Source organism: Zymobacter palmae (assembly GCF_003610015.1).
In the GTDB taxonomy this organism is placed as follows: Bacteria; Pseudomonadota; Gammaproteobacteria; order Pseudomonadales; family Halomonadaceae; genus Zymobacter; species Zymobacter palmae.
This window is the reverse complement of the sequence record NZ_AP018933.1, coordinates 1787321-1844705: the sequence shown is the minus strand read 5'-3', so window position 1 is coordinate 1844705 and position 57385 is coordinate 1787321. Positions and strand designations below refer to the sequence as shown.

General features: G+C 54.6%; 57 protein-coding genes and 1 tRNA gene (1 of these 58 only partly in view). 44 read left to right on the top strand and 14 right to left on the bottom strand.

The features are described 5' to 3' along the window. The 10 genes from ssb to ZBT109_RS08175 all read left to right on the top strand — a co-directional run. Nucleotides 1–302, top strand: partial view of a single-stranded DNA-binding protein gene (ssb, locus tag ZBT109_RS08225; RefSeq protein WP_027705962.1) — the 3' portion only. 244 nt of this gene lie to the left of the window's left edge; the window shows 302 of its 546 coding nt (coding positions 245–546); the start codon falls outside the window, past its left edge; it ends in the stop codon at nt 300–302. 9 nt (nt 303–311) lie between these two features. Then, nucleotides 312–1265, top strand: coding sequence for a recombination-associated protein RdgC (locus ZBT109_RS08220; protein WP_027705961.1), 954 nt, complete (start codon nt 312–314; stop codon nt 1263–1265). Then, nucleotides 1265–1621, top strand: a complete 357-nt coding sequence (locus ZBT109_RS08215) for a hypothetical protein (RefSeq protein ID WP_027705960.1) — start codon at nt 1265–1267, stop codon at nt 1619–1621. Before ZBT109_RS08220 ends, ZBT109_RS08215 begins: the two co-directional genes overlap by 1 nt. 82 nt (nt 1622–1703) lie before the next feature. Next, on the top strand, nt 1704–1967 hold the full coding sequence (locus ZBT109_RS08210; RefSeq protein ID WP_027705959.1) for a hypothetical protein: 264 nt from the start codon (nt 1704–1706) through the stop codon (nt 1965–1967). A gap of 4 nt (nt 1968–1971) precedes the next feature. After that, on the top strand, nt 1972–2337 hold the full coding sequence (locus tag ZBT109_RS08205) for a hypothetical protein (protein ID WP_145984505.1): 366 nt from the start codon (nt 1972–1974) through the stop codon (nt 2335–2337). 42 nt (nt 2338–2379) lie between these two features. Further along, nucleotides 2380–2751, top strand: coding sequence for a hypothetical protein (locus tag ZBT109_RS08200; protein ID WP_027705957.1), 372 nt, complete (start codon nt 2380–2382; stop codon nt 2749–2751). Nucleotides 2752–3100: 349 nt separating this feature from the next. Then, nucleotides 3101–3541 (top strand): MazG-like family protein, encoded by a 441-nt coding sequence (locus ZBT109_RS14035; RefSeq protein WP_051524144.1) that lies wholly within the window; start codon nt 3101–3103, stop codon nt 3539–3541. Nucleotides 3542–3545: 4 nt separating this feature from the next. Beyond that, nucleotides 3546–4394 (top strand): DNA adenine methylase, encoded by an 849-nt coding sequence (locus ZBT109_RS08185; protein WP_027705954.1) that lies wholly within the window; start codon nt 3546–3548, stop codon nt 4392–4394. A gap of 43 nt (nt 4395–4437) precedes the next feature. Next, a complete protein-coding gene (locus ZBT109_RS08180) occupies nt 4438–4776 on the top strand; it encodes a hypothetical protein (protein ID WP_027705953.1) in 339 nt (112 codons plus the stop codon). Between the two features lie 220 nt (nt 4777–4996). After that, nucleotides 4997–5329 (top strand): DUF6378 domain-containing protein, encoded by a 333-nt coding sequence (locus ZBT109_RS08175; protein ID WP_051524172.1) that lies wholly within the window; start codon nt 4997–4999, stop codon nt 5327–5329. A gap of 449 nt (nt 5330–5778) precedes the next feature. On the opposite strand, the gene ZBT109_RS08170 is transcribed toward ZBT109_RS08175, so the two are convergent. The 3 genes from ZBT109_RS08170 to ZBT109_RS08160 all read right to left on the bottom strand — a co-directional run bounded on the left by ZBT109_RS08170 (nt 5779) and on the right by ZBT109_RS08160 (nt 7981). Then, the gene (locus ZBT109_RS08170) at nt 5779–7047 is read right to left on the bottom strand and encodes a tyrosine-type recombinase/integrase (RefSeq protein WP_038279277.1); all 1269 of its coding nucleotides are present in this window, start codon (nt 7045–7047) and stop codon (nt 5779–5781) included. A gap of 161 nt (nt 7048–7208) precedes the next feature. Beyond that, nucleotides 7209–7292, bottom strand: a tRNA-Leu gene (locus ZBT109_RS08165). An 89-nt stretch (nt 7293–7381) separates the two neighbouring features. Then, nucleotides 7382–7981: a hypothetical protein gene (locus ZBT109_RS08160; RefSeq protein ID WP_027705952.1), complete on the bottom strand. Its 600-nt coding sequence runs from the start codon at nt 7979–7981 to the stop codon at nt 7382–7384. A 422-nt stretch (nt 7982–8403) separates the two neighbouring features. Between ZBT109_RS08160 and ZBT109_RS08155 the strand changes: the two genes are divergently transcribed. Continuing rightward, complete coding sequence (locus tag ZBT109_RS08155) at nt 8404–9159, top strand: SDR family NAD(P)-dependent oxidoreductase (RefSeq protein ID WP_027705951.1); 756 nt, start codon at nt 8404–8406, stop codon at nt 9157–9159. 75 nt (nt 9160–9234) lie between these two features. On the opposite strand, the gene ZBT109_RS08150 is transcribed toward ZBT109_RS08155, so the two are convergent. The 6 genes from ZBT109_RS08150 to ZBT109_RS08125 all read right to left on the bottom strand — a co-directional run bounded on the left by ZBT109_RS08150 (nt 9235) and on the right by ZBT109_RS08125 (nt 18119). Further along, the gene (locus ZBT109_RS08150; RefSeq protein WP_051524143.1) at nt 9235–10926 is read right to left on the bottom strand and encodes a methyl-accepting chemotaxis protein; all 1692 of its coding nucleotides are present in this window, start codon (nt 10924–10926) and stop codon (nt 9235–9237) included. Nucleotides 10927–11508: 582 nt separating this feature from the next. Continuing rightward, nucleotides 11509–12495 (bottom strand): fimbrial protein, encoded by a 987-nt coding sequence (locus ZBT109_RS08145; RefSeq protein WP_051524142.1) that lies wholly within the window; start codon nt 12493–12495, stop codon nt 11509–11511. Between the two features lie 109 nt (nt 12496–12604). After that, nucleotides 12605–15211, bottom strand: coding sequence for a fimbria/pilus outer membrane usher protein (locus tag ZBT109_RS08140; protein WP_120185354.1), 2607 nt, complete (start codon nt 15209–15211; stop codon nt 12605–12607). 87 nt (nt 15212–15298) lie between these two features. Then, the gene (locus ZBT109_RS08135; protein ID WP_027705950.1) at nt 15299–16048 is read right to left on the bottom strand and encodes a fimbria/pilus periplasmic chaperone; all 750 of its coding nucleotides are present in this window, start codon (nt 16046–16048) and stop codon (nt 15299–15301) included. Nucleotides 16049–16123: 75 nt separating this feature from the next. Then, a complete protein-coding gene (locus tag ZBT109_RS08130) occupies nt 16124–16651 on the bottom strand; it encodes a fimbrial protein (protein ID WP_027705949.1) in 528 nt (175 codons plus the stop codon). A gap of 496 nt (nt 16652–17147) precedes the next feature. Further along, nucleotides 17148–18119, bottom strand: coding sequence for a LysR family transcriptional regulator (locus ZBT109_RS08125; protein WP_027705948.1), 972 nt, complete (start codon nt 18117–18119; stop codon nt 17148–17150). Between the two features lie 480 nt (nt 18120–18599). Between ZBT109_RS08125 and ZBT109_RS08120 the strand changes: the two genes are divergently transcribed. From ZBT109_RS08120 to ZBT109_RS08110, 3 genes are all read left to right on the top strand, one after another. Continuing rightward, on the top strand, nt 18600–20075 hold the full coding sequence (locus ZBT109_RS08120) for a catalase (RefSeq protein ID WP_027705947.1): 1476 nt from the start codon (nt 18600–18602) through the stop codon (nt 20073–20075). Nucleotides 20076–20321: 246 nt separating this feature from the next. After that, nucleotides 20322–22466 (top strand): catalase HPII, encoded by a 2145-nt coding sequence (gene katE, locus ZBT109_RS08115; RefSeq protein ID WP_027705946.1) that lies wholly within the window; start codon nt 20322–20324, stop codon nt 22464–22466. A gap of 308 nt (nt 22467–22774) precedes the next feature. Further along, nucleotides 22775–24043, top strand: a complete 1269-nt coding sequence (locus ZBT109_RS08110) for an acyltransferase family protein (RefSeq protein ID WP_051524140.1) — start codon at nt 22775–22777, stop codon at nt 24041–24043. A 310-nt stretch (nt 24044–24353) separates the two neighbouring features. Here ZBT109_RS08110 and ZBT109_RS13610 read toward each other — a convergent pair whose 3' ends face one another. Beyond that, complete coding sequence (locus ZBT109_RS13610) at nt 24354–24602, bottom strand: hypothetical protein (RefSeq protein WP_145984504.1); 249 nt, start codon at nt 24600–24602, stop codon at nt 24354–24356. Between the two features lie 9 nt (nt 24603–24611). Here ZBT109_RS13610 and ZBT109_RS08100 point away from each other — a divergent pair, with 9 nt between their 5' ends. The 7 genes from ZBT109_RS08100 (at nt 24612) to ZBT109_RS08070 (ending at nt 30663) form a co-directional block, all read left to right on the top strand. Continuing rightward, the gene (locus tag ZBT109_RS08100; protein ID WP_232012829.1) at nt 24612–25154 is read left to right on the top strand and encodes a C40 family peptidase; all 543 of its coding nucleotides are present in this window, start codon (nt 24612–24614) and stop codon (nt 25152–25154) included. Between the two features lie 190 nt (nt 25155–25344). Continuing rightward, nucleotides 25345–26130, top strand: coding sequence for a TSUP family transporter (locus tag ZBT109_RS08095; protein WP_027705943.1), 786 nt, complete (start codon nt 25345–25347; stop codon nt 26128–26130). A 403-nt stretch (nt 26131–26533) separates the two neighbouring features. Beyond that, nucleotides 26534–27958, top strand: a complete 1425-nt coding sequence (gene fliD, locus ZBT109_RS08090) for a flagellar filament capping protein FliD (protein ID WP_169734021.1) — start codon at nt 26534–26536, stop codon at nt 27956–27958. A 179-nt stretch (nt 27959–28137) separates the two neighbouring features. After that, complete coding sequence (fliS, locus tag ZBT109_RS08085) at nt 28138–28539, top strand: flagellar export chaperone FliS (protein WP_027705941.1); 402 nt, start codon at nt 28138–28140, stop codon at nt 28537–28539. Next, nucleotides 28536–28916: a flagellar protein FliT gene (gene fliT, locus ZBT109_RS08080; RefSeq protein ID WP_027705940.1), complete on the top strand. Its 381-nt coding sequence runs from the start codon at nt 28536–28538 to the stop codon at nt 28914–28916. The genes fliS and fliT overlap by 4 nt, the downstream gene beginning before the upstream one ends. Before the next feature lie 6 nt (nt 28917–28922). Then, nucleotides 28923–30359 (top strand): flagellar hook-length control protein FliK, encoded by a 1437-nt coding sequence (fliK, locus tag ZBT109_RS08075; protein WP_027705939.1) that lies wholly within the window; start codon nt 28923–28925, stop codon nt 30357–30359. Then, entirely contained in the window at nt 30352–30663 is a 312-nt protein-coding gene (locus ZBT109_RS08070) for an EscU/YscU/HrcU family type III secretion system export apparatus switch protein (protein WP_051524138.1), read from the top strand. The genes fliK and ZBT109_RS08070 overlap by 8 nt, the downstream gene beginning before the upstream one ends. Before the next feature lie 273 nt (nt 30664–30936). Here the strand turns inward: ZBT109_RS08070 and ZBT109_RS08065 are convergent, their stop codons facing one another. From ZBT109_RS08065 to flhD, 4 genes are all read right to left on the bottom strand, one after another. Further along, nucleotides 30937–31695, bottom strand: coding sequence for a cyclase family protein (locus ZBT109_RS08065; RefSeq protein ID WP_038279270.1), 759 nt, complete (start codon nt 31693–31695; stop codon nt 30937–30939). Nucleotides 31696–32001: 306 nt separating this feature from the next. Next, nucleotides 32002–32382, bottom strand: a complete 381-nt coding sequence (locus ZBT109_RS13850; protein ID WP_170144701.1) for a hypothetical protein — start codon at nt 32380–32382, stop codon at nt 32002–32004. A 29-nt stretch (nt 32383–32411) separates the two neighbouring features. After that, on the bottom strand, nt 32412–33014 hold the full coding sequence (gene flhC, locus ZBT109_RS08055) for a flagellar transcriptional regulator FlhC (RefSeq protein WP_038278504.1): 603 nt from the start codon (nt 33012–33014) through the stop codon (nt 32412–32414). Further along, on the bottom strand, nt 33007–33372 hold the full coding sequence (gene flhD / locus ZBT109_RS08050) for a flagellar transcriptional regulator FlhD (RefSeq protein WP_051523906.1): 366 nt from the start codon (nt 33370–33372) through the stop codon (nt 33007–33009). The genes flhC and flhD overlap by 8 nt, the downstream gene beginning before the upstream one ends. Before the next feature lie 855 nt (nt 33373–34227). Here flhD and motA point away from each other — a divergent pair. From motA to phnP, 23 genes are all read left to right on the top strand, one after another. Beyond that, nucleotides 34228–35145 carry a flagellar motor stator protein MotA gene (gene motA / locus ZBT109_RS08045; protein WP_324603182.1) on the top strand — a complete coding sequence of 306 codons (918 nt, stop codon included), beginning with the start codon at nt 34228–34230 and terminating at the stop codon, nt 35143–35145. Further along, nucleotides 35142–36089 carry a flagellar motor protein MotB gene (gene motB, locus ZBT109_RS08040; protein WP_038278506.1) on the top strand — a complete coding sequence of 316 codons (948 nt, stop codon included), beginning with the start codon at nt 35142–35144 and terminating at the stop codon, nt 36087–36089. The genes motA and motB overlap by 4 nt, the downstream gene beginning before the upstream one ends. 100 nt (nt 36090–36189) lie before the next feature. After that, nucleotides 36190–38211, top strand: coding sequence for a chemotaxis protein CheA (gene cheA / locus ZBT109_RS08035; RefSeq protein WP_027705445.1), 2022 nt, complete (start codon nt 36190–36192; stop codon nt 38209–38211). Between the two features lie 90 nt (nt 38212–38301). Then, nucleotides 38302–38823: a chemotaxis protein CheW gene (locus tag ZBT109_RS08030; RefSeq protein WP_038278516.1), complete on the top strand. Its 522-nt coding sequence runs from the start codon at nt 38302–38304 to the stop codon at nt 38821–38823. Nucleotides 38824–38891: 68 nt separating this feature from the next. Further along, nucleotides 38892–39755, top strand: coding sequence for a CheR family methyltransferase (locus ZBT109_RS08025; protein ID WP_027705447.1), 864 nt, complete (start codon nt 38892–38894; stop codon nt 39753–39755). A 1-nt stretch (nt 39756) separates the two neighbouring features. Then, complete coding sequence (locus tag ZBT109_RS08020) at nt 39757–40293, top strand: chemotaxis protein CheD (RefSeq protein WP_051523910.1); 537 nt, start codon at nt 39757–39759, stop codon at nt 40291–40293. A 39-nt stretch (nt 40294–40332) separates the two neighbouring features. Next, nucleotides 40333–41433: a protein-glutamate methylesterase/protein-glutamine glutaminase gene (locus ZBT109_RS08015; protein ID WP_051523912.1), complete on the top strand. Its 1101-nt coding sequence runs from the start codon at nt 40333–40335 to the stop codon at nt 41431–41433. Nucleotides 41434–41523: 90 nt separating this feature from the next. Next, nucleotides 41524–41913, top strand: a complete 390-nt coding sequence (gene cheY, locus ZBT109_RS08010; protein WP_027705448.1) for a chemotaxis response regulator CheY — start codon at nt 41524–41526, stop codon at nt 41911–41913. 105 nt (nt 41914–42018) lie between these two features. Continuing rightward, nucleotides 42019–42702 carry a protein phosphatase CheZ gene (locus tag ZBT109_RS08005; RefSeq protein ID WP_027705449.1) on the top strand — a complete coding sequence of 228 codons (684 nt, stop codon included), beginning with the start codon at nt 42019–42021 and terminating at the stop codon, nt 42700–42702. A 262-nt stretch (nt 42703–42964) separates the two neighbouring features. Then, a complete protein-coding gene (gene flhB, locus ZBT109_RS08000; protein ID WP_027705450.1) occupies nt 42965–44110 on the top strand; it encodes a flagellar biosynthesis protein FlhB in 1146 nt (381 codons plus the stop codon). A gap of 34 nt (nt 44111–44144) precedes the next feature. After that, nucleotides 44145–46229, top strand: coding sequence for a flagellar biosynthesis protein FlhA (flhA, locus tag ZBT109_RS07995; protein ID WP_027705451.1), 2085 nt, complete (start codon nt 44145–44147; stop codon nt 46227–46229). Nucleotides 46230–47167: 938 nt separating this feature from the next. Further along, on the top strand, nt 47168–48082 hold the full coding sequence (gene aepX, locus ZBT109_RS07985) for a phosphoenolpyruvate mutase (RefSeq protein WP_197714329.1): 915 nt from the start codon (nt 47168–47170) through the stop codon (nt 48080–48082). Between the two features lie 59 nt (nt 48083–48141). Beyond that, nucleotides 48142–49287, top strand: a complete 1146-nt coding sequence (gene aepY, locus ZBT109_RS07980; RefSeq protein WP_027705454.1) for a phosphonopyruvate decarboxylase — start codon at nt 48142–48144, stop codon at nt 49285–49287. A gap of 72 nt (nt 49288–49359) precedes the next feature. After that, nucleotides 49360–50265: an NAD(P)-dependent oxidoreductase gene (locus tag ZBT109_RS07975; RefSeq protein ID WP_027705455.1), complete on the top strand. Its 906-nt coding sequence runs from the start codon at nt 49360–49362 to the stop codon at nt 50263–50265. Further along, nucleotides 50262–50708 carry a phosphonate C-P lyase system protein PhnG gene (gene phnG / locus ZBT109_RS07970; protein ID WP_027705456.1) on the top strand — a complete coding sequence of 149 codons (447 nt, stop codon included), beginning with the start codon at nt 50262–50264 and terminating at the stop codon, nt 50706–50708. Before ZBT109_RS07975 ends, phnG begins: the two co-directional genes overlap by 4 nt. Before the next feature lie 2 nt (nt 50709–50710). After that, the gene (gene phnH, locus ZBT109_RS07965; RefSeq protein ID WP_027705457.1) at nt 50711–51292 is read left to right on the top strand and encodes a phosphonate C-P lyase system protein PhnH; all 582 of its coding nucleotides are present in this window, start codon (nt 50711–50713) and stop codon (nt 51290–51292) included. A 1-nt stretch (nt 51293) separates the two neighbouring features. Beyond that, a complete protein-coding gene (locus ZBT109_RS07960) occupies nt 51294–52412 on the top strand; it encodes a carbon-phosphorus lyase complex subunit PhnI (RefSeq protein WP_027705458.1) in 1119 nt (372 codons plus the stop codon). Continuing rightward, nucleotides 52402–53307 carry an alpha-D-ribose 1-methylphosphonate 5-phosphate C-P-lyase PhnJ gene (locus ZBT109_RS07955; protein WP_051523914.1) on the top strand — a complete coding sequence of 302 codons (906 nt, stop codon included), beginning with the start codon at nt 52402–52404 and terminating at the stop codon, nt 53305–53307. The genes ZBT109_RS07960 and ZBT109_RS07955 overlap by 11 nt, the downstream gene beginning before the upstream one ends. Further along, complete coding sequence (phnK, locus tag ZBT109_RS07950) at nt 53297–54085, top strand: phosphonate C-P lyase system protein PhnK (protein ID WP_027705460.1); 789 nt, start codon at nt 53297–53299, stop codon at nt 54083–54085. The genes ZBT109_RS07955 and phnK overlap by 11 nt, the downstream gene beginning before the upstream one ends. A 19-nt stretch (nt 54086–54104) precedes the next feature. Continuing rightward, nucleotides 54105–54815, top strand: coding sequence for a phosphonate C-P lyase system protein PhnL (phnL, locus tag ZBT109_RS07945; protein WP_027705461.1), 711 nt, complete (start codon nt 54105–54107; stop codon nt 54813–54815). After that, nucleotides 54812–55948: an alpha-D-ribose 1-methylphosphonate 5-triphosphate diphosphatase gene (phnM, locus tag ZBT109_RS07940; protein WP_027705462.1), complete on the top strand. Its 1137-nt coding sequence runs from the start codon at nt 54812–54814 to the stop codon at nt 55946–55948. Before phnL ends, phnM begins: the two co-directional genes overlap by 4 nt. 1 nt (nt 55949) lies before the next feature. Beyond that, entirely contained in the window at nt 55950–56501 is a 552-nt protein-coding gene (phnN, locus tag ZBT109_RS07935) for a ribose 1,5-bisphosphokinase (protein WP_027705463.1), read from the top strand. A 44-nt stretch (nt 56502–56545) separates the two neighbouring features. Continuing rightward, a complete protein-coding gene (gene phnP / locus ZBT109_RS07930) occupies nt 56546–57310 on the top strand; it encodes a phosphonate metabolism protein PhnP (protein WP_027705464.1) in 765 nt (254 codons plus the stop codon). The last annotated feature ends 75 nt before the right edge of the window (nt 57311–57385 follow it).

The following is a 57385-nucleotide window of genomic DNA, read 5'->3' as shown; positions in this document are numbered from 1 at the left end:
AGCTACAGACGCGCAAGTGGCAGGCTCAGGACGGCACGGATCGTTATTCGACCGAGGTGGTCATCAACGATCTGCAGATGCTGGATAGCCGGAACGGTGGTCAGCAGCAGGGCCAGCAAGGCGGCTACCAACCTCAACAACCCGTGCAGCAGAATCAGCAGCGGCCCCAGCAAGCCCAACAACCGCAGCAATATCAGCCCCAGCAGCCTAATCAGTATGCACAGCAGAGTGGCGGCACCGCAGCGCCCCAACACGGCGCGCCGCAGGGTTTCGACGATTTTAACGATGAGATTCCATTCTAGGAGGTTTGCATGTCTTGGTTCCGCAATATCTATTTGTACCGCGTACATGACGCCCAGCCCATTCCGCTGGGCGTTTTGTTATCTGCACTAGCTGAACACCGCTTTCAGACGGTCGGTCCTCACGAAGCACGGCGCTATGGCTGGACAGCGCCAGCGGGTCGTAACAGCGACGTACTGGCTCACGAAGTCGGTGGGCAGCGCCTCATCCGCTTAGCAGAGCAACAGCGCATGCTGCCCTCCAGCGTCATCAAGGAAGAACTGGAAGAGCGCTGTGCAGAGCAGGAAGCAAAACAGGGTTTTCCACCCCGCCGCCGCGAACGTCAGGCACTCAAGGAATCGCTCATTGAGGAGCTGTTGCCGCAGGCCTTTGCGCGCACGACGGTGACAGATCTGTGGTGGGACACCAAAAACCAATTGATAGGCATCAACTGCGCATCGGCAAAACGCGCTGAGACGGTACTGGATGCCCTGCGCCAGTCGCTAGGGGCGTTGAAAGTGACGCCGCTGGCCGTACGTGAGCCCATTAGCCGCGTCATGACTGCATGGGTGCGTGATGCCGGTGCTCGGCCTAATGGTCTAGTAGTCGGCGACATGGCAGAGCTGCGCGGTAACGATGATGGCGTGATCCGCGCCAGAAAGATGGACGTGGATGGCGAAGAGATACAAGCAGCGATTAGTGCAGGACGAACTGTCAGCAAGCTGTCCATACAGATTGAGGGCGTACTGGGAATGACGCTGCACGAAGACATGACGCTTAAGTCGCTCGCATTCGATGACGCCCTACTAGATGAAGCCAACGACGTAGAAGACGAAGGCGACCCCATCATGCGTACGGAAACCGATCTGGTGCTGATGGCCGGTGCGCTCACCTCGGCTGTGCAACAGCTTGTCGGTTGGCTGGGTGGCGAGCAGGACGCAGCAGCGGCCAGTGCGTTTAGCCTCACGATGCAAGAGGACGGTTGATGACCAGACAAGAGCTACTGACAAGACTAGCAGCTGAGTGTGAGACATGGCCAGAGGCGCTTAACCTCTCAATGGTGTTCAAGGATATGTTCGCGTACGGCAGCTTCTTGCAGCAGGACTGGCTAGCAGAGCGTAAACGCCTGCTAAACAAGCCTTCATGGAAAGACGCGCCAGAAAGTGCCACTCACCTTGCGTTGGATGATATCAGTCATAGGAAATGGTGGTTTTTCTATACCGAAAAGCCTGTTAAGTGGCCTGACATGTGGATGGGTGATCTTTTAATAGGCGGCGAGAGAGAGGCCATTGCCATCCCCGCAGGCTATGACTGGCGTAACTCTCTTGAAGAGCGGCCGTGATGATTGGCAACCCTCCCAACAAGGTGCCGCTGGTGCCGCACCTTCCTGACTACGAACCCACCTACCTACCGGGACAGAGGCCATGACCCGCTCAACCGAAATCAATCCCCAGCCAGATCAGCTTTTAACTGAGGCTGCGCTCAAGTCGGCTGCGTTCTGTGCAAAGTTCGGATTTCCTTTGGCAGGAGCTGACAAGAAAATCATCGCAGCAGTAGGTCATCTTTTCCCTTTGTTTGGATGTCGCAATAACCAGCAATATTTAGACAATTTAAAGAGCGCCGCTGCTCTTATTGCCGCCGAGATCGAGCGCATTGACCGTGAGCTGGAGAGCAATGATGAGGACTGAACAAATGCCTGAGCGGATCGCGATCCTCACGCCTACAGATCTAGATACCGTCGATCCTTCCCAATTCTACATAACTGCGCCGTGCCCGGGCGGTGAGCATGTAGTCAAAGACACCGGGCGCGACTACGCCGAGTATGTTCGCGCTGATGCCGCGCTGAGCGATCCGAATGAGCCGCTAAAAAGCGGGCAGTATCGCTGGATAAAAATTGGTGATGAGTGGGTTGTAGCCAAAGTCAAAAAGTACTGCACACAAAACGACGAGGCAGTGTTTGCGATAACTGGACATGACTGCGACATGTTTTTAGGAAAATGGGATGAGAGCATTGAGTGGGGCCCCGTGATACGCCCGCCCGCTGATACTGCCAACTAACACCACCGCCGATCGGCGGTATCTTTTTGCCCGGAGAAAACCATGACGGATGAGCAGAAAATAGAACTTCTTCGCCAGCGTTTTGGCAAAGTCATTCCCGAATTTAGTTCTAACGCCCTCTCCCAAATAATTGAATGGGCCGTTAGTGAGCTAGCGGCGGACCAGCTTGCACGCCATGTGCCAGAGGTGATGCCAGATGGCATAGACAAAATGAAACTCACTGCATCTATAAGCGTCGAGATCGGAGAGCTTGAGTTTACTAAGGGCATCCCGCCTGTGCGTTGTTTCTTATCATTTGATTGCGGAGATAACTGGGCAGGCACTTCGAAAGAATCACTGATCAGCGATAGCAATAAACGATATCTCGCATTTAAAAAGCGCGGCAATGCACAGGAGGAACGGCACAATGGCTGACACGACCCTATGGTGTGTCGAGGCATGCGAGGGCCTGTACCCCATGCCATCAAAAAGTGAAGCCTATCGGTTTGCGAAGCGTACGCGCCAGTTTATGAAGCGGCTTCAGCGCAATGACCCTAGCCCCGACTGGCCCAAGGTTTTCGTAGATGTGTATCGCTACCCGTGGTCAAGCGCCGATCATCAGAAAGGGGTCGCAGAGTACATTGAGGACAAAAAGCGCTTGATAACCAGCCCCAAGAAGCGCCGAGCTATTAAAGCAAAGTGACCCAATAAAACACGCCGGGCCTGATCAATACCGAATCATACCAACCGCCACTCGGCGGTTTTTTCATATCTGGAGCAAGCAATGAAGCAAACAGCAGAGCACGAAATCACCGTACGCATTCGCACTCAATACCCGCAGGAAGACTGGGCCGCGCTGGTCAGCGATGCCCTGAATAGCCGATCAGTAGATGGCAAGGGCCGCATTGTCGACGTCAGCAGTAGTAAGCCGACGGAAAGCATGGAACAGAACGTCATCCACTGGGCGCAGGAGCGCGGCATCTTCGATAAGGCGACCCTCGAAACCCAGTTCGAAAAGCTGGAAGAAGAAGTGGGCGAGATCCAGCTGGCGCTAACAGATGATAATCACGAAGGGCTGGTAGATGGTATCGGTGACGCATCTGTAGTGCTGACGATCCTCGCACACATGTGCGGCGTCACGTTTGACCAGTGTCGCCAGCACGCATGGCAAGAGATCAAGGACCGCAAGGGGAAGATGGTCGACGGCGTGTTCGTGAAGGAGTGATGGCATGGCCGTAACCTCACCCGTCATGCGCTACCACGGCGGAAAGTTCAGACTGGCGCCGTGGATAATCTCGCACTTTCCTCCCGTATCGAGTTACGAGGTATATACCGAGGCCTTTGGTGGCAGTGCGGGGGTACTCATGCGCGCCCCTCGGGTGAAGCATGAGGTATACAACGACTTAGACGGCAGCATCGTCAACGTTTTCCGAGTGCTACGTAACTCATGGCAGGCGCAGCGCCTTGCGCGCCTGTGCCGCCTTACCCCTTATGCTCGTGACGAGTTCGAACTAGCGGGCGAGCCCTGCAGCGACCCTATAGAGCAAGCCCGTCGTACTCTCTTTCGTGCGGCATCGGGATTCGGGTCGGCGGCAGCAACGGCCAAGACGTGTGGCTTTCGAACCTTTACCGGCGAGAACTGCCCCCGAGGCCGTATTGCAGGCACGTGGGTTGGCTACCAGAGCGCCATTTCTGAGTTCACGGATCGCCTGCAAGGTGTGCTCATCGAGAGCCGTCCAGCACTCGAGATCCTGCAGCGTCACGATCGCGAAAAGGCGTTGCACTACGTTGATCCGCCCTACGTGCATGAGACAAGGAATACCGTTGGCTCAACATACCGGCATGAGATGGCTGATCATGATCATGAGGATCTGCTAGAGGCACTGACTCGGCTAGACGGTTATGTGGTGCTAAGCGGGTATGACAGCGAGCTTTATAGGGACATCCTAAAAGGGTGGAGTCTTGCAACGCTGGATGTGCAGGCCTCATCAAACGCAGGGACGGTATCTAGAACAGAGTGCTTATGGCTATCGCCAAGAACAGCTAGACACCAACGGCAGCAAGACATGTTCGCATAGCGTCATCCAATCGGGTGGCGCTTTTTATTGGCAGGAGGTGAGCGTGATCATATTCGAGAGCGATTACTGGCGGCCGCAGATCGACAGCCTAATGAGGCATCGGCAGCCTAGCGGCATGAAGCGAGCAGAGCGCACATATCGGCGGGTATTTGGTCGTCACCAAGCGGCGCGGCTTGAAATACGCGAGTGCTCTATGGAGCCTTCAGCGATAGGGCTCGTAGGCGGCGTCGAGTCATGGCCGCTGGGCTGTATGCCGGACGATGTGCAGCGGGAGTTCTACAGCGTCTATGCACGGCGGCACAACGGCGAGGCTGTGGCGCTATTTGATAGCAAGAGCTTAGAAGAATGCAGGGCGGCGGCATGGAGGCTGGAGAGGCTATGAGTGCAGCAAGAATGCTGAGAAGAGGGGCGCAAGCATGATTGAAGCCCTGAAGGTGGTCGGGTACGCCGCGCTTTCCTTGGCCGCCTCCTTCGCATTTGCGGCTGCCGTTGAAGGGAAGCCGAAAGCAGCGGCTGACCTAGAAAAAGAAGTGCTTAGGCGAAAGAGGCGGGAGCGTCATTCATTTAAGCCCCCGCCACCAAAACCAACAAAGGATAGTGCAATGATCGAGCAGCAACGGCCAGATGTAGGGAGTTTATCGAAATCCGATAAACCTGCCATAACCGCGCCAAGCATCGTCAGCGCCGCACTGGGGCACATGCAGGACCGAGCCGCGACATACGATGCTCCCAGCGGTGAGCGCAGCATGGGCAAAGTCGTGGGCGCGTTCCGCGAGCTGACAGGCATCGAAATGACCGAAGAGCAGGGCCACCTGTTCATGTGTTGCCTCAAGATCGCGCGAGCAACGCAGGGCGACTTCCGGCTTGATAACTACGAAGACCTAGCAGCCTGCGCAGGGCTTGCTGGCGAAGCGGCAGCAAAGGAGCGGACATGATGAAGAAGGCATGCAAAATATGCGGTTCGATTCCTGTATATCGATATCTTTCTCGCCCAATAGATAAGGCGCGATTAGCATGCTTGGTATGTAGTTGCGGGCGGCGAGGAGGATGTAAAGGAAGCGACGCTGAAGCGCTAAAAAGTTGGAATGAACACCAGACGCCTTGAGCGTCTTTTTTTATGCCTATGGCCCGCCCTGCGCGGGCTTTTTGTATTGGAGTAACAGATGAAAGCTAATCAGTGGATTGATCCACGATACGTACAGGTGAGTAAGAAAGAGGCCGCGTCTATTTGCGGCCTGAGCATCTCGGAGTTCGACAGGCGCAGGAGCAGTGACCCTGATTGCCCAAAGGGCTTCAAGGAAAGTCCCGGACGTACGGCTCCTGTGCGTTTTCGCTTGGCTGATATCTATGCGTATAGCGAAGCGATTATGGAACGAGCTCTTTCTCACAGTGGATAGGGCACTACGTTCACCGCATCGTCAAACCTTCTTTTTCTTGCCTCTGACAACCCTTCCTCTAAAGCGTCTAAATAGTCTGCATACCACTGCATCATTGCCGTGCGCTGATCTACGTATGCAGCCTTGTTGTAGACGCCAGCAGTGCCGGGCTCAACGTGAGCTAGCTGCATCTCCACATAGTCACGATTCCAACCATGCTCTCGCAGCAGTGTCGATGCGGTATGTCTGGAGCCGTGTCCCACCATCCTTCCCTTGTAGCCGATCGTCGCGATGGCCTTGTTGATCGTGTTTTCGCTCATCATTGAGTTGACGTGGCCAATGCCTGGAAAGACATAGCGCGATCGATTGCTTAATTCGTAGACCTCCCGCAGCGTTTCAACTATCTGACGTGGCAGGGGGCATACGAAGTCCCTCCTCATTTTCATTTTCTGCTTATCTATCGTCCATAGGCCTCGAGAAAGGTCTATCTCCTTCCATTCCGCATGCCGGACCATTCCGGGGCGACTAGCCGTCATCAGCACCATGCGTAACGCAGCAGTAGTCAGAAATCTCATCCTTGCAGTGCCATTCCGGAGTTCTTTCAAAAAGTCTGGCAGTTCGTGCTCCAGCAGGTGAGGGTAGTTCTGTGTGCGTGGCCCTGATTCTGCAATATGGCGTAGTTCTGATGCGGGGTTCAGCTCGCATCGGCCACGTGCGATTGCCTCAGAGAATATTTGAGAGACCCATCGTCGAACCTTTCCTGCAATCACGTGAGCATTGCGTGATTCGATGGCTGCTTGTACACCCGCGCAGTCACCACGAGTAATGGCTGTGATGTCTTTGTTTCCTAGCGCTGGCAAGATGTCGCGATCAAGATACAAGCGCATCTGCCGGAGGGTGCCTTTAGATAGACCGCGTTGTTGTTTACGCTCGAACCATGTTTCTGCTGACTGGGCGAACGTGTACACCTGTTTGGCCGATGCGTTCTGTTCCTGTCGATAACTTGACAGGTCGATGCCATCGCTTGCCATCTGTTGAAGCTCTTGTGCTTTCTGCCGAGCGGCTTTACCTGATACGGCAGGAAATCCCCCGAGACCTAGCCAAGACCATTTCCCATCAGCTTTTTTATATCGAAGGTTCCAGCTCTTTGCGCCATTCTTTTTGACCCGGAAATACAGACCGTTCCCGTCCAGCTCTCGGTAGTCCCTCTCTTCGGGTTCGAGAGAGGCAAGAACTGTGTCGGCCAAAGGGCGTCGTTTGATTTGAGATCGTTTCATGTACACCTACCCCTGTATGTCTGTACAAGTGTACACGTGGGTATACATAAACGGGAAGGGTAATGGGGGCAGTGAGGGGCAATGTGGAGGAATGAAAAAAGCCCGAAGTCTGCATGGTTAGCGACTTCGGGCTTAATCAGGGCTATCCAGAGGATAGGAAATGGTGCCGAGCGTGGGACTCGAACCCACACACCATAGGCACAGGTACCTAAAACCTGCGTGTCTACCAATTCCACCAGCTCGGCGGCAGCTCAGGCAGGCCGATATGGCTAACGACCTGTGAAGCGACCCGCATTATGGCGATTTGACGGCGCTTTGGCAACCCCTTTGGGTATCACAGACCACAGCGGCCGTAGGAACGAATCAAATTGGTATCAATGGGGTACTCGCCCTCGGCGATGCTGGATGATCCATTGACGCCCAGACCGATAACGCGGATGCGCAATACATCACCGATACGGATCTGGTTGATGATGCGACGAGAGCTTTCTTCCGAAGCCGTGGTTATAGGGCTTTGCAGTACACGGGCGTAGCGAAGTAGCTCTTGCGTATCGGCATTCTGTCGTGCAGCGGCCAGCGGCATCTGATAGGACACGCCTTCCTGCACTTCCGTTTCTGACTGACTGATACGGATAGGTGGGTTGCTGTCAATTTTTACCAGAACGTCACCGACGGGCTCGTTTTTGTTGTTTTCGATGCCGAACAGCATTTTTCCGTCCGCAGTGCGAATGATGAAGGGATAGTACCGAGTTCCCATGCTCAGCTCGGGGTTACGGTAAGGATCCAAGTAACGGATATTGCATGCCGTGTTGCCATAAAACGAGTCGACGCTCTTTTCCGTGGTCCAGCCTTTCAATGGAGCGGAGGAGCAGCCAGACAGGGCCATCAGCAGGGATAGGCCCGCTAGTGCAGTTGCTTTGGTCGAGAATGACATGGGGTAAGTGACCTCAGGACAAGAATGAGAAGGGATGCACCGGGGGCCAGCTCTGGGGCGAAGGCGTGCCAAAGGTGCACAAGCACAGTTGGCTATATCGGCTTCGTTAAAACTCACTTGAACAGTAAGAAAGACAAATATTGCAGCTAAAAGCGGCTAAATAAGGTGATAGTTAGGTCATTTTGTCAAAAAACAACAGCATACCCCTTAAAGGATTATTAAATTTATGCGAAAATTTTTTATGATTTACTGTTATATATGGTTATTTTTAATTTCCGATTAGTATATTAGATAGTTCCTTGACGGTAATACTTGTGCTTTTAGCGTAGTAGGATAGTATTGTAATTGAACTCTACAGGGATTCTCGGTTCTTAACGAAAGAGAATAGACATACTTAATTACTAGACTAAAGGCCTACAACAATGGATCTTAAAGATAAAGTCGTTATCGTTACTGGTGGTGGCAACGGTGTGGGTGCAGCCACAGCGCGTCGTTACGTTGAATGCGGTGCTCGCGTCATTCTGGCTGACTGGGATGATAAATCTGCTGATAAAGTGGCAGAGTCTCTGGGCCGTGACCGTGCCGAAGCCGTTCATATCGACGTATCCAATCCCGACGCTGTTAAAGCGATGATGGACGACATTGCAAAACGCTATGGTCGCATTGACGTGCTGGTCAATAACGCAGGCGTACACGTTCCGGGTACCGTGCTGGACTGCACTGTCGAAGATTGGCGCAAGATTGCCGGTGTCGATATCGACGGCGTTGTGTTCTGCTCCAAATTCGCGATGCCGTACCTGCTGAAAAGCAAAGGCAACATCGTCAATACGGCTTCCGTTTCTGGTTTGGGCGGTGACTGGGGTGCTGCATTCTACTGCGCAGCCAAAGGTGCCGTTGTCAACCTGACGCGTGCTATGGCGCTTGACCACGGTGGCGAAGGCGTACGCATCAATGCAGTATGCCCGAGTCTGATCAAAACCAACATGACCAATGGTTGGCCGCAGGACGTTCGTGACAAGTTCAACGAACGTATTGCACTGGGCCGTGCTGCTGAACCGGAAGAGATCGCAAACGTTATCGTCTTCTTGTCCAGCCCGCTCGCCAGCTTCATCAACGGGGCTAACATCGCTACTGATGGTGGTGCCACTGCATCCAACGGTCAGCCGAAAATCGTCTGACTGTTCTGTGTGACACATCAAAAAAAGCCGCCCTTCGGGGCGGCTTTTTTAGTGCCTGTCATTTACGGATATGGATCAGAATGTTTCCCAATCATCGCTCTGTGAAGCATCGGGGCGTGATGACGTTGATACGGTGCGTTCCTTTCGAGTGTTGGTCGGCTGCGCGCGAGTACTTGAGGTGCCTGCCGTAGGAACGCTGCTGTGGTGACGGGAAGACTGGCTGCCTACGTTGAAGCGTTCCACCAGCGCCACCAAATTGTTGGACTGACCTTCGAGAGAGGTGGCCGATGCGGCAGATTCTTCGACCAGTGCTGCGTTCTGCTGGGTCACCGCATCCATTTCTGTGATGGCCGTATTGATCTGCTCAATGCCCTGGCGCTGCTCAATGGACGCAGTGGCGATTTCATCGACGAACTGGTCGGCTTCACGAATGCGCACTACGGCATCTTGGATAGTCTTGCCTGCATGGGTGGCAACATCGCTACCCTGATGAATGCGTTTGCTGACGCTTTCGATCAATCCTTTGATCTCACCGGATGCATTAGCCGAGCGGTTAGCCAGACTGCGTACTTCGCCAGCGACCACGGCAAAGCCTCGTCCGTGTTCGCCTGCACGTGCGGCTTCTACGGAAGCGTTCAGTGCGAGGATATTGGTCTGGAAGGCAATGCCGTCGATCAGCTCGATGATGGAGAAAATCTCGTTTGCGGTCGCTGAAATCTCTTTCATGCTGCTGACCACATCTTGCATTTCCTTACCGCCTCGTTCTGTGATGCATGAGGCTTCTCGCGTGATTTCTCGCGCTCTATCTGCATTGGACGCGTTCTGGCGCACCGTCGAGGTGAACTCTTCGATGCTGGACGCCGTTTCTTCAAGCGCGGCGGCTTGCTGTTCGGTGCGGCTGGAAAGGTCGGTGTTGCCTCGTGCGATTTCACGAGCACCATCAAGAATGACCAAACCGCCGTCACGAACGCGAGCAACAATGACCTTCAGCTCTTCCTGCATATTCTTAAGCGTATGGAAGAGGGCTCCGATCTCGTTCTTGCCCATATCCTCAATAGGTGCGGCAAGATTACCTTCAGCAATACGCTCAAAGTGCTGACGTGCACGCAGCAGTGGGGACAGCACGGAGCGGCGGAAAATGAAGTAAATCAGGCCAACGATGATCGCGGCCAGCACCAGTGCGGAGATCGTGATGAATAGCGCATGGTTGATCTGCGAATTCACATGATCATTGCGCTCCTGAACCATCCTGTTGCGGTAGTCCATGACCTTAATGAAGGCGACTTCTGCTCGCTTGTTGATGGCATTTTCGCTTTCAGACACCTTTGTCATCAGATTTTCGTCGCCGCTGCGCGCTGCTAGCAGCCCTTGATTGATGACGTTTTCGACATACTCGTTGAAGGTCTGCATCATGGCTTCATCAAGCGTGGCAGCTTCTGCGCTACGCTGAGCTCGGCCAAGATAGACCTCAATCTTCTGCTCGTAGGTATGAAGCGCGTCGTTGGCGAACTGATAGTCACGTTCGAAAGCGACCTTATCCCCTCGACGAAGGGAGGCATCCGCTCTTGAGATCATGCCGCGAGAGTAGCGCAGTTGCGATACGCCTTCGGTGAGCTGCTGAAGCATATCCGACTCGTACTCGCTTGCCTTACGAGACTCGTTGAGATTGCTGAAGTTGGAAATGGAGAGCGTAACCATACCGATAAACAGGAGCAGGATAACGGAGAGGGCTACACCGATTAAGTGGCTGAGTCTGATGTTTTTCATAACATTGCACGCCGTTGATAATGTAGGGGATGAGCAGGTTGTAACGGCGATAGGCTGGCTAACTTTATATTAATGTTACATTGCGTAACGTCGTATGGCGTGTCAATAAGTGGCTTCAAAACAATGGGTTGCCATGTGGCCGCAGAGCATATCGAAGATGTGAGGTATGTAAAGGGTTACTGCTAGTCACCATTTGGAAAGTGTGGAAATTTAGAAATATAGATATATATACAGGTGTATTCTTGGGTATTTTGTAGGGAATTAACAGCAATAGGGCAATAATGTCGCACCTGTATTAAGGTGTAATTGCGCCGCCTGTATGCGTGCCATTCCTACCGTGTGGGTTATTTGAATGTGGAGAGAAACGTGACATAACCGTCGTGATAATAATCGCGGGTGGCCTTACTATTAGGTTTCTGAAAAGGAATATCATCTGAAAGGGAATATAAAAAGAGAGGCATGTGTGTGATGATTCATTACAGTAGCGAGAATCATCAGTAGCAGGATAGTGAAAGGTTAAAAGAGGCCTTGGAAGCCCATAGTGCCTTTATTAAGGTCATATAGGCTTCCAAGGATAAGTGCTTATTGATATACAACGGTAAACGTGGCCAGTGCCGATATGCTGCCGCCGCTTACCTTACTATCTGTCTGATAGTAGCGGGCCTTCATGGGGACATCGATCGTGGCATTAGCGAAAGCGGAGAGGCGACCGGCATACACATAGTCACCGTTCTTGACCGGCATGTTTTCCTTGTCGGTCAGTAGCTGAATGCCCACTCCCTGTGCAGCACTCTGGCCCTGCTCGGGTTGTATAACGCCTTGATTACCCCACGTCGAATTGGGCGAGTAGCTGAAAGCGAGGCTCACATCGCCGCGTTTCTGAGACCACTGTGATTCATTGCCGCCAACGCAGTTGAGGCGAATATTGAAGTTTCTTTCATTGAGGGTGCTGCCTACCCCCGTGAATTCTTTGCGTGATACGGTGCCCATATCGACGGTGATATCGCGTGAACCCGCGTCTATCGAGCACGTGGAGTTGACGATGGTAATGCCGTCACCGTAGACGTGCGAGGTCAGCACTGGCTTGGATGGGCCGGTGTTATTGGCATAGTAGACGGAGTACAGGCCCGGGTTCAGCGTACCCGCACCGGTTGGTCCTGGCAGGCGAATGACTTCAACACTGAAGAACCCTGGGTCCAGATACAGAGTCGTGCGCCCTGAATAAGGAATGCTGTGGGGGTAGTAGGTTTTTATCAGCCCGCTTCTGCTTTCACGATACAGGCGCAGGCCGATGCCCGGGATATTGGTCTTGTAGATGTTGTTGCCCAGCTCGCTTGCCGAATAGTTGCTGGACAGCACACCAATCATTGAGCCTCGTCCCGCACATTCAGCCACCCATTCATAGGCAATGGGAAACTGCTTCGAGCTGATGACCGTACCCGGTGCCATATCGGGGCGCAGTACGATGCGCCCGAGGTTCATCTTGATGTCTTGAGGTTGATCCAGCGTGGCGTTACAGCCGTAGCCATAACTCTGGCCCGGGCGTGCCTGTGCCGGAGAAGGGGACATCAAGGTGCATAAGGCTGCTGCAGCCCCGATGCATGAAACATATTTCAACACGTGGCCCGGGGCACGAAATACGGCATTAACGTGAGACGGCGCTGCCGCTATGTGTCGATTACTCTTCACACTGTGCCTCCAGTATCTTATACCCGCCTGCCGATGATGTGGCGTTATCGGTCGAGAATTCGAAGGTGCATGTTTCGCTGTTGCTGTCGCCCCAGCGTGCGTTCAATCTGTCGTGCGTCTTGCTGCTGCGCAGGAATACGCGGCTGCCCTGACCGACGATGCCGACGTTCTGGTTTTGCTCATCAACGACCGTTGTGCCAAAGGGCAATTTCTCGCCACTAGCACGATGCACTTTGATCAGCATGGGCGTACCCGTTTGGGTCGGATAGTTGACCTTAACGATAGCCCCTGCGTAAGGCGCGACCTGACGCGTCGTGGTTTGGAGTTCGACGTCGTTTGACATATCGCGTGGGTCAAGCGTAACCGTATTCAAGCGATATGGCGTGACGTAGGGCACTACCGCATAGCCGCTATCGTTGATGCGGATACCGCTAGTGTTGCCTACGATTGCGCCGGTCGCGCCGGGCGCTTCGATCAGGGCGACGGTATCGCCGCGCTGCGGGGTCAGCGTCAGCCCGTGCGAGTGGGCAACGATAGTGCCTGATGCGCCTACACTGGCCTGATGATAGTTGCGTCCCTGACTATAAGACGCATTCAAGTTGGAATAGCGCGAGTTGTACTGGCCGTTCAGGGCGCCCGTTTGACCGCCGGTGCGGTAATCAGATGCCGTAATGGCATAGCTGTACTCACCGTCACGACCTGCCGTACCGTTCAGACCCACCTGACTGCTCTCGTACTGATCTTCGTTGTACGACAGCGTGGTGTTGATGGAGGTGCTGCTGCCTCCGTTGCCGATAGGCATTGAGGCGGTGACGTAGTAATGGGTGTTCGTTTCGGACAGCGAGTCCCGGGTGCGTAAAGCCGAAAGGCTATAGCTGATGTTGCCGATACTGTTGTTGTAACCGACTTGGTATTCCTTGGTGCGATTGCTCTGATTCCAGTAATCGCTGACCGATGACGACAGATAAAGCGATCCCCAGCCCTCTGCCAGGCCTTGGCTGAGACTGATCTGGAGCTCGTTGCGCTGGCGCGCAATTTCATCGGTACTCTGGCGGCGACGATCGTAGTCGTGAGCCAGAAAGCTGTTGTTCAGGCTCATGTAACCGCTGGTCGAATAGCGATAGGCGGCAAACGTGAAGCTCGTGTTGGTGCTTGGGACATATTTGTTGTAGCCCAACTTGTAGCTTTGGCCCGTCATGTTGTCATTGTGAAGAAAGCGGGCATTGGACTGGATGATGTCGAGTGAAAACGCCCCAATGGGTGTCGCAACGCCAGCACCGCCCAGAATGGCGGAATATTCTTCACTGACGACAGCTCCGGTGTAGCCCGTCAGCGTGTTCGTCAAGCCGCGCTGGAACGTGGCTTGGATGATGTTTGGGTGGTAGTCGACATTGTTCAGGTTGCGAACCTGGCCCACCGTTACGTTGTAGCGGCCAATCCCGGGGCGCAGCATCTGGGAAACGGAAGCGTAAGGCACGCGGAAGCTTCGTTTCTGACCGTTGGCCTCGTTGATGATGACCTGAAGGTCGCCACCATACCCGGTGGGGTAGAGGTCTTCGATGATGAACGGCCCTTGCGACACGTTGGTTTGATAGATCAGCTGCCCGTTCTGGTATACCTCGACCAGCGCGTTGGTATCGGCGGCCCCTCGAATAGTCGGCGCATAGCCGTTGAGAGAATCTGGCAGCATGCGGTCATCAGTAGCCAGCTGCAACCCGCGGAAACCGACAGAATCGAACAGTTCACCGGACGTATAGCTATCCCCGAGGGTCAGCTGGCCGCGCAGGCGCTGAACGGGATAACGGGCGTAGGTCGCGGTTTTCTGCCAGTGCGCTCCGTCATGGTTTTGCCAGCTCAGGCTGGAGTCATGGCGGAACTGCCAGTCGCCCACGTTAAAGCCGGTATTCAGGCTCAGATAGGCGGCCTGTTGGCGTTGCTTCTGGCCTGCCGAGGTCATGTCGGACTGGTAGGCGTTGAAGTTGTACGTCACCTTACCGGCCGTGATTCCGTGATCCCAAACCTTGGGATTGACGTAGCCGCGCGCATTGTGGTGCATGAACGCTTGCGGCACATTGATGTCCATACGGAATGTGCTACTGTCAAAGTGGGCTGTTGCTGAAGGCAGCCACTGGGACATAGTGAGGCAGGTGTCCGGCACTGGCAGCTTGCCGTTGAGTGCAGCGGGGTGCAGCAGCGCGGTGTCGACGCCGAGCTGCTCGAGGAAGGTCATCGAGAAGCAGGTTTCGGCATTCGTTTGGCCTGCCACGTTGCGAAAAACGTAGTCGTGCGTTCCTTGCCAGCGACCGTTGACATAGGTATCGGACGAGTAGGTTCCTGCCAGAATGGGGTTGTCATAGGCGAAACGGGACAGGTCTTCCCCCCGGGATTTCCCGTTCAGGAAGCGGCTGTTGAAGCTGGCTTCGGTATCGGTTGGCGTGGCGGCAGAATCCTGCTGTGCAGCATGAACGGGCGCAAGGGGAATCATCAGCCCTAATAGACCCATGGAGCAGTAGCGAGAGTAACCAGCAGTACGATACTGCTGTGCCTCGGCTCTATCTGTCCGAGACAGAGGAAACATTGCCTTGTTGGTGTTCATGCATCCCCCAGCAACGCGCGGGAAAGGCCTGTGATATGGCTCACAGGCGAGTCATTGATGATCAAATGCGTATTGTTAGCATTGTCATTATTGAGCAATGGGCTTGGTCCGCTGAATGTGACCGCCAAAGTCATTGATCGCAGAGAAGTTGACTGACGAAGGCGCAATACCGCTGTCCTTGGGCAGTTCGAAGGCGTGCTGCTCACCAGGAGCCAGCATATAGCCCTGAGGCGCCAGATCCGTGCTCTTCTGACCGTAAACGGCGTTTACGGCAATCATGGAGACGTGATAGGGCGTCGGGTTGCTTGCAACAATGGCCAGCGCCCCCTTGTCCGTACGGCCCTGTTTCCACTGCAGGGCATCGGGCGCATCGTTGGCCGTGCCGGGCAGCCCTTTAGGGCGATAAAACAGTTTTATTCTGGAGCGGAAGGCCAGCTGGATGAAGTTCTTGTTCGAACCCGGAGCGGCTGTCGGTTCCGGCGGAATATCTAGAACGTTGAGCCAGAAGACGGACTCGTGGTCGTGGGGAAGTGGCTGCGTTGCCCCTGTGAAAGCGATGCGCAGAGCTTGCCCTGAGTGCGCATTAACACGCGCAATCGGCGGCGTCAGTACGAAAGGCGCATCGGAGTCTTCCGGGGAAGAATCTAAGTTGCCGGCATCAATCCAAGACTGTACCAGCGACGGTAAATCACCGTTGTTGTCGAGCTGTACGGAAACTTCACGTGCGCCTTCGTTATAGACGACACGTGTGCCACCGATGACGATGCTGGCGTCGGCTGACGTGCTGAAGGCCGCCGCCGCGCAGAATGCTGCCAGAGTTTTCAGTATGCACTTCATGTGATGGACCATGGCGCAGGGAAAAGGTAGCGACCGAACATAATGTCCGGCCGCCAGTGTCATCTGGGGTAGGAATTACTGATAGATGACAGAGTATGCAACGCTGGATTCGACCGCACCGGCTTCTGCTTTGCCAGTAGCGTGGTAGCGAGCGAAGTAACGCTGAGTGTAGTTACCGTTTTCGTCTGCTTTGGCAGCGTACTGATCTTCAGCCTGGTGGCCAGTGACACGGATCGGCAGTGCGTTTTCGTTCAGCAGTTCGATCGCCACGTTTTTGGCACCATCGTTGAGGCTGTTTTTCAGCCAGCCTGTTTTGGTGTCAACAGTAGCGCCCGGTTCGAAGCGGATAGCGAGTTTCTGGTTGCCCGGGCATTTGGACATGCCGATAGTGAATTCGCGAGTACCAGCAGTCTGGCCGTCTGCAGCCAGCGCACTAGCGATGACGGTCGGCAGCTGAACTGTCTGGTCTTTAGATTCGGCATTGATTTCGCAGGTGGAGTCAGTGACCTGACCTTTGAAGAATACGTGGCTGCTTTCTGCTTGTGCAGCTGAAACGCCCAGCATGGCGCTTGCAGCGGCCATTGCTACGATGATTTTTTTCATGGCTTATAACCCCAAATAGTCAAAAGGCAAGTGCGCAGAATTCAAGATCTTTATCGGTTGTTCTTACCTAAAGCCTTGTCTTGAAAAGGCTTATTTTTATGAGAACTGATAAAGGAAATTGTGCGAATGATTCTGCGCGGAAGGGATTGTAATTAATTTTTCATGTATGAATCAACGATAATCTTCAACGATTTGTCCTATCTGTCATATTATTTATTTCAGTTGAGGCAAGGAATGAATAGAAATGTAATTTGACGTTATCTTTGTGAATTACTGTTTTCTTACTGAAAACAATATCTCTATCTTATTGAATTGAAAGGATAATGTTAAAAGGCGTTGCGTATTACACGAAATAGCGGTGGGTATCTAATGTATTTTGTGTATCTATGCAACGCCCTGCTAATCAACAAGAACAGATCAACATGTTCTTTTCTTTGGCTTTTATAGGTAAATCATACCTAAAATCACTTTCCTGAAACGCCTAATTCCTTACATTTCAGAAGGTCATGTCGTTGAGAATGCTATAGACCGGCGATTCAAGCTGTAACAATCGTTCGCGCTGAATGTGTAGACTGCTGGCAATCTGCTGATTATCCATCACTGATAGCGTATGGAAATGTGTATTGCGCTCAATAATCTGCTTTTCCTTGTCCGATACGACAAGCACGGTGTTGTGTGGCAGCTGGGCAAACGCCATTCCGGTGATGGCATCGCAGTAGCTGACAGTGTGCGTACCGGGAAAATGCGCGGCGATATGGTCATGGATAGCCGATACGATATTGTCTGAGCGGGTAGGCAGTAGAAAGGCGTCGACGTCATCGGGCTGGGGGGGAGGCTGATTCTCGCCACAGGCCACTAGAAAGTGAAAGTGGCGGATATAGAAGGCACGAGACTCCCAGCGGTCGTGAAAGCCCAGTGTATTGGGTCCGCGGGAAGAAAAAATCACATCAGCCTGCAGTTGTTCTAGGGTCAGCGATGACTGCTGTTCCAGTGCCGAAAGGTCGATGACGTTGACATTGAGCCCTGTATTGTAAGCCAGTAGGTTCGACCACAGTTCGTAGGCATAGCAGGCCGTAATCGGTCCAATATACCCAATCGTCAACTCGTCGGGCACGCTGATGCCGGACAGATGATGAGCCTTGCGGATAGTGTATTCACAGCTTTCGGCCAGACGGGTGCCCAGCTCAATAAGCATGCGACCGCACAGCGTAGGCACATAGAACCCATTGCGTCGCAGGAATATCTTGCATTCGAGCAGCATCTCGATATCACGTACGCACAGCGAAATGTTGGCTGATGTCATCGAAAGTTCACGCGATGCGGCCACCATCGTTTTGTGTCGATGCAATGTCACGATAATGCGCAGCTGCTTTAGCGTCATTTTTTTTTGAATGAAATACTGCAGCCGGTCGGCCAATTCTGTGGACAATGGATGATCAGCAGCCTTCTCCATATGTTCTCGTGCCATTATCGTTCCTTGATGTCGGGTAATAAAAGTCTATGAGTGCTTAAGGCACGTAAAAGGGGCGTGGCGGGGCATCTTACATAGTGTGTGAGCAGTATGTCGAAAGCTTGAAGTAGCGCCATTTGTGATCAGAGTGAGAAGTTAACACTCACATTCAAAAGTTTCGACCCATATTTTCTATAAAATGGTAATAATAGTGTTCAAATTGATAGACGGTTTTTCTATATGTTTCTTATCGTGTCTTTTTATTGTTTATTGGTAACCTTACTATTATTCCTTGTGAAATATGAGGGTATATATCGCACTAAGTGACACGGTGTTACGTTTCGTTCACACGTCCTTGGGTCTTGGCTATCTAAAGTAGAAAATTGATTATCTTTATCAATCACATGAGGTGGTTCAATTTAGCGGCCTTCGCAGAGGTGACTATGCTATGTCTGATTTCTCAAAGAAACGCTGGACTTGCCAAGGAGCAGATACACCATGAATCCGACTCGCTACACTACGGCTAACGGTGCCCCCGTCCCTCAGGATGATACCAGCATTACGGCAGGTGAACGCGGCCCGTTAACATTTGATAACTGGCGTCTGTTCGAAAAGCTGGCGCACTTCAACCGCGAACGCATTCCTGAGCGTGTCGTGCATGCACGAGGCACCTCTGCGCAGGGCGTTTTCCGCCTGACACGCGATCTGTCTGATCTGACTATTGCTGATTTTTTGCGTGGTGTGGGCAAGGAAACGCCAGTGGCAGCACGTTTCTCGACCGTTGCTGGTGGGCAGGACAGCAACGATATGGAACGCGATGTCCGAGGATTTTCCGTGAAGTTCTACACGGAGCAGGGCAACTGGGACATGGTGGGTAACAACACGCCGGTATTCTTCATTCGTGAACCCAGCAAGTTTCCTGACTTCATTCATACACAGAAGAAAGATCCGCGCACCAACCTGGTGAACTGGCAGAACCGCTGGGAGTTCTGGGCGCTGCATCCGGAATCCTTCCATCAGGTCACCATTCTGCTATCGGACCGTGGTATTCCGGCAAGCCTGCGTCATATGCACGGCTTCAGCTCTCATACACTGAGCTTCTTCAATGAAAAGGGCGAGCGTCATTGGGTTAAATGGCACTTCAAGACCAATCAGGGCATTCGTAACGTGTCTGACGAGGAAGCGGCAACGATTCCTCACGATCACAACCAGCGCGATATGGTTGAGGCCATTGACCGCGGCGAATTCCCTAGTTGGACCGTCAAGATACAGGTGATGAGCGAAGAGCAAGCACGTGAATTCCGCATCAACCCGTTTGATCTGACTAAAGTTTGGCCGCACGGTGACGTACCGCTGATCGAGATCGGTCAGATGGAGCTGAACAAAAACCCGGATAACTATTTTGCGGAAGTCGAGCAGTTGGCGTTCAGCCCTTCCAACTTCGTACCTGGTATCAGTGGTTCCCCGGATAAGGTGCTGCAGTCTCGATTGCTGGCTTATGCCGATGCGCAGCGCTATCGCCTATCGGCAAACTACCAGCAGATCCCGATCAACCAGCCACGTTGCCCGGTCAATCATTACCAGCGTGATGGTTTGATGGCCGGTACATGCCCCGTGACGGGGCAGTCGAAGGAAGGTGGCCAGTACGGTGACACCAACTTCTACCCGAACGCACGTGCCGATCAGGGGGCGCCAGTACCGTCACCTGAATTCTCCGAGCCGCCGATGCCGCTCGAAGAAGAAGCGTGGGTGGGTTATCACAATAATCGCGGTGATGATAACTACGAGCAGGCGGGCAACCTGTACCGCAGCTTCGACGACGGACAGCGTGATCGCATTGCCAACGTCTTTGCCACTACGCTACAGGGCGTGACGGCTCCCATCGTGAGTAAGGTCATTGAGCACTGCTATGCCGCAGACGAAGACTATGGTCGCCGTGTGGAAGCTCGCTATACGGCCTTGCGCGACGCATAAGATGGTCGGCGTAAAGCGGCTGTTGGCGCTTTTGCATTGACCCAATGAAAGGCCAGCCTGTTCAGGCTGGCCTTTTTTCGTACGTGATGATGGGCAAGAAAGGAAGTCTTTCGCCGAGGCTGGCGCGAAGCGTTGGTCATCACTAGGGTGGTAAATGACACTGCACCTTGTGGGGGCTTTCTCTACGATGCAGCGGTGACATGCAGTAGGCATATGTGTAACGGCTTGATCAAGGAGCGATCTACGATGACACAGCATTCCTATACGGCTACGAATCACGATGAAGCGCACGACACCCAGTGGGGTACGGATGAGCACCGCAAGGATGAAGCGCTTGAGACGTATCGAAGCGATGCGAAGGAACACGACTTGCGTACCAACCAAGGGGTACGCATTGCCGATAATGAGAATTCGCTGAAAGCCGGTGAACGTGGACCAACGCTGCTGGAGGATTTTATTCTCCGCGAGAAGATCAATCACTTTGACCATGAGCGCATTCCCGAGCGTATCGTACATGCGCGTGGGGCGGCCGCTCACGGCTATTTTCAGCCGTATCCTCGGGCAGCCGAGCTGTCAAAAGCCGCTGTATTCCGTGATCCCGAGGCTAGAACGCCTGTCTTTACGCGTTTTTCGACTGTCCAAGGGGCTCGGGGCTCTAATGATACCGTGCGCGATATCCGAGGCTTTGCCGTCAAATTTTATACCGAAGAAGGCAACTGGGATCTGGTGGGCAACAACACCCCCATCTTCTTCATTCAGGATGCGATCAAGTTTCCTGACTTCGTGCATGCGGTAAAACCTGAGCCACACAATGACATTCCGCAAGGACAGTCGGCACACGATACGTTTTGGGATTTCGTTTCACTGGTGCCAGAAACCGCGCACAACGTGATGTGGGCCATGTCGGATCGCGCGCTGCCGCGTTCATTCCGCTCGATGGAAGGGTTCGGCATCCATACGTTCCGATTGATCGACCGGCAGGGCGTTTCCCGCTTTGTGCGCTTTCACTGGAAGCCGCTGGCGGGAACATGGTCGCTGTGCTGGGATGAGGCACAGAAGCTGTGGGCACGAGACCCCGACTTCCACCGACGGGATATGTGGCAACAGATCGACAGCGGCCAGCCGTTTGAATGGGAGCTGGGCGTACAGGTGATCGAAGAAAAGGACGAGCACGCTTTCGATTTCGACATTCTTGACCCGACCAAGCTGATTCCTGAAGAGTGCGTACCGGTTACACCGATCGGCAAGATGGTGCTGAACCGCAATCCGGATAACTACTTTGCCGAAACCGAACAGGTCGCGTTCAATCCGGGCAATATCGTGCCGGGCATCGACTTTTCGAACGATCCTTTGCTGCAGGGGCGTGTCTTTTCCTACCTAGATACCCAGATGCTGCGTTTGGGCGGTCCCAATTTCCATGAGATCCCCATCAATCAGCCGGTCTGCCCATTTCATAACCATCAGCGAGACAGCTTCCACCGTCTGACAATCAATAAAGGGCAGGCTTCCTACGAACCAAATTCTATTGAGGGTGGCTGGCCAACTACCACGCCGCCGCAGGAGCAGCAAGGGGGCTTCGAAAGTACCTATGAACGCATTGATGCACACAAGGTGCGCGCACGCAGTCCTTCCTTCAACGATCACTATTCTCAGGCGCGTCTGTTCTGGGACAGCCAGACGCCTGTTGAGCAGCAGCACATCATTGAGGCGTTTACGTTCGAGCTGTCTAAAGTCACGCGACCCTATATCCGCCAGCGAGTGATTGAGCAGATCCTGCCCAACATTTCACTGGCCTTGGCTGAAGCCGTTGCCAAGGCTCATGGTATGCCGGTGCCGACAGCACCGACGGCTTCACCCGACGCTCTGGGTCAGTGTTCGCTAGCGAAGGCGCCATCGCTGAGCCTGATGGCGCGTCCACCACAGAACATCCGCTATCGGCAGGTCGCCGTACTGGTCGCCGATGGGGCCTGCCATACACAGCTGACGCAGGTGGCGGATCGTCTCAAGCAAGAAGGCGCGACGCCCGTAGTGATTGCGCCGTCAATGGCGCCGGTAACGCTGGATGATGGTCAGCAAGTCACGCCCGCCGCAACACTGGACGGTCAGCCCTCGGTTACGATGGATGCCGTCATCGTGATCGAGGGCTCTGCTCGTCGACTAGCTACACTAGGGGCGGGGCGTTATTACCTGCTTGAGGCTTACAAGCACCTCAAGGTCATTATGGCACTGGGAGAAGGTGCTACGTTGCTGCAGGCCGCCAACTTGCCGACGGCAGAAGACGGTGTGCTGACCGATGGATGCACGTCTGAAGGGCTGGACGGTTTCGTAAAAGCGCTGTCGCTGCATCGTGTCTGGTCGCGTGATAGCAAGGTGGCTTCGGTTGCGGCTTAGCCTCTCTGTGATGAGCAATAAAGCCACATAAGGTTATCTAAAAGTAAATTGTAAAAAGGTTCCACCGTGGTGGAGCCTTTATTATCAGCGTCTATAATCTTCTCGTTATCAGAATAATTTCATTACTGATTACACATTGTTTCATGGGTTATTGATAACGCTTATGGCATTGTCTATGAAATTTAATTCCACGACCCTGCAATAGCAGCACATTATCTTGAAGATGCAGACATGTTCGCAATTAAAAGAACATGTGTTTGTCGCCTCGTTCCGTGCATTGGCACGAGGCATGATCAGAGGAAATATTGATGCATAGCGCTTCGTCTGTCCCCGCTTCGACAGTACACCACCGGACAAGACGATTCATTGCACTTGAATGGCTACGCTTCATTCTTGGACTGTATATCGTCGTCTTTCATACCCTTCACTATTATCCCTCGATAAGCGAATGGTCGGGTTATATCACTGGCCTAGGGTTTTTCTCGACCAGCACTTTCTTCATTCTGTCCGGCTTCTTGCTGACGCATGTCTATCTGCGTCCGCAGCCGCCCGATGGACAGTACGGGCTGCGGGAATCGAAGCGCAGCTTTCTTGTTCGCCGGCTGGCCAATCTGTACCCGATTCATATCGGGGCCATGATCATTACCATTGCTGTGATGGCGGTGCTGCCCGTACTTCAGCTGACGCCTGAAGATGCATCGGCGTCGATCCGAGCCGTCATGATGGACGTCAATAATGGCGAAGCCGTATGGCACACCATGAGCAATCGTGAGCTGCTGTGGGCGGCCTTTGAGAACATCGCATTACTGCAGGCTTGGAACCCGTATTACCTTACGTTCAACCCTCCGACGTGGTCGATCTCAACCCTGTTCTTCTTCTATCTAACGTTTCCGTGGTTGGCGGTATGGTTATGGCGTCGGTGTCATCCCATGCGCTGGCTGTGCGTCGTCAATCTGCTGTATCTGGTTCCGCCAGTGCTTGTCATCCTGCTGACCTCGTGGGGAGCGCCGGAAACCGGGCTACTGCATCGCAACCCGTTGATCCGGTTGCCTGAGTTTGCTGCGGGCATTCTGCTGTGTGTCTGGTACCACCGGCAGAAGACGGACACACTGTCCTTGTCGAGAGGGGTGATGGCTGTGTCGCTGCTGGTCGGTTCGATCGCGCTGGGCGAGTGGCTTCTGCTGCCCGGCCATAGTGCTGGCTGGCACTATGTGCTGCACAATGGACTGATGATGCCGGGTCAGTTGGCGCTGATCTATCTCTGCCTGTTTGCGAAGGCTCCCAACCGTGTGTTCTGGCAGCGCACTGCTGCGCGTCTGGGAGGTGCTTCGCTGCCGATGTTTGCTCTGCATGTTCCGCTCTATCTGATCTTTTCGCGCACAGAAATGGCGCTTTCTGGTTCGCAGCCATCACAGTGCCTTTCTTCCATCACGCAGTGCAGTGCGCAGGCGGGAACGATCACGTTTGCTTGGTACCCCGTCTTTTTATTGCTGACGGTGATGTTCTGTATCCTGTTTCAGGAGCAGTTCGTATTACGGGTGCGAGGGGTCATTCAGCGGCTATTGCTCAAAAAATGACAGGTGCTTACTCTCTATCCAATTGATGTAATAAGGAAATAGCGGAGAGGGCGAAAAGCGGGCATTTTAGTCGGCTTTTCGCCTTTTTTATGGGCTTCCCTTTTCATGAGAATACGCTCGGAGTATTGGCGGGCAATGCGCGTGGTGAGCGATGCTGCGGGGGATTGTCGCCAAAACATACGTGTTTGAAAGCGGGGTTGTGTGTGATCGCTATCAGGCAAGAGGACATTTTTTACGTATGCCGCCAAATGCGTAAAGAGGGTTCTTCTTTTTTGATATACAATGCTTGAATGTGGACAAATTGAGAAATTCAATCGTGCTGATAGTCTTCGTCAGGCAGAGCCAGATGTTGGCTGATATCATGCATGTAGTGGTGCGTGCGCTCTGCGCACCGTTGCGGTTTGTTTCCTTTTGTTGCATCTGTACGCTTTCCTGTTTTTGTTGATGTTCTTTTCTTCTTGTCGATCGAATTGAGATGCCGCTCATGTATAAAAAAGTGACAGGTTTTTGTTTTCTTCTTCTTAGTCTCGCGGGCTGTGCTGCAAACGGTGTTGATCAACCGACCACTTTGGCTTCTACCGCACCCCTTCGTTCTTCCGCAGCACCTTACCCCATCATAGGCGGCTATCAGACTTCCGGTGATAACGTCGATATCGAATACACAGGAACGCAGCACCGTCCAATTGGTGTTCACGACACGTTGATGAGCGAGTATCGAGAGTGGGCGGGCACCCCTTATCGCTTCGGTGGTGAAAGTCGCGATGGCATAGACTGTTCGGCACTCACACAGCGCATCTTCAAAGAACGATTTAACTACGCCTTGCCGCGCACGGCAGGCGAGCAGATGAAGCAAGGCCGTCGCGTTTCTCGCGCGGCACTCAAACCCGGTGATCTCGTTTTCTTCAAACCAACACGCCGCCTCAATCACGTTGGGGTTTATCTCGGCGATGGTCTATTCATGCATGCCTCTTCCTCTCAGGGCGTGATGATCTCTCAGCTGGACAATCACTATTGGGCGCGCCGCTATGTACAGGCACGTCGTCCTATCGAGAACCCGCAGCTGGCTTCCCGCGCCAGCACGCCGGATCGTATCCCGACCGTCAACGGGTAATCCGCTGCTGGCGCTGCCTTGATATGTTCTTCTATTGCTGTGAAGAAGCCGCTTGTTTCAAGCGGCTTCTTTTATATCAGACAACCGATTAAGCTGGGCCGGTGCGTTCTTACTTATGCCGCTGCTCTTCCAACGATAATAAAGGTGCGAGCGGCATCCGTTGACAGGCTCCTCACGAGGTATTCCTACAATGAGCTTCAGCCCCGAAATACTCTTGCTGTTCTTCTTCATCGCATTGGTTGCGGCCACCATCGACGCCATTGCCGGCGGCGGCGGGCTGATCACGCTGCCTGCACTGCTGGCGACAGGCATGCTGCCCGCTGTTGCTGTCGCGACCAACAAAGTTGGGGCGGTCGGCGGCTCTTTTTCCGCTGCGCTGCATTTCATAAGAAAAGGACATGTCAGATTAAGGGATCTCATTCCTCATATTCTCTGCGTCTTCGTTGGCGCTGTGCTGGGAGCGGTGGTGGTGTCCTTCCTTTCTGCACGTATTCTGATGCTGATGATTCCTTTCATGCTGATCGGCTTTGCCGTGTTCTTTCTGTTTTCCCCCAATCTTGGCGTCAGGGAAGAACAGGCACGATTAAGTGCGCCGATGTTCATCGGTTTCATCTGTCCGTTACTGGGGTTTTACGATGGCTTCTGTGGACCGGGTACGGGAACGCTGATGGTCGTGGCCTGCGTCATGCTGCAGGGCTTCAGTATGCTGAAGGCGACCGCTACAACGAAGGTACTGAATGCCACCAGCAACATTGCTGCGTTGCTGTTCTTCATCGCACACGGCCAGATATTCTGGGAGATTGGCCTTGTGATGCTGGCGGGACAGCTCGTTGGTGGCAATCTAGGTGCGCGTATTGCCATCAGTAAAGGGCAGCGTTTGATCCGCATACTGATGGTTGTGGTTTCGATTGCGATGTCGATCAAGCTGCTGTTGGGGGATATGTTGGCAGCGCTGGTCGTTCAGTGGCTTCACTGACTCTTTTTCTTTCTCTGTGGCCGTAGTCCACGGTGCTAGAAAAGCCTTCGGCTGCCTATTGGCGGTAGCCGGGGGCTTTTTTCATGGTGCAGTGAAGGCGGCAAGATGGCCTTAGTTCGACCTATTGCTGTGTCAATTGAGGTGTCTGAGACAGGCGGATGTTTTCATCGTGTTTCGCAGCTTTAATCCTAATCCGCTGATGGGAAAATGGGCCGTTTCAGGGCTGCGGCCTGTCGCATGATCCCGTCGGGCATGATATTGGGGCTGGGAGTGATGCATTCTTTGTCGAGCGTAGCGGCTGGCAAGGGCTTTTGTGTAAGTCAGTGAATACTTTCATTCCTAAACCTGTGCCTCTATGCGGCCGATATAAGCTGCACTTCACCAAGCATGGGAGATGTATTTCATGGCAACGACATCATCAACTACAAGTAGTACGTCGACATCATCGGGTCTGGGTAGCTTGAACTTCGGGAGTGGTGCATCCCTTGATCTGGACAAGTACTACTCGCAGTTGGAAGCAGCAGAGCAGAGCAAGCTGGCAACGTATGACACGCAGAAAACCAGCGTTGAAACGAAGATATCGGCTTACTCGACGATCCAAAGCTCGCTGGATGCCTTGAAAAGCCAGGCGGAAGCACTGACTGCCGACAACTTCCAGAAATCCGCTACGGCGACTACCAGTGCCGTTGCCTATCTGGCTACGGCGACGGACAACTCCATTTCGGGTACGTACGACATCCAGGTCAATCAGCTGGCGACGACGCAGTCCAACGCGAGCACAAAGGTGTCGGATAAGACCAGTACGCTAGGTAGCGGTACCGTCACCCTGCAGCAAGGTACGGGTGATGCGCTTTCCATTTCCGTGACCGATGCATCGCTGGTAGGCGTGCGCGATGCCATCAACTCGGCTAAGGACAGCAAGGGCAACAAGCTGAACATTTCAGCGGCGGTCATTTCCAACTCGGATGGCAGCTCCTATCTGACGGTATCATCCACCACGACCGGTTCGGCGAACGCCTTCACCATCAGTGCGACAGGCGACTCCGGCTTGACGGATGTCATTTCCAACATGTCAGTGAAGCGCGAAGCCACTAACGCGCAGTTCTCGGTCAATGGCGTTGATCTGGAAGCAAGCTCTAACAAAGTGACTGATGCGGTACCTGGTCTTGAACTGACGCTGTCTTCCGTGTCTACATCGCCTGAAACGACGACGGTCGCGACCAACACCACCGACTGGGAAACGGGTGTGACGAACTTCGTGTCGTCTTATAACAGTTTCCTGAGCACGATGAGCAGCCTGACCCAGTACAACTCTACCGACTCCACTGATACTGGGGCGCTGGTAGGCGACTCTGGTGCACGTACGATCCGCAGTCAGATCAAGACGCTGTTGAGTAACGAGAACCTTGCAAAGCTGAAGGATTACGGCATCACGGCCATCAGCCTGGACAAAACTACCAGCACCAAGCCGGCGGGAACGCTAGAGGTTGATAGCACCAAGCTGCAGCAAGCGATGAAGAGCAACCCGGAAGGCTTCAAGACCACGCTAGCGGCTACAGACGGCAAAAGCGGGATCATGAACCAGATCGTGGCCAAGGTCGACGAAATCGAGAACAGCAAGACAGGTATTCTGACCACCAATACTAAAACGCTGAACGATAAGGTCACGGCCATCACCTCCCAGAAGGAACGTGCTACCACGGCCAGTGAATACCGTCTGAAGATGTACAAGCAGAGCTTTACTAAACTGGTGCAGTTCAAGACCACGATGGACACCCAGATCGAAAGCATCAAGGCGCAGTTCGAAGCCCTAAATAAATCTAGCTGATGACCTTACCGGTCGCTGCTGCCCATTGAGCATTCCGTTCTGATGGCAGCAGCGATCGTTTATGCCTTTCCGGTGGAAATACCTAGATAAATAGCCCGTTTATTCGCGCATCTCACTGTTAAAAGTTTGGCTATGATGTGCTTTCGACGTGTAATCCCTTGGTAATGAAGAGAGTAGGCATGTTGACTCGAAAAGGTGCACAGGCATACGCCACGGTGGGGCTCGAAACGGCCGTCATGGGGGCCAGTCCGCATCAGTTGATTGTGTTGCTGTACGATGGCCTAGAGAAAGCGCTAAATCGCGCGCTGTGGGCATTGGATGAAGGCAAGGTCGCTGAGCGTGGGATGGCAATTTCCAAAGCCATTACTATTCTTGATAACGGGTTGGATGCAGCACTCGACATGGAGAAGGGGGGAGAGCTTTCAGAGAACCTCCACAACCTTTACGGCTATATGTCGAGAACGCTCTTGAAGGCCAATATCAAGGTGGATCGTAATTCCATTGAGCATGTTGCTGACATGGTCAATGACATTGCAACCGCATGGCGCAGCATTGGCGACAATGGAAAGGGCTTATCATGATTGATTCCATGCAGGATGGTTCTGTGGATTCCGGCATGCAGGTCGACGGCCTCATGGATGAATACCGCAAGATCATCGAACATTCTGAGCGTATGGTGCGTAAGGCCCAAGAGGGTGAGTGGGACGCGCTCGTCAACGAAGGCATGGAGTACTTGGTACAGGCCGAGCAGCTGTCTTCGGTAGGCGATACGCAGCTGAGCTTCTCTCAGCGTCGCGAACGTCAGGTCTATCTACAGCGCTTGCTGGATAACGACCGCAAGATTCGTGAACAGCTTGATGTGCGCCTTAAGGAGCTTGGCACGCTGATGGCAGAAGAAGAGCAGCGCATTCGTACTCACAAAGTCTCCAATGCCTACCAGCGCTTCTCCGGGAGCTAACCTATCATGGGCTCTATCACGCCCTTGCTCGACACCCTTTTGCATCAGGTGCTCGGGCGTCAGCTGTCTTTGGACGCCCATGCGCGCCAGCCTATCGGCCCCGCTGCCGTATCCGCTGTAATTCGTGACAGTGCCGTTGACGATGCCGCTCAGTCTTCTGATGATTCTCCCGCTTCTGAAGGCGGCAGTTCAGAAGAGGCTGATTTCGCGGAGAACATCTCAACGGCACAGTCGCGTCAGCAGAATGCAGAAGCCAGCTCCGCTGCTTCACCCCTGCGTCGTTCGGCGCTGCCATCTGAGGTTGTTACCCCACCGTCCAATTCTCCATCCGCCGCTTCCGCGCAGCTGGCATTGAGCGATACCGCTCGTGTGTTGAGTGAGCAGGCGCGTTTGGCTGCGCAGCAGACACTGCTGTCCGATATCTCAACCGATATTCTTGCCGAATCGTCGCCTCCGGCTCCGCTGACGCATGTTGCTTCGCAGACCATTCCGCAGGACAAGCCCGCATCGTCCACGCTGTCTGCTCAGCCGACCATGCTGCTGCCGCTGACTGAACAGGAACCACAGATCGGCTTTCAGGATCGTGTGGCGGCGTCTGCGGCGAGCGGAAGCGATGCGCCGGCCTGGATACCGACACTGTCGTCATCGGATTCTGCTTTTATCGACGTCAGTCGTGCGGCCAGAGAAATGAGTCAGTGGACGACCGTACTGTCCGGTCAGGATTGGCAGTCGCTGCTTGCTACGACATCGCCGGATCCCATGCCGCTGAATGTGCTCTCTTCAGCACTGATCATGGAAACGGCGGGGCAGTCGATGCCGCTAGAGGCCCAGCGCGATACGCTGTCGGGCTATCTTGCCTCGGCATTGAAGACGAGCGGTCTGTTCCACGAAGCATTGCTGGCTCAGTGGGCAGGAGGGCATCTTCCTTTGGAAATCGTTGAACAGAGCGCGCGGCAGCGTCAGCAGTTACTATCGGTATTGCCAGCTGCGTCAGAGTTCGGTGATGCCGTGATTCGACAGCAGCTACAAATGATGGCGGGGCAGTCGATCCACTTTCAGAGCGAGCTGTGGGCAGGGGCGATGATGCTGATGTCTTTCAGGACTGAGCCTTATTTGTCCGATGGGCGCGGTGGCGAGAGCGGTGCCGAGCGACGGTTCCCGGCCTTTCCCGATCAGCGTCGGGCGTGGATGCTGACCCTGACCTTTGAACTGCCCGTTCTGGGAACCGTGACAGCGGGGATACAGTGGGACGGAGAAGCGCTGTCGGTGACACTGGGAGCCGAGAACAAGGCCACTCGAGAGGTGCTGGCCGATGCCCGTGAAGAGCTGGAACAGCTGTTGAATGATGGCCACCATGATGGGCGTGCCGTCGAGATTAATAGCGATTCGCTACGGGAACAGGGCGCACAGGTAGCCGCTGAACAGGAGAAACCGCATGCCTGAAACTCATGAGCAGCTACTGGCGCGTCGTCGTCGTGAACTGGCCAAACGCTATGGTCAGCCACAGGCGACAAACTCGGGAGTGTTGAGTGATCAGCAGGAAAACGATATCGCCCAAATCGTTGAGAAGGCGCGTCAGCACGGCGTTGGCAGTGTGCATCACTCTCCTGAATTGATGGCGCTGCTGTCCACGATTGCTCCCGACCAGCAGATTCCTCCGGCGCTCTGCAACGCTGTGGCCTCATTGATGGTATGGCTGCAGAAACTGGAAGAACAGAACGCGGAAGGCATGCCTTCTGCGAAATAGTCATCCCTGGTATTTCGCATATTCTATGTGATCGAACTGACCCAATAATGTAAAAAAGATCCAGTGGACCCTTTATGCGCTGGATCTTTTTTATCTCTATTTTTTAGTTAATGAGTGTATTTATAGTGTTCTTGTTGTGAAGTGTTGTCGCGACATGAGTTATTAATTGTCTTTGGAGTTAATATATGGGATGATTTTATATGGTTATAGAAAGGCGATACGGTATTCTTTTTATATGTGGTGTATCGCCTTAAAGTGTAGTCTTAGCGTGCTCTAAGGAAGATACGCTACAATGCGAGCAGGGAAGCTGGGCAGTGCTTCAAAGTTGGGGAAATTGACATGGATAAAGGCACCCACTGCCGGCACTTGATCCAAGTGATTGAGCACTTCTGCCTGCCATAAATGTTGCTGCAAGACATAGTGTTCCGCAAACAGAAAGCCTTTCTCTTGAGCATCCTGTGCTGCATCTGTATCCAGTGTTTCGTGGCCAATAGCGGCTATTTTTCGCTCTTTTACCAGAAATTCGAGGGCTTCCATCGACCAGCCGGGCGTGTGTGCATGCCCGTTTTCGTCGATGTTATAGAACGCTTCGGGCGTGTCCCAGCGTTGAGACCAGCCGCTTGAAAAGGCAACGAAAGACCCTTCCTGAATTCGACCATGCTGTGTTTCATACTCAATGATATCGTCTACCGATAATTTATAATCGTGGTTGTTTATGACCTGTGCTTCCTTATGAATAACATGCATCGGCAGCAACAGGTCTTTTATATTAATTTCATTGAGTAGTGGCGCGTTATTTATAAAATGTGCGGGTGCATCGACGTGAGTGCCCGTCGGTGTGCAGAGAGAAATTTCGTAAGCCAAAAACCCATCTTTTTCTACGGTAAATAGTGTCTTTCTTTGTGGCGGATTGAAGGCAGCGAATATGGGTGACGAGCTTGTCACTTCGTGAGTTAGATCGACCCACTTGCAGGATTTAAGAAACTGGACGGCCTGCGCCAGCGAGGCTGCGTTGGAATTAGTGGTGGCCATTATTATTCATTCCTTATGCCTTATTATTTAAAATATCACGTCCGTAAGACAGTAGCACATATAGGTGAGGGCGTGTACTTCTCGCTCAAAAACGAATACCAAGGTGCATTGCATTGATTTTATAGAGAAATAATGCTGCGATAGTGCTTTGTGGAAAAGAATTTATCGCGCCATGCATAGGTACTTTCGGCATAGCGTGCTCAGGTATCCCATGAGCTAGCAGAAGTTTGCGGATGCCTCATGATGATTGAAAAGGAAGGGCGGCAGTTTCCGAGAGCCAGAAAAGTCGGTTCGATTGAGAGTGCGTCACTTGCAGCAGGGGAGAGAGAGTTTTTTATACTGCTGACGAAAGCGGAAAGCGGAAAGCGGAAAGCGGAAAGCGGAAAGCGGAAAGCGGAAAGCGGAAAGCGGAAAGCGGAAAGCGGAAAGCGGAAAGCGGAAAGCGGAAAGCGGAAAGCGGAAAGCGGAAAGCGGAAAGCGGAAAGCGGAAAGCGGAAAGCGGAAAGCGGAAAGCGGAAAGCGGAAAGCGGAAAGCGGAAAGCGGAAAGCGGAAAGCGGAAAGCGGAAAGCGGAAAGCGGAAAGCGGAAAGCGGAAAGCGGAAAGCGGAAAGCGGAAAGCGGAAAGCGGAAAGCGGAAAGCGGAAAGCGGAAAGCGAGAACCCCAGAATTCACTATGAAAAATAGCAAACGCTGGGGTTCTTCATTGGCCGACTATTTTAGTTGAGCCGGGAAACGCTTTCGCTCGCGACAGCCTTGTGCATCGTGTCACCCGCGGCTTTGCGGCGGGCGCGCTCTGCGGCACGGCGTGTTTTGCCGGCGCGCGAGGGCGGGTTGCAGATGCCGCAGACATAGTTGTGGTCTAGGCTGTGTGCATGTGCCACGAAATGGCCATTGCAACGCGTACATGTTGACATTTGCATCATGTCGTTTTCGAAGAAGCGCACGAGTGTCCATGCACGCGTCAGTCCCAACACGGGAGTGGAATCTTCAAGCAGGGATATCTGTTCGAGATACATTTTGTAGCTCTTCACGATAGCCGGCATGCGTTCCAGTCCTGACTGTTCTCGGATGGCGCGATAAAAATTGTAGAACAGTGACGAATGGATGTTGGGTAGCCAGGTCACAAACCAGTCGGTCGAGAACGGCAGCATCCCTTTGGGCGGCGACGCTCCATGAATCTCTTTGTACAGTCGGATGAGTCGACCACGACTGATGTTGGTTTCTGTTTCCAACACCTGTAAGCGCGCACCTAGTTCGATCAGTTCGATCGCTAGCTGGATCTGGCGCATTTCATCCAGCAAGCTCTTTTCCTTAGCCATGCTGTTTGCTGCGTCCCTGAACAACAGATGGAGTGATGGCAGATGTCTTCTGTGCTGCCAGCAGGATGGCGGCATGCGCACGCTGTACGTCTTCGTGAAGCGTGTCGTCCGTCAGTTGTGAGAAGGTCTGTGCATTATGCAGTGACAGTTGGCACAGCAGCTGGTTTGAGTTTGCGAGCTTCGCAAGGCGAGATACCGGTGCCTTGCCCAGTGCTTCTGCCATGTCGGCATCGATCTTCAGCCTTAACATCGCCATGGATTCATCCGCTTGCAGCAGGCGCTGCACGAGGAGCAGGTAGGAAAGGTTGAGGCTGCGGATTTCTCCGAGCAGTTCATCGTCGGTAATGCCGTGTGTCATGTCAATTTACCCTTGAATGTGTCAGCGCCACTTCCGTGGAGCGCGGTGCTTTGTCGTCAGCACCATCAGCGTTCTTGTGGTTCCGTACTTCTGGCTGTCGTGGGGTGTCAGCCCCGACGGCTCTTTTGTTAATTAATGTAAAGAAGTTCCACTTTTTGGAAATACGCTTTACATGGATCGCATTCTAGGGGGTTTTAAAAAAGAATGGAACAGGCACGAATATGCGATGTTATGGCATCAATGCTGATTTGTGCATGAAACGTGTAAATTGTGCACGTTTTGACTTTAGGTCAACTTGACAGTGTATAGATGGCAAAAACCTACCGTTTTCATTAGATTAACAATGAAGGCTGTCTATATTATTCATTAATTTTCATTTAGTTATGTGTTTGTGTCGTTTTAGACAGGTAGCGCTAAAGGTGTTGGTTTAGTTGACGATAATGAAGTGATATTGGGGCAAAAAGGGGTTTCCCTTTTTTAAATATGTGAAAAGTGCAAGATGAAAAGGCGCTGAAAAAAGGCGCTATTCGCTGAATAGTTGTCTGGAAAGCTTGGTCAGGTGTGCTAGCGCCTCTTTTTTGCACTGTTTTTATGATCAGTTCTCAGGGCTGGAGGCCCCGTAATCACGCTACTTTAGGCGAATCATTTAGGCGCTGGAGGGCGTGGTTGCACATTTGGGATGGGGCTTGATATGTTTCTATCGTTACAAAATGTTCGTGAGTGTTTCTGTAGAGAACTTGCTGTGTAACATCCGTACTGCGCTGTGACAGCTGGCGTAGAGCCTCGAATCACAAGGCCTTCTTGCCTTGCCCGCCTTGATTTTTTAATCCGTATGCCTGTTCAAGTTTTGATGCGGTGAGCCGTTACAAATACCAGTCATCAACAACCAAGCAGGCAGGGTTCCTCGTGCTCATACTGGTCGGTTATATCATCATTCTAGGGTGTGTTTTAGGCGGGTACTCGCTCGCTGGCGGTCATCTGGCGATCCTTGTTCAACCCACAGAGTTTCTCATCATCTTTGGGGCAGGGGTGGGGGCGTTCGTGGCTGCCAACAGTGGTAACTCCATCAAGGCGACGCTGGCGGCATTGCCGATGCTGCGCAAGAGTACGCGCTACAGCAAGGCGATGTTCAAGGATGTGCTGGCACTGATGTTTTTGCTGCTGGCCAAGGCGCGTCAGGAAGGCATGATGTCGATCGAAAAGGACATCGAGTCTCCCAAGGATAGCGAAGTGTTTCGTCACTATCCCGATATCCTCAACGATCACCTCATCATGGAATTCATCGTCGATTACCTGCGCATGATGGTAACCGGCAACATGGATGCCTTCGAGATGCAGTCGCTGATGGATCTTGAGATCGAAACGTTTCTCAAGGAGGCGGAAGAACCCGCGCATAGTCTGGCGGCGATGGGGGATGGCATGCCGGCATTCGGTATTGTCGCGGCTGTCATGGGTGTGGTTCACGCACTCAGTGCCGAAGGTCTGACCCCCGAGCAGGTAGGGCCGCTAGTGGCAAGCGCCATGGTGGGGACCTTCCTCGGGATCCTGATCTCGTATGGCTTCCTGACGCCTCTATCTTCGCGTGCTCAGCAGCAAGCGCATGAAGCTGCCAAGATCCTTGAATGCATCAAGGTGACGTTGCTGGCCAACCTCAATGGTTATGCGCCGCAGATCGCTATCGAGTTCGGCCGTAAGGTGCTCTTCGAAACGGAACGTCCTGGTTTTGAAGAGATGGAAGAACACGTTCGTGAAGCGAAGAGTAAACGGTCATGAGCAAATCCTCCCGTCCAGTCGTCATCAAGAAGGTCCAGAAGGGTGGGCATGGCGCCCACGGCAGCTGGAAGATCGCTTACGCTGACTTCATGACCGCCATGATGGCCTTCTTCCTGGTCATGTGGTTGTTGGCCGGGACCAGTAAGGCTCAGTTGGAAGGCATCACGGAATACTTTCGCCATCCGACGTCCATATCCTTCGCCTCTGGCGACAAGATGTCGGCAAGTGATAGTGCCATTCCTGGCGGGGGTGATGACCCTCGTCATGCGGATGGCGAAGTGCGCCGTGCTGCGGGCGAAAAGGTCTTTTCCGCTACCGCATCAACGTCAAGGCTGCGCGCTGCGCGTGATCAGCTGCAGTCATTGGTGCGTCAGAACCCGACGCTGGCCGCACTCGGTGCTCAGCTCAAGGTGGATATGACGGAAGAGGGACTGCGCATCCAGATTCTGGACGACTCGCAGCAGTCGATGTTCCGTATCGGCAGTGCTGATGTCGTGCCGCGCCTAGCCCATGTGTTGGATGAACTGGCGCCGTTTCTCAACAAAGCGCCCTATGGCATCACCATTTCAGGCCATACCGACAACATGCCATTCGTAACGGGGCTTGGTGGCTACAGCAACTGGGAATTGTCCAGCGATCGCGCCAACGCGGCCCGTCGAGAACTGGTCAAGGCCGGGTTCAGCGCTGACCAGCTTATTCGTGTGACGGGGCATGCGGCCACCATGAACTTGGGCGACAAGGCCAACGATCCTATGAACCGTCGCATCAGCATCGTACTGCTGAGCGAGTCGGCGCGCCGCTCGATCGACAGTGAAAACAAGGTCATTCAGGACAACGGCGGTGGCACGACGGCGATGTCGGTGCTTAATGCCGAACAGCACTCTGCGGCCAGTGACGCGGCCAAGGCCCCCGAAGCGCAGCCCACACCTGTCAAGCCTCAATAAAACCTGACAGTTTTTCACACTCTTTCCGATATACAACTCATGGCAGGTGCGGGGTGTCCCGCACTCTGAATCTGCTCACTCGTTTGCTACAGGTATGCCGATGGATTTTTCAGCATTTCACGAGACCTTCTTCGATGAGGCTCGAGAGCTTCTGGATGAAATGGAAACGCTGCTGATGGAGCTTGATGTCGATGCTCCCGATCCTGAAGCGCTGGCAGCTATCTTCCGTGCCGCTCACTCCATCAAGGGTGGTGCGTCCACGTTCGGTTTCGAAGACCTTCAGGTCACGACTCACCTGCTGGAGAACCTGCTGGATGGGGTTCGCCACGCGGAGATGTTCCTAGATCGCGAAGCCGTGGACACCATCCTGTCGGTCCGTGACCACTTGGCTATGCTGCTGGACTGCTACGCCAATGAAGAAGCGCCCGATGCCGAAGAAGTAGCCAGCGTGCGCAGCGAACTCAAGGAACTGGCCGCACGCATGGCCGGTGGGGACGTCAAGGGTGACGTTCTAGCACCGCTGGCGTCCGAGCCTGCGTCTCAGGATGCTTCGGTACCTGCTCCGGCAGCGGCCAGCGGCATGACACAGTTTGCCATTACGCTGAAGGATGTGGCGGAAAAGGACCGTGCGTCGCTGCAAGAAGAGCTGGCGCTCTTTGGCGATGTCTCCGTGCGCGAAGCATCGGAGCAGCAGTTGGTACTGCAGCTGGTCACCACGTCTTCTGCCGATGACATCGAAGCGGTGCTGGGCTTCATTCTTGATGCGGCTCAGATGGAGATCGTGGCCGAGAGCCAGGCGGAAGCGCCAGCTGTCGAGACTAAGAAAGAAGAAGCATCGGCTGCTTCTGTCGTTGCTGCGCCCAAAGCGGCACCGGCCGCGGGCGGTAAGAAGGAAGGCGGTAAGCGCACTGAAAGCTCGACGCTTAGGGTCGCCACCGACAAGATCGACCAAATTCTCAACCTGGTCGGCGAGCTGGTTATCACGCAGGCCATGCTCGAACAGTCGGCCAGTCATCTCGATCAGATGGAACATTCCCAGCTGGTCAACGGCGCAAGCCTGCTGCAGCGCAACGTACGCGATCTGCAGGAAGCTGTGATGTCTGTGCGCATGATGCCAATGGATTCGGTCTTTAACCGTTTCCCGCGCTTGGTTCGTGATAACGCCAAAAAACTGGGTAAAGAAGTCGAGCTGGAAACTGTCGGGCATTCCACCGAGCTGGATAAGGGACTGATCGAAGGTATCGTCGACCCCTTGACTCACTTGGTGCGCAACAGTCTCGACCACGGTATCGAAACGCCAGAAAAACGTATTGAAGCGGGCAAATCACCGGCTGGTCATCTGAAGCTGGCGGCCTATCACAAGGCCGGACACATTGTCATCGAAATCAGCGATGACGGTGCGGGCCTTAACCGCGAGAAGATTCTCGACAAGGCGCGCAGCAACGGCATGGATGTCAACGATAACATGCCCGATGACGATGTCTGGCAGTTGATCTTTGCATCCGGTTTCTCGACGGCCGAGAAGATCACCGACCTGTCAGGCCGCGGGGTCGGCATGGATGTGGTGCGTCGTAACATCACCAATATGGGCGGCCACGTCAGCATCTCGTCCAAGCAAGGCCAAGGCACCACGACACGCATCCTGCTGCCGCTGACCCTTGCTATTCTCGACGGCATGCTAATTCAGAGCGGTGAAGAAACGTTCATCCTGCCGCTCAACGCTATCGCTGAATCGATCCAGATTGCGTCTGAAGACGTGAAGATGATGGCCGGTGGCAAACAGGTCATCAAGATTCGCGGCGAGTATCTGCCGCTGCTTAATCTGGCCGATATCTTCGAAATTCCAGATGCCCAGCACGATATCAAGGAAACCATCGGTATCGTCGTTCAGGCTGACCGTACCAACTTTGTGTTGTTGGTCGATCAGTTGCTGGGTCAACGCCAAGTCGTGGTCAAGAACCTTGAAACGCACTATCGCCGCGTTGAAGGCGTATCGGCTGCCACGATTCTGGGGGATGGTCGTGTCGCCCTGATCCTTGATCTGGTGGCGCTGTCCCGCCTCGGGATTGCGACCATTGCCCAAGAGCTTGAAGCGCTCAATCAAAGTGAAGGTCGCCCATAGGGCCACTCAATCCCCTGAGATCGGCCTGGCTTGTCGGGTCGATCCCAATCACTAATGGAGTCAAGGATCGTGAGCGATCAGTCCGTAGATCTGAACAACGCCTCAGTCAATCATCTGTTGGAGAACGGCGGTGAAGACAGGCATCGTGAATATCTGAGCTTTCGGCTTGGTGATGAAGAATATGCCATCGATATTCTGCGTGTGCAGGAAATCCGTGGTTACAACAACATCACGCGCATTGCAGGTGCTCCCGACTTTATTAAAGGGGTGACCAACCTGCGCGGGATCATCGTCCCCATCGTCGATCTGCGCATCAAATTCGCACTACAGAAGGCGGAATACGATCACCGTACCGTCGTTATTGTGCTCAACATCGGCAAGCGCATCGTGGGTGCGGTGGTCGATGACGTTAGCGACGTACTGATGATCGACGTCAACGACGTGCGTCCGGCACCGGATTTCGGCGGTGCCATGTCCACCGAGTTCATTCACGGTCTGGCAAGTGTGGAAGAGCGCATGCTGGTGCTGTTGGACATTGAGAAACTGATGAGCAGCCGTGAAATGGCGCTCGTCGAAAACATTGTAGAAGAAGGTAGAGATCTGGCTGTATGACGCAGCATGGGTGCTGAAGGCATCAGCACCCTCATACAGTGCATATCAACGAACATGGAGCGTTAAGCATGCTTAAGAGCGCCGTTGCACAGGCGGCGGAGGCCGGCACAGGGGGTGTGGCAAATCGCGATCTGCAGATGACGGATCAAGATTTTCAGACTATCTGTGCGCTGATCCATCGCCATGCGGGGATTGCATTAGCACCGCATAAGAAAGAAATGGTGTATTCACGGCTGGCTCGTCGTCTTCGTCATTATGGCATGACGCGATTCAAGGATTATCTTGCGCTCCTTCAACGTCCCAATAGTGATGAATGGGAAGCCTTTACCAACGCACTGACAACGAACCTGACGTCCTTCTTTCGCGAAGCGCAGCACTTCGATGTCATGGCGGAATACGTGAAGACGCTGAAGCATGCTCCGCGCATCTGGAGCTGCGCAGCATCGACAGGAGAAGAGCTGTACTCCATCGGTATGACGCTGTACGAGACGCTGGGTCCGGCAGCGGCACAGGCTACGGTGATCGGGACGGATATCGACACGCAGGTGCTGAGCAAGGCGCGCCAAGGGGTTTACCCGCTAGAGGGGGCCCGCAGCGTGGGGGAGGCTCGACTTCGTCGCTTTTTCCTGCGGGGTAAAGGCGACAAGGCGGGACTGGTTCGTGTTTCACGTGAGCTGAACGAACTGATCGAGTTCAAGCGGCTGAACCTGCTGGACGCGCAGTGGAGCATGAAAGGCCCGTTCGACATCATTTTCTGTCGCAACATCATGATCTATTTCGATCATGAGACACAGACACAGTTGCTGGATCGTATTGCGGATCTATTGGCCCCAGGTGGGCTTTTCTTTGCTGGGCATTCCGAGAACTTCAGTGCGCAGACCCGCAAGATGAAGCTCATTCGCAATACGGTCTATCGCAGATTGGATAAATAACATGGTGGTCGGTGAATACCGCAAGGCCTCGACATCCTTTTTTGATAACCGTTATGAACGCCACGTTATCAAGCTCCTGCCGGGCGAATACTACATCGCATTGGAACAGGAACTGCTAGCGACGGTATTGGGATCCTGCGTATCGCTGTGTCTGTTTGACCCCGTCTTGAAGATTGGCGGTATGAACCATTTCATGCTGCCCGATCATCCCAAGGATAACGAACCTATCTTCACTCGTTATGGCTGGCCCGCCATGACCTGTGTGTTGGAAGGCCTGCTGAACGCAGGGGCCATCAAGAGTCGTCTGGTGGCCAAGGTGTTTGGCGGGGCTCAAGGGTTCAGAGCCTCATCTACGCTACGCGTCGGTGAGATGAATATTGCATCGGCAAACCGTTTTCTGGCCGAACAAGGCCTGAACTGTCAGGCCAAGGATGTTGGCGGGAGAGATGCCCGCCGCCTGCTCTTCTTCAGTGATTCTGGGCAAGTGAAGATGCTAAGGATGGTGCATACCCAACGGCAGTCGGACGAAGGCAGGTAATGGCTTCGAATCTTTTTGTCATTTCAGGAAGAAGGAAGGATGAACTTAGTAGCCAGCGCGGCTTCCGGCCGCAAAAAGATACGCGTACTGTGCGTCGATGATTCGGCGCTGATGCGCCAGCTGTTGACTGCACAGATCAATGAACAGCCGGATATGGAAGTAGTAGGGGCCGCCCCTGATCCACTGATTGCCCGTGAAATGATTAAGCGGCTGGACCCGGACGTCCTGACGCTCGACGTCGAAATGCCGCGTATGGATGGGCTCGATTTCCTTGAGCGCCTGATGCGCCTGCGCCCGATGCCGGTAGTTATGGTGTCTTCTCTGACCCAACGGGGTTCCGAGATTACGCTGAAGGCACTTGAACTGGGTGCCGTCGATTTCCTGCCCAAGCCGACCGTCGGTATCCGCGAAGGCATGCAGGAATACAGCGAGCTTCTGGCTGAGAAGATCCGTGCGGCATCGCAGGCTCGTCTGTCTCGCCCTCAGGCACTGGCGCACGGCGGCAGCCAAGCGGCAGCGCCCAAAGCACGCACGGTGCCGATGATTTCCAGTGAGAAGTTGCTGTTTATCGGCGCTTCCACAGGGGGCACAGAAGCCATCCTCAGTGTGCTGCGACTGATGCCGCGCAACTCGCCGGGAATCTTGATTGCACAGCACATGCCGCCGGGCTTCACACGCTCCTTTGCTGAGCGTCTGGATCGGCTGTGTGAAGTGACCGTGTCGGAAGCGACGCACGGTGAGCGTATTCTACCGGGGCATGCGTATATCGCGCCCGGGCATGCGCACCTCAAGCTGGCGAAGTCGGGTGCCAACTATATCGCCCATCTTGATGAAGGCGAACCAGTCAACCGTCATCGTCCTTCAGTCGATGTACTGTTCGACTCGGCGGCCCAGTTCGCTGGCCGCAACGCTTGCGGTGTCATTCTTACAGGAATGGGTAAGGATGGAGCACAGGGACTCCTGCGTATGAAGCAGGCGGGTGCTTACACCTTCGCTCAGGATGAAGAAAGTTGCATCGTTTATGGCATGCCTCGTGAGGCGGCCGTGATCGGCGCAGCTGATGAAATCGTCGCATTGGACGATATGACAGATGCTATTGCGCGTCATTTCGAGCGCAATGCGCATAAACCCCGCATCTGATGGACAGGTCTGCCCATCGTGGATGACTGCGGAGCAGCGTCATGAATGGTGCGGATCGATCATGGATTCTCTGATCAATGTGAGATCACTATGTCTGACAAGAACATGAAGTTTCTGGTTATCGACGATTTCCCCACCATGCGTCGTATCGTGCGTAACCTGCTCAAAGAGTTGGGTTACTCGAACGTCGAGGAAGCGGAAGACGGTGTGGATGCACTGAACAAGCTGCGTGAAGGCAGCTTCGACTTTGTCGTATCCGACTGGAACATGCCGAACCTGGATGGCCTAGAAATGCTCAAGCAGATCCGTCAGGACGATCAGCTTAAGCACCTGCCCGTATTGATGGTGACGGCGGAAGCCAAGAAAGAAAACATCATCGAGGCGGCTCAGGCAGGCGCCAGCGGCTATGTCGTCAAACCGTTTACGGCTGGCACGCTGGAAGAAAAGCTGAACAAGATTTTCGAGAAACTCGGAAAGTAGTCCCACGTCGGGAAATGCGGGCCCGCTCGCCGGGACTGTTCGCCCGAATGAGCAGATGATCGGCACATCGTTGCGAGATCAGCCCTTGGCAATACGGAGATAACAATGGCCGACGAGCACAAACCTCTTCACGAGCGTGACAAAGAGGCTGCAGAGCTTCTGGGCCGCATTGGACGCATGGCACGCCTGCTGAACGAAAGTATGCGCGAGCTGGGGCTGGAGGAAGAGGTGCGACGCGCCTCTGAATCCATTCCCGATGTGTGCGACCGCTTGAACTATATCGCCAACATGACGGAAAGCGCTGCCAACCGTTCACTGTCAGCGATCGAAGTCGCGCGTCCGATGCAGGAGAAGATGGGTGAGGAAGCCCGTGAACTCGAATTACGTTGGCAGTCTTGGTTCGATGGTCCTTTCGACACCCCGCAGGTCATGAACTTGGTGAAGGAAACGCGTGCGTTCCTACAGCAGGTACCTCCGGCGTCAGAGGAGATCAATGCCAAGCTGCTGGAAGTAATTATGGCGCAGGAGTTCCAGGACATTACGGGTCAGCTGGTCAAGAAAATGATCGAGACCATGACCTCCTTGGAAAAAGAGCTGATCGAAGCATTGCTCGATTATCTTCCGCCTGAAAAGAGCGAACAGTTTGTTCGTGCACGCCAGCAGGCAAAGGAACAAGAGCAGAAGGATGGCAGCGAGCTGCTCAACGGTCCCGCTATCAAAGCGGACGGCAAGGAAGTCGTGGCCAACCAGCAGCAGGTGGACGACCTGCTGGACAGTCTGGGTTTCTGATACGTTCTCGTGTTGGAAACGATGTTCATCGGAGTAATCGTCGGAACAGCCGACGTTACTCCGATCTTTTTCTATCTTCCTTCCTCTTTACACCTCTCTACCATATCCCCATTGCTCTCTAGCGCCCCCTTCATTGCGAGCGCTGAGCAGCCTCTCTAGCCACGGATTACTCCGGTCTCCCTCTGACGTATCGGGCCATCCGCTTTGAGCTGACGGTCGAAAGCGCGTGCTGCGTATTTCGTCCAGCGATCCAGGGATATGCATGTCTGATAACAGCGCACAGGACAAGACAGAAGCCCCGACAGCCCGACGAATAGAAAAGGCGCGGGAGGAAGGACAGATCGCCCGATCAAGGGAGCTGTCCAGCTTCGTCATGTTGGTCGTTGGTATCGCGACCCTCTGGATCGGCAGTGGCTGGATGAGCCGTTATCTGTTCGATGTCATGATGAAGGGCTTGCAGTTCGATCATCAGTTGCTGTTCGATCTGCCGGCTTCACTCCAGCATTGCGCTTCCTTATTAGTAGGCGGTGCTCTGGCGATGATGCCCGTTATGATCGCGTTGACCCTGACGGCGCTGCTGGCTCCCATGTTGCTGGGGGGCTGGGTATTCACGACCAAATCCCTGACGCCCGACATCACCAAGCTCAATCCGCTGAGCGGCCTCAAGCGCATGTTCTCAATGCATGGGCTATCCGAGATGATCAAAGCCGTACTGAAAACGGGGTTGATCGGGCTGGTGGTGTGGTACTTCATTCGCGCCCACCGTGATCGGCTGCTGGGGCTATCCAGCCTGTCGGTGGGCAGTGCCTGTATCGATGCGATGTCAATGATTGCGCAGGGCGTGGTGCTGAGCGTACTGGCTTTTATCGCGGTTGTGGCCGTAGACGTGCCGTATCAGCTGTACAGCCATTTCAAGAAGCTGAAGATGTCGAAGGAAGAGATCAAGCGTGAGCACAAGGAGTCCGAAGGGGACCCACATATTAAAGGCAAGATTCGCCAGCAGCAGGCTATGGCACGCCGGCGCATGATGGCGGAAGTGCCGACGGCCAACGTCATCGTGACCAACCCGACGCACTATGCGGCGGCGCTGCGCTATCAGGAGGGCATGCCGGCCCCGATACTGGTGGCGAAAGGGAGCGACGAGGTGGCGTTCCGCATCCGCGAAGTCGCGGCTGAACATGACATTCCCGTATTGGAAGCGCCACCACTGGCGCGTTCTCTCTATCACTACTGCGATCTCGAGCATGAGATCCCGCAGGGGCTATATGCCGCCGTCGCGGAAGTGTTGGCGTGGGTCTATCGCCTCGATCAGGCGCGTCTCAATGGCACCGAGATGCCAGACGAGCCACAGGACTTCGATATTCCGGAAGAGCTGGTGGACCCTCAAACCAGGAGTCAGACCTCATGAACCTGTCAATCATTATGCTGAAGGCTGAGTACGCATGATCACCATGAACCGCTTCCTCGGAGGTTCTGCACTGGCGGGCGGCCAGATGAAGCTGCTGGCCGGCCCGGTGTTGATCATCATGATCCTGTCAATGATGATCCTGCCGCTACCGCCTTTCGTGCTGGACCTCTTCTTTACCTTCAACATCACGCTATCGGTGATGGTGCTGTTGGTCAGCATGTTCACGACCAAGCCGCTGGAGTTTGCGGCGTTTCCGGCCGTGCTGCTGTTCTCCACACTGCTGCGACTGTCGCTCAACGTGGCGTCGACGCGTGTCATCTTGATGCATGGACATGAGGGTGAAGACGCTGCCGGGCGAGTGGTCGAGGCCTTCGCCGAATTTCTCGTCGGTGGTAACTTCGCCGTCGGTATGGTGGTGTTCATCATTCTGGTCGTCATCAACTTCATGGTTATCACCAAGGGTTCGGAACGTATTGCCGAGGTCGGCGCGCGTTTCGTACTGGATGCGATGCCGGGTAAGCAGATGGCCATTGACGCCGATCTCAATGCGGGCCTGATCAACGAGAAAGAAGCGCGCAAGCGGCGCGAGGAAATCGGTCAGGAAGCCGACTTCTTCGGCTCCATGGACGGTGCAAGCAAGTTCGTCCGCGGTGACGCCATCGCCGGCATCATGATCATGATCATCAATATTATCGGTGGTCTGGTGATCGGGGTCGGCCAGCACTCGCTGGACTTCGGTTCCGCCGCGCATACCTATACGCTGTTGACCATCGGTGATGGTCTGGTGGCCCAGATTCCGGCGCTGGTTATTTCGACCGCTGCGGGTGTTACGGTATCGCGCGTGCGTACCGAACAGGACGTTGGTCAGCAGTTGCTGTCCCAGTTGTTCACCAACCCCAAGGTGCTGTATCTGGCCGGGGGGGTCATGGGGCTGCTGGGGATCGTGCCTGGTATGCCGACGCTGGTCTTTCTGCTGTTTACCGCCATGTTGTGTGGCATGGCATGGTGGCTTTCCCATCGCACGCCTACCGAAGAGAAGAAAGAGGTGCGCGATGCAGTAGCCAATGCCACCAAGGCGCCCGAGAACGTCGAAGCCAGTTGGAAGGATGTGTCGATCATTGAGCCGCTGTCGCTGGAGATTGGTTATCGCCTGATCACGCTGGTGGATAAGAACCAAGGCAACGAGCTGCTGAACCGCATTCGCAACGTGCGCAAGAAGTTCGCTCAAGAAATTGGTTTTCTGCCGCCGGTCGTGCATATCAAGGATGACCTTAACCTGACCCCGCAGGGGTACCGCATCTCGCTCAACGGTGTTGAAAAGGGTGAGGGTGAGGCGTGGCCGGGGGAATGGCTGGCGATTGATCCGGGCGGTGTTGTCGGCAGCGTAGATGGGCGGACGACGGAAGACCCCGCCTTCGGATTGCCTGCTACATGGGTATCCGAGAAGGAACAAAACCGTGCGCAGCTGCTCGGCTATACAGTGGTCGATGCCAGCACGGTTATCGCAACGCACCTTAACGATCTGATGCGTCGCCATGCCGGTGATCTGCTGGGCCGCACCGAGACACAAGCCTTGTTGGACCGCGTCAGTGAAGCGGCTCCCGAGCTGGTCAAAGATGTTGTACCCAAGCCGATTACGCTGGATATCCTGATGCAGATTCTGAAGAACCTGCTGCGTGAAGAAGTACCGATTCGCGACATGCGTACTCTTCTTGAAACGCTGGCGGTGCACAGTGCGCAGACCAAGGATCCCAACGAACTCACCGTGGTAGTGCGTGCCGCGCTGGGTGGGGCCATTACCCAGTACTGGTTTGGCAGCGACAAGACGCTGAACGTGATCGGTCTGGACGGACAGCTAGAGCACATCCTAAGCCAAGCGATGCAGAACGGCAGTGCCCTTGAGCCGGGGCTGGCCGATATGCTGATCGAACGGGCAGAGGCGGCAGTCGAAACTCAGCAGAATGCCGGCGAGCCAATCGTACTGATTGTACCGCCGCTGCTGCGACCACTGTTGGCGCATTTCCTGCTGCGCCGCATACCGCAGTTGGGCATTCTGTCCCAAGCGGAAATTCCGGACGACCGCATCGTGCGCTATGCCACCATCATTGGCAGTCACTGATCCCTCATTCAGCCTCTAACGGGGCCGGGATGAAAAAGCTCCGCTACGGCGGAGCTTTTTTTTGGGCCGATGTGCGCTTCTTCACCTGATAAAAAGGCAGCCGGAGAGAGTTTTTATGCTAACTGTTTTATCTTCCCTTATTTTTTTATCGAATAAGCGAATAGGCGGGCTTAATTTTTCCTTGATTAACCATGGCTACATACAATTGGTATATTATTTTAATATGTTATGTCTCTTTTCAATCAGTGAGGACTACTTGTTAGTGTATTTTGTATACATGATGATGTTGTTTTGGGGGAGATTGATGATTTTGTGCGTTATTATGAGTTAAAGTGTATTTGTTTTGTCGGTATTTTAATTGTGTAACTGTTTGGTATCCGGTTGATTATATTTTTTCATATTTAAGTAATGTACCCAGGTACAGTTGCCTACTTTATGTCGCATAAGTAAGTATAAATAAATTTCTTTTTGATAAATATGGAATTATACTTTTGTATCCTGTCCTTTTTGTCAGTTGATAGCATTGCTTTTTGATTTAAATATCAAAGTCGACAAAACATATTGCTGCTTAGATAGCTATTCCCTTATAGCCGCTACCTAGCAATATAAATAATCGCTGATATATCTTTGTTGATATATAGATTATCGAACGGTTATGGAGAGTTATTTGTCAGCAATTACTGATATTTACTTTTAATATCAATGTCTTGTCTTGTTGTTAAGGTTCGGTTTTTTTATCGGTAACGCAAGCAAGAAGAGTGATGAACTGCTTTTTCATCCGTCATGTATTTTCTCATAAAAAGTACGCGATGCTGAACCAATATGTATTTTATATCTGGTTTTATCATCTGAGTGGCGCAGTGAAAGTGGCGATCTATCTGCTCGTTTTGTCGTCATTAAAATGTTGGTTATATGTTAATAATATGGAGATTATTATCATGAATACTCAACGTAACAGTGGTTTGGGACGCACTCCGGGGTCTCGCCGTGCTGCGCTACGCCAGCTACTTCAGAAAAAGAAAGGGCTGTGCATTATGGAAGCCCATAGTCCGCTATCTGCATTGTTGATCGAAAAAGCGGCATTTAACGCTAATGGCGAAACGCGTCATTTTGATGGGTTTTGGTCGAGTTCGCTGACCGACTCGACGCTGCGTGGCAAACCCGATACCGAGTTGGTGCATATGCATCACCGTTTCGATGCGATCAATGAAATTTTCGATGTCACCACGCTGCCGCTCATTTTTGATGGTGACACGGGGGGGCAGGCCGAACACCTGATCCACCATGTGCGTGAGGCGGAAAACCTCGGTATCTCCGCCATGATCATCGAAGACAAGACGGGCCTTAAGAAAAACTCGCTGTTCGGTAATGAAGTGCCACAGACGCAGGCCTCAATCGAAGAGTTTAGTGCCAAGATCCGGGCGGCTAAGGCGGCTCAAGTAACGCCGGAATTCATGCTGATTGCGCGCATCGAGAGTCTGATTCTTGAAGCCGGTATGGACGATGCATTGGCCCGCGCTTTCAGCTATGCCGACGCTGGGGCTGACGGCATCATGATTCACAGCCGCCTTAAATCTCCTGATGAGATCCTTGAGTTCGCGCGCCGTTTCCGCGAGCGCTACCCCCGTATTCCTTTGGTCTGCGTGCCCACCAGTTTCAACGACATCACGTTTGATGAGCTGGTCGCTGGCGGCTTCAACATCGTGATCTACGCCAACCACATGCTGCGGGCCTCCTATCCCGCCATGCAGGCCATTCTGCCTGACATTCTTCAGTACGGGCGCACGCTAGAGGTCGAAGACCGCTGCATGTCGATCAAGGAAATCCTTGATCTGATTCCGGGGACGCGCTGAGCCGGTCTGGTATCGCATCGTTTCTATCGTGTGAGTTTTGGCCCGACAAGGAAAACACAATGATCAATCCTGATGACTTCATCAATGCGCTGGTGGCACGAGGGCTGACGTTCTTCAGTGGTGTACCGGATTCCTTGCTGAAAGAACTGTGCCTGACGCTAGGCGCGCGCCATGAACTGAGCCACTTCACGGCCAGTAACGAAGGCGCGGCGACGGGAATGGCAATTGGCCATCATCTGGCCACGGGGCAGATTCCGGTCGTCTATTTACAGAACTCGGGGCTGGGCAACGTCGTCAATCCGGTGTGCTCACTGGCGTCGTCGGATGTTTACGGCATTCCTATGCTGTTCATCATCGGCTGGCGCGGTGAAATGCTGCCAGAGGGTACGCAGCGCCACGATGAACCGCAGCATGTCATGCAAGGACGAGTGACGCTCGCGCAGTTGGATGTGCTGGATATCCCGTACCTTGTGTTGGACGGTGACCATCCGTTGCCTTTTGAAGCGCTAGACAAGCTGTTGGCACAGAGCCGCCAATGCCAGCACCCCGTTGCGCTCGTCATTCGCAAGAACACCTTCGCCGCGAGTGGGCTCAAGCAGTCCGCACCTGACAGTACGCTTCCTCTGCGCGAAGAGGCCGTGAACGCTTGCTTGGACGTGTTGCCTTCCGATGTCCCCATTGTCAGCACTACAGGAATGCTGTCGCGCGAACTGTACGAGCTGCGAGAGCAACGTAACGAAGGGCATGCGCGTGACTTTTTGACCGTAGGGGGCATGGGGCTGGCCAGTCAGATTGCGCTGGGTATTGGCCATTCAAGGTTGGGGCATCGTGTGGTGTGTCTGGATGGCGACGGCGCCGTGCTGATGCACATGGGTGGCTTAACCAATGCCGCTCGTGTTGATGAACTGGTGCATGTGGTCATCAACAACGGGGCTCATGAATCCGTTGGTGGACAACCGACTGCCGCAGGCCAGCTGACCCTGGCCGAGATCGCGCGCACCAGCGGCTACCCATCGGTTGCGACGGTCGATTCTCTGACGGAGCTGAAAGCGGTACTGCAGCAAGCGCTGACGGAGGAGGGCAGTCATTTCATTGAGGTGCGGTGTAGGACCGGACATCGCAGCGCGCTGGGAAGGCCCGCTACGACGCCGGTACAGAACCGCGATGGATTCATGGCATTCCTGACCGAACGCCATGGGGCTTGATGTCTGAGGACATCTGACTGCCGCATGTCGGCGCCCTACGCAAGGCATGCGGCATCACCGAGGAACCTCATCATGATAGACCATGTTTCGCTGGTAGGTGTAGGCGTGCTTGGGCGAGCTATCGCCATGCGTCTGCTGCATTGCCATCAACCTATACGCATTTTCAACCGCACGACCGCTAAGGCACAAGCGTTAGCCACCATGGGGGCTGATGTTGTTGAAACGCTGGCCGAGTTGTTTAGTCACGACCGTCCACTCGTCATTGTGTGTCTGACCGATGCTGACGCCATCCGTGATGTATTTAATTTACCCGACATAGAAACTCTGATGGCGCGTTCACGCCCCGTCATTCTCAACACCAGTACGATTGGCCCTCAAGAGAGCCAGTGGATGGAGAAGTTCTTCCGGTCACACGGTGCTTCCTATGTGGAATGCCCGGTGTCCGGTGGTCCAGAAGGGGCGTTGAATGGTCGGTTAGCCGCTTGGGTCGGCCCTCTGCCGCTTGACGATCTTGCTCGGACGCGCCGAGTGATCGGCTGTTTGTCCGACCATTTCGTGATGATGGAGAGCAACCCGACGGCGCAGTCTATGAAGGTCATCAACAACTACTGCGAAGCCGTGCATCTGCTGGTGGCCGCTGAGGTTATCTTGCTGGCTGAGAAGAGTGGCCTTTCCGGTGAGGTGCTGAGCAAAGCGCTGCCGCTGGGGCGCGGGCGCTCGATCTACATGGATGTGATGCTGGATCGCTATCTGCACCCGCGCACGCATGTCGCGGTGCCCATCGACATCCGCCTCAAAGACCTCGAACTGGCCGAGCAGTTGTTTGAGCAGCAGAAGATGCGCAGCGGCTTTTTTAACTATAGCTACCACGTTTATAGCCGCACACAGGATGCGTTATCACAGCCTCAGGATCAGACCGCCTGCTTTTCTCAACTGGAGAAATTCACGCGTATATCCACACGGAGGGCGGAACGATGAGCAGTCTCACGCGGGAACGCCGCCAATGGATGGCGGTACTGGCACAGAGCAGCGCGGATGTGCTTGAGCGGCAGTGTAAGCCCCTGAAGCTCAAGCCCGACTATCAGCTGTTGCGCCCCACTCAGATTGGATTGGTACAGCTGCAAGGGCGAATGGAAGTGACCGGTGCGCGCTTCATGTTAGGCGATATGACCGTCAGCCGTGCGGCCGTGCAGCTGAAAGACGGTACCTGCGGTTATAGCTATGTGATCGGGCGTAACCGTCTGCATGCCGAACGCTGTGCTTGGCTTGATGCCCTGTTGCAGACCGAAGAGGTGTCCGCGCGGCTCTGGGATAAGGTCGTTATCCCTTTGCATGAACAGTTGCAGGCACAGCGCGCGCACCAGCACGACGATGTGGCGGCTAGCCGCGTGAACTTCTTCACCCTAGTAAGAGGAGAGTGATCATGACGGTTGCACATGGTTTTTCCGATTCAGTGATAGGTACTCAGCACTGCTTCCGTCGTGTAGCGGTGGCGATGAGCGAGCCGGGCACGCGAGTACAGGTGCCTGACGTTGCCGGAACCAACACGGTAAGTGCGGCCGCCAGCGCCGTACTGCTAACGCTGACCAGTCACGACACACCACTGTTCATTGACCCAAGCTTCGACGATGACGCGCTGATCCAGCTGTTGAAGCTGCACACCAACCCTCCATTAGTGACGAATCCGCAAGAGGCGCAGTTCGCGCTGCTCAATGGCCGCGAGGGTGTCTGTGATCCCAGTGCGTTCTTCTGCGGTACGGATGAAGCGCCTGAGCGCTCCGCGACGCTGATCGTCGATGTCGAACAGCTCACCAGCTTCCACGAGCTGATGCTGACCGGTCCCGGTATCAGCACCTATCGCGTTATCTCGCCCGTTCTGCCGTTGGCGCTGGAAGGCTATCTCTGTTCGCGCCCGCATGCCTTTCCGCTGGGCATCGACGTCATTGTGACGTCGGGCGATGAGCTCATCGCGATTCCGAGAACCACGCAGGTGGAGGAGTGCTGATATGTATGTCGCTGTGAAAGGAGGTGAGCAGGCCATCAAGGCCGCTCACCAGCTGCAGGCCTGCCGTCGGCGCGGTGCGCTGGCGGTGCCAGAAATCGGCTGCGATCAAATTGAACAGCAGCTGGGGCTGGCCGTCGATCGCGTTATGACTGAAGGCAACGTGTATGACCGTGAGCTGGCGGCACTGGCCATCAAGCAGGCGAGTGGTGATCTGGTCGAAGCAATCTTTCTGCTGCGTGCCTATCGCTCGACGCTGCCACGCTGGGCAGTAAGTGAGCCGCTTGATACCACCCGGATGCGCCTTGAACGGCGCGTCTCGGCCATTTTCAAGGATCTGCCCGGCGGTCAGCTGCTCGGCCCGACCTATGACTATACCCACCGTCTGCTGGACTTTTCGCTGCTGGCGGAAGGAGAAGCCCCCGTCGCGCCGTTGGCTTCACCTCAGGCCGATGACACGCAGGCCGATGCCGATGAAGCCGTGCGCCATGCGTTCGACTTTCTGGCGCAGCAAGGCTTGGTGCCACCGGTACCCGTGGACGATGTCGATCCTGTCGACATCACGGTAACGCCACCGGGCTACCCGGCTCCGCGCTCGGCGCGTCTGCAACAGTTGGTACGGGGGGATGAGGGCTTCCTGCTGTCGCTGGGGTATTCCACCCAGCGTGGCTATGGTCGCAATCACCCCTTTGTGACAGAAATCCGGACGGGCTACGTCACGGTATCGCTGACGGTTGAGGAGGTTGGGTTTGAAATCGACATTGGCGACATCCTGCTGACCGAGTGCGAAACCGTTAATGGCTTTATCAAGCCGGCCCAGGGGGCACCGCACTTCACTCGCGGCTATGGGCTGGCTTTTGGTCGCGCCGAACGCAAGGCTATCTCGGTCGCGCTGGCCGATCGTGCGCTGCAGTCGGCGGAGTACCACGACGAGGTCAAGGGGCCGGCACAGGACGAGGAGTTTGTGCTGTCTCACGTCGATAACGTCGAAGCGGCCGGCTTCGTTTCCCACCTCAAGCTGCCGCACTACGTCGATTTTCAATCTGAGCTGGAATTGCTCAAACGTCTGCGTCAGGAATATCAGGCCGCTACGGGCGACCGGGAGGATCAGCATGAGCAGTGAAACTGTCCGCGCTCGTTCGACAAGGCCGCTGCGTGCGGAAACGGATGCCTGGAACTATGCCTATCTGGATGAAGACACCAAGGGCATGATTCGCCGAGCGATTCTCAAGGCGATCGCCATTCCGGGCCATCAGATTCCCTTTGGCAGCCGTGAAATGCCGATGCCGTATGGCTGGGGAACGGGCGGCATTCAGGTCACGGCGAGCATCATCGGCCCCGACGATGTGTTGAAGGTCATTGACCAGGGCTCCGATGACACGACCAATGCCGTGTCCATTCGCGCCTTCTTCCGAACCGTGGCGCAGGTAGAAACGACGGAAAGCACCGCAGATGCCACGGTGATCCAGACCCGTCACCGCATTCCAGAAACGCCGCTTCAGCACGGCCAGATCATCGTCTATCAGGTGCCGATTCCTGAGCCGTTGCGCTTTATTGAGCCGCGCGAGACCGAAACCCGTCGCATGCATGCACTGGAAGAGTACGGGGTTATGCACGTCAAGCTCTACGAAGACATTTCGCGGTTTGGCCACATTGCCACCACCTATGCCTATCCGGTGCGCGTCAATGACCGCTATGTGATGGATCCGTCGCCGATTCCTAAGTTCGACAACCCGAAGATGAACATGATGCCAGCGCTACAGCTGTTTGGGGCGGGGCGTGAAAAGCGTATCTATGCGGTGCCGCCCTATACGCGGGTGGAAAGTCTCGATTTCGATGATTACCCCTTCACTGTCCAACAGTGGGATGAGCCCTGCGCTATCTGTGGTTCGCGCACCAGCTTCTTGGATGAGGTGGTTATCGACGATAACGGCGAACGCATGTTCGTCTGTTCCGACACCGATTATTGCCATCAGCAGCTAGCGGCTCAGCAGAAGGAGGTGAGTCATGACGCATGACCGCACGACAGAAGACGCGCCAGTACTGGCGGTAGATCATCTGACGCACCTCTATGCTCCCGGCAAAGGGTTTGAGGATGTGTCTTTCAACCTCTGGCCTGGTGAAGTGCTGGGCATCGTGGGCGAGTCGGGGTCAGGGAAGACCACGTTGCTCAATGCCATTTCCGCACGGCTAGAACCTCAGCAAGGTAGCGTGACGTATCGGTCGCGCACCGGCGAGGCCTTGTCGATCTACAGCATTGCCGAACGTCAGCGGCGTCTGTTGATGCGCACGGAATGGGGCATCGTCTGGCAGCAACCGCTGGCAGGCCTCCGTGCGGCGGTATCGGCCGGTGGCAATATCGGTGAGCGACTAATGGCGGTCGGCGACCGCCATTACGGGCATATCCGCAAGCAGGCGCTCAAATGGATGAGCAATGTCGAGCTGCCGGAAAACCGAGTGGATGATCTGCCTACCACCTTTTCAGGGGGGATGCAGCAGCGCTTGCAGATCGCCCGCAATCTAGTGACGGGACCGCGGCTGATTTTTATGGATGAACCAACCGGCGGACTGGACGTATCCGTACAGGCCCGCCTGCTTGATCTGCTGCGCACGCTGGTGGTCGAGATGCAGCTGGCTGTCGTGATCGTGACCCATGACCTGGGCGTCGCGCGCCTGCTATCTCACCGCTTATTGGTGATGCAGCGTGGCCGTGTCGTTGAGCAGGGGTTGACCGACCGGGTGCTGGATGATCCTCATCATCCCTATACCCAGCTGTTGGTGTCATCGGTTCTCTAATCAGCCAAGGAGCATGACGATGGATATACAACTGCGCGTTGAAAACGTCAGCAAGACCTTCGTGCTGCATAACCAGAATGGCACGCGGCTACCGGTCTTCCATGACATCAGCCTGACGGTGGCCGGCGGTGAGTGCGTGGCGCTCAACGGCCACTCGGGCAGTGGCAAGTCCACACTGCTGCGTTCACTGTACGGCAACTACCAACCCGACGGCGGCCATATCTTCGTGCGCCACCGCGGCGGCTGGGTCGATATGGTGAGCGCCGATGCGCGTGATGTGTTGCAGGTGCGTCGCTACACGGTGGGGTGGGTCAGCCAGTTCTTACGGGTCATCCCGCGCATCAGCACGCTGGAAGTGGTCATCCAGCCGCTGCTTGAGCAGGGAGCCGACCGTCAGGAAAGCGAACATCGGGCGGGCGAGTTACTGACACGCCTCAACGTGCCCGAACGGCTGTGGTCGTTAGCACCGGCCACGTTCTCGGGTGGCGAGCAGCAGCGCGTCAATATCGCCCGCGGCTTCATCGGTGATTTCCCGATCCTGTTGCTGGACGAACCAACGGCATCGCTGGACGTGGCGAACCGCAATGCAGTAGTGCAGCTCATTCAGGAAGCAAAGGCTCGCGGCTGTGCGGTCGTGGGTATCTTTCACGATGAAGAAGTGCGTCAGACGGTGGCCGATCATGACTACATGATGGCGATCGCGGCCACCGATAGGGAGGTGACGGCATGATCATTACCAACGTACGTATGGTGCTCGACGATGAGGTGGTGTTCGGATCACTGGAGGTGACTGATGGTGTGATTTCGGGCATCGGTGAAGGGTACAGTCACCAGCCGGGTGCAATCGACGGCGAAGGCGGCTGGCTTCTGCCGGGGCTGATCGAACTGCATACCGATAACCTCGATAAGTGCTTCACGCCCCGCCCCGGGGTGAACTGGCCCGATGCCGCTGCCATGCGCAACCACGATGGGCTGTTGATCTCCAACGGCATCACCACCGTTATGGATGCATTGGCCGTGGGCGATGTGCGTGATGGCGGGCACCGTTTGGATAACCTGCGCCGTATGACCGACGCCGTCGCGAGCAGCCAGCGGGCGGGTGTGAACCGGGCCGATCACTATCTCCATCTGCGCTGTGAGCTGCCGCACAAGGATACCTTCACGCTGTTTGAGCAGCTGGCTGATCTACCGCAGGTCAAGCTGGCGTCGCTGATGGACCATTCGCCGGGTCAGCGTCAGTTTGCCTCGCGCGAGAAGTACTACCAGTACTACAAGGGCAAGTACCACCTTGATGATGAACAGATGGCCGCCTTTGAAGCTGAGCAGATCGCAGGGTCGCAGCGCTGGTCTCAGCCCAACCGTTATGCCATTGCAGAGCTGTGTCGCAAGAAAGGCATCGTGATGGCCAGTCATGACGACGCAACCGTGGCGCATGTGAACGAGTCGCAGCAGCTGGGCGTTGACATTGCCGAGTTTCCGACCACAGGGGCGGCCGCGCAGGCGGCACATCAAGCCGGCATGCGCGTGCTGATGGGCGCACCCAATATCATCTGTGGCGGATCGCATTCGGGCAACGTGGCAGCGCATCAGCTGGCCACCGCAGGATTGCTGGATATCCTGTCATCGGACTACTACCCCGCCAGTCTGCTGGACGCGGCCTTCATGGTGGCCGAGGACGACAGCAATCTGCTGGATTTGCCCGCCGCAGTGGCACTGGTGTCGCGCCATCCTGCAGAAGTGCTGCACATGAATGATCGTGGCAGCCTTCAGGAAGGAAAACGTGCCGACCTGCTGTTGGTGCAGCGACAGGCACCGCGAACCCAACTGATGCAGGTATGGCGTCAAGGCAGAAGGGTGTACTGATATGAGCATGCTTGTCTATCTGATGGGAGCATCAGGGGCAGGCAAGGACAGTCTGCTTGACGCATTGCGTCAAGCAGCTGTTCCTCGACTGCTGGTGGCTCACCGCTATATCACTCGACCCGCAGGCATGACTGGGGAGAACCACATCGCGCTCAGTCAGGCTGAGTTTGCACTCCGGCGCGACAACGGTCTGTTTGCACTGTATTGGCAGGCCCACGACTGTCAGTACGCTATTGGTGCTGAAATCGACCTATGGCTGACGCGACGACTGGACGTGGTGGTCAATGGCTCGCGGGCCTATCTGCCGCACGCTCAGGCGCGTTACGGTCAGCGCCTACTTCCCATATGCCTGACCGTGGCCCCGGATGTGCTGCGCCAGCGTTTGATGGCGCGAGGACGCGAGTCGCCCGCCCAGATCGATGAGCGGTTGCAGCGCGCAGAAACGGCACAGCGCCAACTGCCAGCGACCTGCCTGTTTATCGAAAATAATGGTCCGCTGGCGGATACCGCGAATCGGTTCCGAGCGCTGTTGGCGCATCCGATCAGCGCATAGTCTGCGGCATCACTCTGATCCATCGGATCAAAAGGAGATGGCCCGTGTCCCCACTCTTTACGTTTCGCTTTCTAGGTACCGGAGATGCACGTCAGGTGCCCGTGTTCGATTGCGATTGCGACGTCTGCCATCGCGCTCAGCTTGAATCTCGCTGGCAACGGCACTCCTGCTGTGCCGCGCTCTACAGCCCGAAGGGCATTCTGCTGATCGATGCGGGGTTACCGTCGCTGGCACCGTGGCTGTCCATGTATACGCAGCGCTGCATCCTGTTGACCCATTATCATATGGATCATGTTCAGGGGCTCTTTCCGCTGCGCTGGGGTGTCGGCAAGCCGATTCCCGTCTATGGCCCGCCCGATCTGGCGGGGTGCGATGATCTGTTCAAGCATCCCGGTATGCTGGATTTCAAGCCGCCGCTGATGGCCTTTCAACCGCTGCACCTCCATCGGCTCAGGATCACCCCGGTGCCGCTGAACCACTCGCGTCCGACGCTGGGGTATCTGATCGAAACCTCGGAGTGTCGCATCGCCTATTTGACCGATACGGTGGGGTTGCCCGACGAGACCTTACAGTTCCTTGAGCAGCAGGGCACGTTGGATCGGCTGATCATTGACTGCACAGAGCCGCCTGCCGCGGTCATGCCGCGCAACCACAATGATCTGACAAGTGCATTGCATATCCACGTCCGTCTGCGCCCGCAGGAGACCTACCTGACGCATATCGGGCACGCGCTGGATGTTTACCTGCAGACCCACGTGCTGCCGCAGGGTGTACAGGTCGCGCGGGACGGTATGAGCTTTACGCTGTGACACGAGTGAACCGGAAAGAGAGAAGCCCTATCTAGAGCAGGCGATGATGATGGCTGCCACCCACCACCCACCACC

What these genes read in the sequence shown, in the direction of transcription:
- ZBT109_RS08220 (WP_027705961.1), top strand. Translation starts at nt 312, where the DNA reads ATGTCTTGGTTCCGCAATATCTATTTGTACCGCGTACATGACGCCCAG.
- ZBT109_RS08215 (WP_027705960.1), top strand. Translation starts at nt 1,265, where the DNA reads ATGACCAGACAAGAGCTACTGACAAGACTAGCAGCTGAGTGTGAGACA.
- ZBT109_RS08210 (WP_027705959.1), top strand. Translation starts at nt 1,704, where the DNA reads ATGACCCGCTCAACCGAAATCAATCCCCAGCCAGATCAGCTTTTAACT.
- ZBT109_RS08205 (WP_145984505.1), top strand. Translation starts at nt 1,972, where the DNA reads ATGCCTGAGCGGATCGCGATCCTCACGCCTACAGATCTAGATACCGTC.
- ZBT109_RS08200 (WP_027705957.1), top strand. Translation starts at nt 2,380, where the DNA reads ATGACGGATGAGCAGAAAATAGAACTTCTTCGCCAGCGTTTTGGCAAA.
- ZBT109_RS14035 (WP_051524144.1), top strand. Translation starts at nt 3,101, where the DNA reads ATGAAGCAAACAGCAGAGCACGAAATCACCGTACGCATTCGCACTCAA.
- ZBT109_RS08185 (WP_027705954.1), top strand. Translation starts at nt 3,546, where the DNA reads ATGGCCGTAACCTCACCCGTCATGCGCTACCACGGCGGAAAGTTCAGA.
- ZBT109_RS08175 (WP_051524172.1), top strand. Translation starts at nt 4,997, where the DNA reads ATGATCGAGCAGCAACGGCCAGATGTAGGGAGTTTATCGAAATCCGAT.
- ZBT109_RS08170 (WP_038279277.1), bottom strand. Translation starts at nt 7,047, where the DNA reads ATGAAACGATCTCAAATCAAACGACGCCCTTTGGCCGACACAGTTCTT.
- ZBT109_RS08160 (WP_027705952.1), bottom strand. Translation starts at nt 7,981, where the DNA reads ATGTCATTCTCGACCAAAGCAACTGCACTAGCGGGCCTATCCCTGCTG.
- ZBT109_RS08155 (WP_027705951.1), top strand. Translation starts at nt 8,404, where the DNA reads ATGGATCTTAAAGATAAAGTCGTTATCGTTACTGGTGGTGGCAACGGT.
- ZBT109_RS08150 (WP_051524143.1), bottom strand. Translation starts at nt 10,926, where the DNA reads ATGAAAAACATCAGACTCAGCCACTTAATCGGTGTAGCCCTCTCCGTT.
- ZBT109_RS08145 (WP_051524142.1), bottom strand. Translation starts at nt 12,495, where the DNA reads ATGTCCCCTTCTCCGGCACAGGCACGCCCGGGCCAGAGTTATGGCTAC.
- ZBT109_RS08140 (WP_120185354.1), bottom strand. Translation starts at nt 15,211, where the DNA reads ATGAACACCAACAAGGCAATGTTTCCTCTGTCTCGGACAGATAGAGCC.
- ZBT109_RS08135 (WP_027705950.1), bottom strand. Translation starts at nt 16,048, where the DNA reads ATGAAGTGCATACTGAAAACTCTGGCAGCATTCTGCGCGGCGGCGGCC.
- ZBT109_RS08130 (WP_027705949.1), bottom strand. Translation starts at nt 16,651, where the DNA reads ATGAAAAAAATCATCGTAGCAATGGCCGCTGCAAGCGCCATGCTGGGC.
- ZBT109_RS08125 (WP_027705948.1), bottom strand. Translation starts at nt 18,119, where the DNA reads ATGGCACGAGAACATATGGAGAAGGCTGCTGATCATCCATTGTCCACA.
- ZBT109_RS08120 (WP_027705947.1), top strand. Translation starts at nt 18,600, where the DNA reads ATGAATCCGACTCGCTACACTACGGCTAACGGTGCCCCCGTCCCTCAG.
- katE (WP_027705946.1), top strand. Translation starts at nt 20,322, where the DNA reads ATGACACAGCATTCCTATACGGCTACGAATCACGATGAAGCGCACGAC.
- ZBT109_RS08110 (WP_051524140.1), top strand. Translation starts at nt 22,775, where the DNA reads ATGCATAGCGCTTCGTCTGTCCCCGCTTCGACAGTACACCACCGGACA.
- ZBT109_RS08095 (WP_027705943.1), top strand. Translation starts at nt 25,345, where the DNA reads ATGAGCTTCAGCCCCGAAATACTCTTGCTGTTCTTCTTCATCGCATTG.
- fliD (WP_169734021.1), top strand. Translation starts at nt 26,534, where the DNA reads ATGGCAACGACATCATCAACTACAAGTAGTACGTCGACATCATCGGGT.
- fliS (WP_027705941.1), top strand. Translation starts at nt 28,138, where the DNA reads ATGTTGACTCGAAAAGGTGCACAGGCATACGCCACGGTGGGGCTCGAA.
- fliT (WP_027705940.1), top strand. Translation starts at nt 28,536, where the DNA reads ATGATTGATTCCATGCAGGATGGTTCTGTGGATTCCGGCATGCAGGTC.
- fliK (WP_027705939.1), top strand. Translation starts at nt 28,923, where the DNA reads ATGGGCTCTATCACGCCCTTGCTCGACACCCTTTTGCATCAGGTGCTC.
- ZBT109_RS08070 (WP_051524138.1), top strand. Translation starts at nt 30,352, where the DNA reads ATGCCTGAAACTCATGAGCAGCTACTGGCGCGTCGTCGTCGTGAACTG.
- ZBT109_RS08065 (WP_038279270.1), bottom strand. Translation starts at nt 31,695, where the DNA reads ATGGCCACCACTAATTCCAACGCAGCCTCGCTGGCGCAGGCCGTCCAG.
- flhC (WP_038278504.1), bottom strand. Translation starts at nt 33,014, where the DNA reads ATGGCTAAGGAAAAGAGCTTGCTGGATGAAATGCGCCAGATCCAGCTA.
- flhD (WP_051523906.1), bottom strand. Translation starts at nt 33,372, where the DNA reads ATGACACACGGCATTACCGACGATGAACTGCTCGGAGAAATCCGCAGC.
- motB (WP_038278506.1), top strand. Translation starts at nt 35,142, where the DNA reads ATGAGCAAATCCTCCCGTCCAGTCGTCATCAAGAAGGTCCAGAAGGGT.
- cheA (WP_027705445.1), top strand. Translation starts at nt 36,190, where the DNA reads ATGGATTTTTCAGCATTTCACGAGACCTTCTTCGATGAGGCTCGAGAG.
- ZBT109_RS08025 (WP_027705447.1), top strand. Translation starts at nt 38,892, where the DNA reads ATGCTTAAGAGCGCCGTTGCACAGGCGGCGGAGGCCGGCACAGGGGGT.
- ZBT109_RS08020 (WP_051523910.1), top strand. Translation starts at nt 39,757, where the DNA reads ATGGTGGTCGGTGAATACCGCAAGGCCTCGACATCCTTTTTTGATAAC.
- ZBT109_RS08015 (WP_051523912.1), top strand. Translation starts at nt 40,333, where the DNA reads ATGAACTTAGTAGCCAGCGCGGCTTCCGGCCGCAAAAAGATACGCGTA.
- cheY (WP_027705448.1), top strand. Translation starts at nt 41,524, where the DNA reads ATGTCTGACAAGAACATGAAGTTTCTGGTTATCGACGATTTCCCCACC.
- ZBT109_RS08005 (WP_027705449.1), top strand. Translation starts at nt 42,019, where the DNA reads ATGGCCGACGAGCACAAACCTCTTCACGAGCGTGACAAAGAGGCTGCA.
- flhB (WP_027705450.1), top strand. Translation starts at nt 42,965, where the DNA reads ATGTCTGATAACAGCGCACAGGACAAGACAGAAGCCCCGACAGCCCGA.
- flhA (WP_027705451.1), top strand. Translation starts at nt 44,145, where the DNA reads ATGATCACCATGAACCGCTTCCTCGGAGGTTCTGCACTGGCGGGCGGC.
- aepX (WP_197714329.1), top strand. Translation starts at nt 47,168, where the DNA reads ATGAATACTCAACGTAACAGTGGTTTGGGACGCACTCCGGGGTCTCGC.
- aepY (WP_027705454.1), top strand. Translation starts at nt 48,142, where the DNA reads ATGATCAATCCTGATGACTTCATCAATGCGCTGGTGGCACGAGGGCTG.
- ZBT109_RS07975 (WP_027705455.1), top strand. Translation starts at nt 49,360, where the DNA reads ATGATAGACCATGTTTCGCTGGTAGGTGTAGGCGTGCTTGGGCGAGCT.
- phnG (WP_027705456.1), top strand. Translation starts at nt 50,262, where the DNA reads ATGAGCAGTCTCACGCGGGAACGCCGCCAATGGATGGCGGTACTGGCA.
- phnH (WP_027705457.1), top strand. Translation starts at nt 50,711, where the DNA reads ATGACGGTTGCACATGGTTTTTCCGATTCAGTGATAGGTACTCAGCAC.
- ZBT109_RS07960 (WP_027705458.1), top strand. Translation starts at nt 51,294, where the DNA reads ATGTATGTCGCTGTGAAAGGAGGTGAGCAGGCCATCAAGGCCGCTCAC.
- ZBT109_RS07955 (WP_051523914.1), top strand. Translation starts at nt 52,402, where the DNA reads ATGAGCAGTGAAACTGTCCGCGCTCGTTCGACAAGGCCGCTGCGTGCG.
- phnK (WP_027705460.1), top strand. Translation starts at nt 53,297, where the DNA reads ATGACGCATGACCGCACGACAGAAGACGCGCCAGTACTGGCGGTAGAT.
- phnL (WP_027705461.1), top strand. Translation starts at nt 54,105, where the DNA reads ATGGATATACAACTGCGCGTTGAAAACGTCAGCAAGACCTTCGTGCTG.
- phnM (WP_027705462.1), top strand. Translation starts at nt 54,812, where the DNA reads ATGATCATTACCAACGTACGTATGGTGCTCGACGATGAGGTGGTGTTC.
- phnN (WP_027705463.1), top strand. Translation starts at nt 55,950, where the DNA reads ATGAGCATGCTTGTCTATCTGATGGGAGCATCAGGGGCAGGCAAGGAC.